The sequence below is a fragment of the Geodermatophilus sabuli genome (assembly GCF_900215145.1).
In the GTDB taxonomy this organism is placed as follows: Bacteria; Actinomycetota; Actinomycetes; order Mycobacteriales; family Geodermatophilaceae; genus Geodermatophilus; species Geodermatophilus sabuli.
Window position 1 is genome coordinate 1 of sequence record NZ_OBDO01000005.1, and the last position, 57,022, is coordinate 57,022.

50 protein-coding genes, 4 tRNA genes and 1 other RNA gene (1 of these 55 cut by a window edge) are annotated in these 57,022 nt (G+C 75.3%); 39 read left to right on the forward strand and 16 right to left on the reverse strand.

What is annotated here, in order from left to right; translation table 11 throughout:
* Positions 1-288 precede the first annotated feature (288 nt).
* The 7 genes from CRP39_RS12260 to CRP39_RS12295 all read left to right on the forward strand — a co-directional run bounded on the left by CRP39_RS12260 (position 289) and on the right by CRP39_RS12295 (position 9,916).
* A complete protein-coding gene (locus CRP39_RS12260; protein ID WP_097206689.1) occupies positions 289-1,503 on the forward strand; it encodes a glycosyltransferase family 4 protein in 1,215 nt (404 codons plus the stop codon).
* Positions 1,500-2,651, forward strand: coding sequence for a glycosyltransferase (locus CRP39_RS26830; protein WP_172442421.1), 1,152 nt, complete (start codon positions 1,500-1,502; stop codon positions 2,649-2,651). The genes CRP39_RS12260 and CRP39_RS26830 overlap by 4 nt, the downstream gene beginning before the upstream one ends.
* Before the next feature lie 46 nt (positions 2,652-2,697).
* Positions 2,698-3,630 carry a polysaccharide deacetylase family protein gene (locus tag CRP39_RS12275; protein WP_097206690.1) on the forward strand — a complete coding sequence of 311 codons (933 nt, stop codon included), beginning with the start codon at positions 2,698-2,700 and terminating at the stop codon, positions 3,628-3,630.
* 388 nt (positions 3,631-4,018) lie between these two features.
* Positions 4,019-5,686 carry a malectin domain-containing carbohydrate-binding protein gene (locus CRP39_RS12280; protein ID WP_172442422.1) on the forward strand — a complete coding sequence of 556 codons (1,668 nt, stop codon included), beginning with the start codon at positions 4,019-4,021 and terminating at the stop codon, positions 5,684-5,686.
* Positions 5,687-5,860: 174 nt separating this feature from the next.
* On the forward strand, positions 5,861-6,871 hold the full coding sequence (locus CRP39_RS12285; protein WP_097206692.1) for a hypothetical protein: 1,011 nt from the start codon (positions 5,861-5,863) through the stop codon (positions 6,869-6,871).
* 115 nt (positions 6,872-6,986) lie between these two features.
* On the forward strand, positions 6,987-7,775 hold the full coding sequence (locus CRP39_RS12290; protein WP_143426630.1) for a hypothetical protein: 789 nt from the start codon (positions 6,987-6,989) through the stop codon (positions 7,773-7,775).
* A complete protein-coding gene (locus CRP39_RS12295) occupies positions 7,772-9,916 on the forward strand; it encodes an O-antigen ligase family protein (RefSeq protein ID WP_097206694.1) in 2,145 nt (714 codons plus the stop codon). Before CRP39_RS12290 ends, CRP39_RS12295 begins: the two co-directional genes overlap by 4 nt.
* Positions 9,917-9,938: 22 nt before the next feature.
* Here the strand turns inward: CRP39_RS12295 and CRP39_RS12300 are convergent, their stop codons facing one another.
* The gene (locus CRP39_RS12300; RefSeq protein WP_143426631.1) at positions 9,939-11,117 is read right to left on the reverse strand and encodes a glycosyltransferase family 4 protein; all 1,179 of its coding nucleotides are present in this window, start codon (positions 11,115-11,117) and stop codon (positions 9,939-9,941) included.
* A gap of 376 nt (positions 11,118-11,493) precedes the next feature.
* On the opposite strand from CRP39_RS12300, the gene CRP39_RS12305 reads away from it, so the two are divergent.
* Positions 11,494-12,696: a hypothetical protein gene (locus CRP39_RS12305; RefSeq protein WP_097206696.1), complete on the forward strand. Its 1,203-nt coding sequence runs from the start codon at positions 11,494-11,496 to the stop codon at positions 12,694-12,696.
* A gap of 26 nt (positions 12,697-12,722) precedes the next feature.
* On the opposite strand, the gene CRP39_RS12310 is transcribed toward CRP39_RS12305, so the two are convergent.
* From CRP39_RS12310 to CRP39_RS12330, 5 genes are all read right to left on the reverse strand, one after another.
* Positions 12,723-13,775 carry a PHP domain-containing protein gene (locus CRP39_RS12310; protein ID WP_097206997.1) on the reverse strand — a complete coding sequence of 351 codons (1,053 nt, stop codon included), beginning with the start codon at positions 13,773-13,775 and terminating at the stop codon, positions 12,723-12,725.
* Positions 13,772-14,338 carry a DoxX family protein gene (locus tag CRP39_RS12315; RefSeq protein ID WP_097206697.1) on the reverse strand — a complete coding sequence of 189 codons (567 nt, stop codon included), beginning with the start codon at positions 14,336-14,338 and terminating at the stop codon, positions 13,772-13,774. Before CRP39_RS12315 ends, CRP39_RS12310 begins: the two co-directional genes overlap by 4 nt.
* A gap of 183 nt (positions 14,339-14,521) precedes the next feature.
* Positions 14,522-16,015 (reverse strand): sugar transferase, encoded by a 1,494-nt coding sequence (locus CRP39_RS12320; RefSeq protein ID WP_097206698.1) that lies wholly within the window; start codon positions 16,013-16,015, stop codon positions 14,522-14,524.
* Between the two features lie 3,166 nt (positions 16,016-19,181).
* Complete coding sequence (locus CRP39_RS12325; RefSeq protein ID WP_097206699.1) at positions 19,182-20,618, reverse strand: bifunctional phosphatase PAP2/diacylglycerol kinase family protein; 1,437 nt, start codon at positions 20,616-20,618, stop codon at positions 19,182-19,184.
* An 88-nt stretch (positions 20,619-20,706) separates the two neighbouring features.
* Positions 20,707-21,234, reverse strand: a complete 528-nt coding sequence (locus tag CRP39_RS12330) for a CGNR zinc finger domain-containing protein (RefSeq protein ID WP_097206700.1) — start codon at positions 21,232-21,234, stop codon at positions 20,707-20,709.
* A gap of 142 nt (positions 21,235-21,376) precedes the next feature.
* On the opposite strand from CRP39_RS12330, the gene CRP39_RS12335 reads away from it, so the two are divergent.
* From CRP39_RS12335 to CRP39_RS12345, 3 genes are all read left to right on the forward strand, one after another.
* Entirely contained in the window at positions 21,377-22,588 is a 1,212-nt protein-coding gene (locus CRP39_RS12335) for an MFS transporter (RefSeq protein WP_097206701.1), read from the forward strand.
* Between the two features lie 84 nt (positions 22,589-22,672).
* Positions 22,673-22,761 (forward strand) — tRNA-Ser (locus CRP39_RS12340).
* A gap of 21 nt (positions 22,762-22,782) precedes the next feature.
* Positions 22,783-22,855 (forward strand) — tRNA-Arg (locus CRP39_RS12345).
* A gap of 32 nt (positions 22,856-22,887) precedes the next feature.
* Here the strand turns inward: CRP39_RS12345 and CRP39_RS12350 are convergent.
* On the reverse strand, positions 22,888-23,454 hold the full coding sequence (locus tag CRP39_RS12350; protein ID WP_097206702.1) for a hypothetical protein: 567 nt from the start codon (positions 23,452-23,454) through the stop codon (positions 22,888-22,890).
* A gap of 101 nt (positions 23,455-23,555) precedes the next feature.
* Between CRP39_RS12350 and CRP39_RS12355 the strand changes: the two genes are divergently transcribed.
* Positions 23,556-23,984, forward strand: a complete 429-nt coding sequence (locus CRP39_RS12355; RefSeq protein WP_097206703.1) for a MarR family winged helix-turn-helix transcriptional regulator — start codon at positions 23,556-23,558, stop codon at positions 23,982-23,984.
* 80 nt (positions 23,985-24,064) lie between these two features.
* Complete coding sequence (locus CRP39_RS12360) at positions 24,065-25,303, forward strand: benzoate/H(+) symporter BenE family transporter (RefSeq protein WP_097206704.1); 1,239 nt, start codon at positions 24,065-24,067, stop codon at positions 25,301-25,303.
* 333 nt (positions 25,304-25,636) lie between these two features.
* Here the strand turns inward: CRP39_RS12360 and CRP39_RS12365 are convergent, their stop codons facing one another.
* Complete coding sequence (locus CRP39_RS12365) at positions 25,637-26,953, reverse strand: alpha-hydroxy-acid oxidizing protein (RefSeq protein WP_097206705.1); 1,317 nt, start codon at positions 26,951-26,953, stop codon at positions 25,637-25,639.
* 189 nt (positions 26,954-27,142) lie between these two features.
* Between CRP39_RS12365 and CRP39_RS12370 the strand changes: the two genes are divergently transcribed.
* The 9 genes from CRP39_RS12370 (at position 27,143) to CRP39_RS12410 (ending at position 36,433) form a co-directional block, all read left to right on the forward strand.
* Complete coding sequence (locus CRP39_RS12370; RefSeq protein WP_097206706.1) at positions 27,143-27,853, forward strand: hypothetical protein; 711 nt, start codon at positions 27,143-27,145, stop codon at positions 27,851-27,853.
* A 25-nt stretch (positions 27,854-27,878) separates the two neighbouring features.
* The gene (locus tag CRP39_RS12375) at positions 27,879-28,382 is read left to right on the forward strand and encodes a MarR family winged helix-turn-helix transcriptional regulator (protein WP_097206998.1); all 504 of its coding nucleotides are present in this window, start codon (positions 27,879-27,881) and stop codon (positions 28,380-28,382) included.
* Positions 28,383-28,511: 129 nt separating this feature from the next.
* Entirely contained in the window at positions 28,512-30,011 is a 1,500-nt protein-coding gene (locus CRP39_RS12380; RefSeq protein ID WP_097206707.1) for an HAD-IIIA family hydrolase, read from the forward strand.
* A gap of 74 nt (positions 30,012-30,085) precedes the next feature.
* Positions 30,086-31,108 carry a glycosyltransferase family 9 protein gene (locus CRP39_RS12385; protein WP_245853814.1) on the forward strand — a complete coding sequence of 341 codons (1,023 nt, stop codon included), beginning with the start codon at positions 30,086-30,088 and terminating at the stop codon, positions 31,106-31,108.
* Positions 31,105-32,097, forward strand: coding sequence for a glycosyltransferase (locus CRP39_RS12390; protein WP_097206709.1), 993 nt, complete (start codon positions 31,105-31,107; stop codon positions 32,095-32,097). The genes CRP39_RS12385 and CRP39_RS12390 overlap by 4 nt, the downstream gene beginning before the upstream one ends.
* Positions 32,098-32,155: 58 nt before the next feature.
* A complete protein-coding gene (locus CRP39_RS12395; protein WP_097206710.1) occupies positions 32,156-33,382 on the forward strand; it encodes a glycosyltransferase in 1,227 nt (408 codons plus the stop codon).
* A complete protein-coding gene (locus CRP39_RS12400) occupies positions 33,379-34,047 on the forward strand; it encodes a D-sedoheptulose-7-phosphate isomerase (RefSeq protein WP_097206711.1) in 669 nt (222 codons plus the stop codon). Before CRP39_RS12395 ends, CRP39_RS12400 begins: the two co-directional genes overlap by 4 nt.
* The gene (rfaE2, locus tag CRP39_RS12405; protein ID WP_097206712.1) at positions 34,044-35,435 is read left to right on the forward strand and encodes a D-glycero-beta-D-manno-heptose 1-phosphate adenylyltransferase; all 1,392 of its coding nucleotides are present in this window, start codon (positions 34,044-34,046) and stop codon (positions 35,433-35,435) included. The genes CRP39_RS12400 and rfaE2 overlap by 4 nt, the downstream gene beginning before the upstream one ends.
* A 53-nt stretch (positions 35,436-35,488) precedes the next feature.
* Positions 35,489-36,433, forward strand: a complete 945-nt coding sequence (locus tag CRP39_RS12410) for a glycosyltransferase family 9 protein (protein ID WP_097206713.1) — start codon at positions 35,489-35,491, stop codon at positions 36,431-36,433.
* A gap of 21 nt (positions 36,434-36,454) precedes the next feature.
* Here the strand turns inward: CRP39_RS12410 and CRP39_RS12415 are convergent, their stop codons facing one another.
* From CRP39_RS12415 to CRP39_RS12435, 5 genes are all read right to left on the reverse strand, one after another.
* Complete coding sequence (locus CRP39_RS12415; RefSeq protein WP_097206714.1) at positions 36,455-38,104, reverse strand: VWA domain-containing protein; 1,650 nt, start codon at positions 38,102-38,104, stop codon at positions 36,455-36,457.
* 92 nt (positions 38,105-38,196) lie between these two features.
* Positions 38,197-39,174: a UDP-glucuronic acid decarboxylase family protein gene (locus CRP39_RS12420; RefSeq protein WP_097206715.1), complete on the reverse strand. Its 978-nt coding sequence runs from the start codon at positions 39,172-39,174 to the stop codon at positions 38,197-38,199.
* A gap of 135 nt (positions 39,175-39,309) precedes the next feature.
* Positions 39,310-39,543 carry a DUF2630 family protein gene (locus CRP39_RS12425; RefSeq protein WP_097206716.1) on the reverse strand — a complete coding sequence of 78 codons (234 nt, stop codon included), beginning with the start codon at positions 39,541-39,543 and terminating at the stop codon, positions 39,310-39,312.
* 117 nt (positions 39,544-39,660) lie between these two features.
* Positions 39,661-40,584 carry a prephenate dehydrogenase/arogenate dehydrogenase family protein gene (locus CRP39_RS12430; RefSeq protein ID WP_245853815.1) on the reverse strand — a complete coding sequence of 308 codons (924 nt, stop codon included), beginning with the start codon at positions 40,582-40,584 and terminating at the stop codon, positions 39,661-39,663.
* A 76-nt stretch (positions 40,585-40,660) separates the two neighbouring features.
* Positions 40,661-41,101: a PaaI family thioesterase gene (locus CRP39_RS12435; protein ID WP_097206717.1), complete on the reverse strand. Its 441-nt coding sequence runs from the start codon at positions 41,099-41,101 to the stop codon at positions 40,661-40,663.
* 43 nt (positions 41,102-41,144) lie between these two features.
* Between CRP39_RS12435 and CRP39_RS12440 the strand changes: the two genes are divergently transcribed.
* The 5 genes from CRP39_RS12440 (at position 41,145) to CRP39_RS12460 (ending at position 43,554) form a co-directional block, all read left to right on the forward strand.
* Positions 41,145-41,807, forward strand: a complete 663-nt coding sequence (locus CRP39_RS12440; protein ID WP_097206718.1) for an O-methyltransferase — start codon at positions 41,145-41,147, stop codon at positions 41,805-41,807.
* Positions 41,804-42,301, forward strand: a complete 498-nt coding sequence (locus CRP39_RS12445; protein WP_097206719.1) for a tRNA adenosine deaminase-associated protein — start codon at positions 41,804-41,806, stop codon at positions 42,299-42,301. Before CRP39_RS12440 ends, CRP39_RS12445 begins: the two co-directional genes overlap by 4 nt.
* Positions 42,298-42,957 (forward strand): HAD-IA family hydrolase, encoded by a 660-nt coding sequence (locus CRP39_RS12450; RefSeq protein WP_097206720.1) that lies wholly within the window; start codon positions 42,298-42,300, stop codon positions 42,955-42,957. The genes CRP39_RS12445 and CRP39_RS12450 overlap by 4 nt, the downstream gene beginning before the upstream one ends.
* Before the next feature lie 19 nt (positions 42,958-42,976).
* Positions 42,977-43,456: a nucleoside deaminase gene (locus tag CRP39_RS12455; RefSeq protein WP_216359716.1), complete on the forward strand. Its 480-nt coding sequence runs from the start codon at positions 42,977-42,979 to the stop codon at positions 43,454-43,456.
* Between the two features lie 10 nt (positions 43,457-43,466).
* Positions 43,467-43,554 (forward strand) — tRNA-Ser (locus CRP39_RS12460).
* 58 nt (positions 43,555-43,612) lie between these two features.
* Here the strand turns inward: CRP39_RS12460 and CRP39_RS27210 are convergent.
* A complete protein-coding gene (locus CRP39_RS27210; RefSeq protein WP_216359717.1) occupies positions 43,613-45,292 on the reverse strand; it encodes a serine/threonine-protein kinase in 1,680 nt (559 codons plus the stop codon).
* A 41-nt stretch (positions 45,293-45,333) separates the two neighbouring features.
* Positions 45,334-45,681, reverse strand: coding sequence for a hypothetical protein (locus CRP39_RS12475; RefSeq protein WP_097206721.1), 348 nt, complete (start codon positions 45,679-45,681; stop codon positions 45,334-45,336).
* A gap of 162 nt (positions 45,682-45,843) precedes the next feature.
* Between CRP39_RS12475 and CRP39_RS12480 the strand changes: the two genes are divergently transcribed.
* Positions 45,844-45,928, forward strand: a tRNA-Ser gene (locus CRP39_RS12480).
* A 63-nt stretch (positions 45,929-45,991) separates the two neighbouring features.
* Here the strand turns inward: CRP39_RS12480 and CRP39_RS12485 are convergent.
* Positions 45,992-46,957, reverse strand: coding sequence for a DMT family transporter (locus CRP39_RS12485; protein ID WP_097206722.1), 966 nt, complete (start codon positions 46,955-46,957; stop codon positions 45,992-45,994).
* 201 nt (positions 46,958-47,158) lie between these two features.
* Between CRP39_RS12485 and ffs the strand changes: the two genes are divergently transcribed.
* The 11 genes from ffs to CRP39_RS12540 all read left to right on the forward strand — a co-directional run.
* An RNA gene (gene ffs, locus CRP39_RS12490) (signal recognition particle sRNA small type) lies at positions 47,159-47,254 on the forward strand.
* A gap of 102 nt (positions 47,255-47,356) precedes the next feature.
* Positions 47,357-48,205, forward strand: a complete 849-nt coding sequence (locus CRP39_RS12495; RefSeq protein ID WP_172442423.1) for an IclR family transcriptional regulator — start codon at positions 47,357-47,359, stop codon at positions 48,203-48,205.
* Positions 48,202-48,672: a pyridoxamine 5'-phosphate oxidase family protein gene (locus CRP39_RS12500; protein ID WP_097206724.1), complete on the forward strand. Its 471-nt coding sequence runs from the start codon at positions 48,202-48,204 to the stop codon at positions 48,670-48,672. Before CRP39_RS12495 ends, CRP39_RS12500 begins: the two co-directional genes overlap by 4 nt.
* The gene (locus CRP39_RS12505) at positions 48,669-49,922 is read left to right on the forward strand and encodes a M20 family metallopeptidase (protein ID WP_172442424.1); all 1,254 of its coding nucleotides are present in this window, start codon (positions 48,669-48,671) and stop codon (positions 49,920-49,922) included. Before CRP39_RS12500 ends, CRP39_RS12505 begins: the two co-directional genes overlap by 4 nt.
* On the forward strand, positions 49,919-50,956 hold the full coding sequence (locus tag CRP39_RS12510) for an ABC transporter permease (RefSeq protein ID WP_172442425.1): 1,038 nt from the start codon (positions 49,919-49,921) through the stop codon (positions 50,954-50,956). Before CRP39_RS12505 ends, CRP39_RS12510 begins: the two co-directional genes overlap by 4 nt.
* Entirely contained in the window at positions 50,953-52,158 is a 1,206-nt protein-coding gene (locus CRP39_RS12515) for an ABC transporter substrate-binding protein (protein ID WP_101811060.1), read from the forward strand. The genes CRP39_RS12510 and CRP39_RS12515 overlap by 4 nt, the downstream gene beginning before the upstream one ends.
* Before the next feature lie 4 nt (positions 52,159-52,162).
* The gene (locus tag CRP39_RS12520; protein WP_097206728.1) at positions 52,163-53,680 is read left to right on the forward strand and encodes a sugar ABC transporter ATP-binding protein; all 1,518 of its coding nucleotides are present in this window, start codon (positions 52,163-52,165) and stop codon (positions 53,678-53,680) included.
* On the forward strand, positions 53,677-54,651 hold the full coding sequence (locus tag CRP39_RS12525) for an ABC transporter permease (RefSeq protein ID WP_172442426.1): 975 nt from the start codon (positions 53,677-53,679) through the stop codon (positions 54,649-54,651). The genes CRP39_RS12520 and CRP39_RS12525 overlap by 4 nt, the downstream gene beginning before the upstream one ends.
* Positions 54,652-54,677: 26 nt before the next feature.
* Complete coding sequence (locus CRP39_RS12530) at positions 54,678-55,550, forward strand: amidohydrolase family protein (protein ID WP_172442427.1); 873 nt, start codon at positions 54,678-54,680, stop codon at positions 55,548-55,550.
* Between the two features lie 26 nt (positions 55,551-55,576).
* Positions 55,577-56,722, forward strand: a complete 1,146-nt coding sequence (locus CRP39_RS12535) for a pyridoxal phosphate-dependent aminotransferase (protein WP_097206731.1) — start codon at positions 55,577-55,579, stop codon at positions 56,720-56,722.
* Positions 56,723-56,838: 116 nt separating this feature from the next.
* A protein-coding gene (locus CRP39_RS12540) for a DNA polymerase III subunit gamma and tau (RefSeq protein WP_097206732.1) crosses the window boundary here: on the forward strand, positions 56,839-57,022 show its 5' portion. The gene runs 2,195 nt beyond the window's last position; only the first 184 of its 2,379 coding nucleotides appear in the window; the start codon lies at positions 56,839-56,841; the stop codon falls past the right edge of the window.

The following is a 57,022-nucleotide window of genomic DNA, read 5'->3' on the forward strand; positions in this document are numbered from 1 at the left end:
CAACTACTACATCGAGAACTGGTCGCTCTGGCTCGACGCCAAGATCATCCTGCGCACCGTGTCCTCGATGCTCCGCGGCACCGGCGGCTGACCCACCCCCGGCGGGGCGGGCACCCACCGGTTCCTGCCGCCACTCGATCCGGTGGAGTTGGCCCCGATGGCCGTCGCTGCGCGGCCCGTCGGACACTGCCGCGTTAGGCTCGCCCGCGCTCGGCGCCGACGACGGCCCTGAAACACGACACACGGCCGTTCCGGCCGAGGAGGTGTGCGACCCTGACCGCGCTCACGGTGACGCTCGTCGAGTTCAGTCCGTCCGGCGGGCTCTTCCAGTTCGCGGTCCAACTCGGTGAGGCCCTGGCCGCACGCGGGCACCAGGTGGAGCTGCTCACCGGCCCCCGCCCCGAGCTGACCAGCCGACACCCGGGCTTCCGCATCGTCCCCTGCCTGCCCACGTGGCACGCGAGCGAGGGAGCGGGCGACGCGCGGCTCAAGCGCCGGCTGCGCCGAGTCGCCCGGGCCGGCCAGTACCACCTCGCCTGGGCCGTCCTCCTCCGGCGACTGGCCCGGACGCGACCCGACGTCGTGCAGTTCTCCGGGGCACGGTTCCCGGTCGACGGACTGGCCACCGCGTGGCTCTCCCGGCGCCGCCGACAGGGCAGCCCGGTGCTCGTGACGCTGGCCCACTCGCCGCTGCCCTTCAACGAACAGCGCGCCACCGGTGAGGTCCTCCGGCAGAACAAGGTGCTGCACGCCTCCTTCGGGCTGGGATACCGCAGCGTCGACTCGATCATCGTCCTCGGCGAGCAGTCGGCAGCCGACCTGCGAGCCGCGTGGCCGGAGGTGGGCGAGGTGACGGTCATCCCGCACGGGGACGAGGGTGTCTTCCTCACCGACGACGTCGTCCCGGCCGCGGAGACCGAGCCCGTCGTGCTCTTCTTCGGCACCATGCAGGCCTACAAGGGCCTGGACGTGCTGCTGGAGGCCTTCCGCACCGTCCGCGCCCGACGCCCCGACGCGCGACTGGTGATCGCCGGGGCGCCGTCCGGGGACACCGATCTCGACGCCCTGCGGAGGACCGCCGACGGCATCGGCGGGGTGGACCTGCGGGCGGGGTACGTCCCGATGGACGCCGTCCCGGAGCTCTTCCAGCAGGCCCGCGTCGTGGCCGCGCCCTACCGCTACGCGAACGCCAGTGGCGTCGTCGAGCTGGCGCGGACCTTCAGTCGCCCGGCGGTCGGGACGACGGTCGGGGACCTGCCGGCGGTCATCGACGCCGAGGAGACGGGCATCCTCGTCCCGCCAGGGGACCCCGCCGCATTCGCGGCCGCGCTCCTGCGGCTGCTCGACCGGCCCGCCGAGGCGCAGCGCATGGGCGAGGCCGCCCGGGCACGTTCGGCCGAGGGCGCCTCCTGGGCGTCCGTCGCCGAGCGCACCGAGGCGGTCTACCTCCGTGCCCTCGCCGCCGGCGGTCAGGCGGACGGCATCGGGGCGGTGGCTCCGTGAAGGTGCTCGTCGTCATCGACTCGCTGAACTTCGGTGGTGCCGAGAACGTCCTGGTCACCCTGGCGTCCGAGGCGCCGCGGCTGGGGCTGGAACTCGAGGTGCTGTCGCTGGCGCCCCCGACCGGCGGCCGGGCCACCTGGTTGCCCCGGCTCGAGGCGGCCGGGCTGCCTGTGCGCTTCCTGGGCCTCACCCGGCTCCTCCAGCCCAGCGGTGTCCCGCAGCTGGCCCGGGCGATCCGCGACTCCGGTTGCGACGTCGTCCACGCCCACCTCGAGGACGCCAGCACCCTCGCACCCATCGCCGGGCGGATGGCGCGACGCCCCGTCCTGTGCACCCTGCACCACGTCCCGGGGTCGCTGGCCGGGCGGGAGGCGGTGCGGGAACGCCTGGCGGTTGCTGTGGGCAGCCGCTCGGCCGGCCTGATCTTCGTGTCGCAGGCCTCGTACGACGCCTTCGCGGCCCGCTATCCGCGCAGCCACGTGCCGGAGCGCTGGAGCGTCGTGCACAACGGCGTCGACCTGCAGCGCTTCCGGCCGCTCCCGCCCGGCTCCACAGCCCAGCTGCCGCCGGAGTTCGGCATCCCGGCCGGGGTGCCGGTGGCCGCGCTGGTCGGCCACATGCGTCCGGGGAAGGGACAGGAGGAGGCCGTCCGGGCCTGGCCGGACGTCGTCTCGGCCTGTCCCGACGCCCGACTGCTGCTCATCGGGAACGGACCGCTCGAGGAGCGCCTCCGCGGCCTCGCCCGGGATCTGGGCGTGGCGTCGCACGTGGTCTTCGCCGGCGCCCGCGACGACGTCCAGGAGCTCCTGCCGCGGGTGACGGTGGTCGTGCAGCCCACGCACTCCGAGGCGCTGCCGACGGCGCTGCTCGAGGCCTCGGCGTGCGGCGTCCCCGCGGTCGCCACGGCCGTCGGCGGTGTGCCGGAGGTCGTCGTGGACGGCGAGACCGGGTGGCTGTTCGCGTCCCCGGCGCCGGATCTGGTCGCGGCCTCGGTGAAGGAGGCGTTGGGCGACCCGGTGGAGCGCGAGCGCCGGGGTGCCGCTGCCCGCGCTCGCGTCGAGGCCGTGTTCAGCTCCGCCGACTGGGCCGAGGCGCTCGCCACCCGGTACGCCGCGGTCGCCGGCGGCCGGGCCGTCACGCAGCTGTGATGGGCCGACGTGGGGGCAGAGAGTCCTGCCGAGGGGGGATGGCGCGATGAGCCGGCGACTGCTGGTGCTGGGCTACCACAACATCGAACCGACGTACGCCTTCCACGGGACCACGCCCGAGGCCGGACGGCGGGGCTTCGAGCGGCAGGTGCGCTTCCTCCGCCGCTGGACCAACGTCGTCCCGCTGCGGTCGGCCCTGGCCGACCTCAGGGCAGGCCGGCCGCTCCCGCCGCGTGCGGTGGCGCTGACGTTCGACGATGGCTACCTGGACAACGTCACGGTCGCCGCTCCGGTGCTGCACGCCGCCGGGCTCCCTGCGTCGTTCTTCCTCGTGCCCGGGTTCCTCTCCGACACCGCTCCGGTGTGGTGGGAGCAGCTGGGCTGGGCGTTCGCGCACGCCACCGTGCCCGAGGTCCGGTGGGACGGCATCCGCCACGACACCTCCACCCCGGTGGCCCGCCGGGTGGCCGCCGACGCGGTGGCCGACGCGCTGAAGCTGCTGGACAGTCAGGACCGGATCGCTGCGGTCGCGGAGCTGCGCGGGCGTCTGGCACCCGACGGTCCGGAGCTGGGCCGTCAGTTCATGGACTGGGACGAGGCCGGTGAGCTGCTGCGGCTCGGCCACGAGATCGAGTCCCACACCTGTGCCCACCCGATCCTCAGCCGCGAGACCCCGACGGCGCAGTCCCACGAGCTCACGAACTCGCGCCGGGAGCTGGCCGACCACTTCCAGCGTCCGGTCGACGTGCTCGCCTATCCGAACGGACGGGCCCAGGACTACTCGGCCGAGACCGTGGAGTTGGCGGGGGAGGCCGGCTACGCCTTCGCCGTCACCACCCGGACCGCGCTGGCCGGGGCGCGCTCCGCTCCTCTGGAGGTGCCCCGGGTGTTGGTCGACGCGGAGACCGACCTCCGCGAGGTGCTGCGCGGTGCTGCCCGTGTGGCCAAGCGCGTCGTCGCAGGACGCTTCCGGGGCTGATCACACCCCACCCGAGGACGGGCGCCCGGCTGTGGCCGGGCGCCCGTCCTCGTCCTGTGCGCGCAGGGTGTGGATGACCACTCCGCAACTCCTGCCAATCTTCACTCGACTGGTTGACACAGCGTGATGGTCCCGTAACCTTTCGTCGGCGGCCGTAGCGCCATGTATACGGCCACTAACTGTCAGTCAGTCGGCATCGGTCGCCGACTGCCCGGCGGCCGTGACGGGCCCCTCCGTCTCGTCCACCGCTCCCTGGTCGCACCCACCCCAGGCTGCGGGATGCCGGATGCCTGTCCACCAGCCAGCCGTACGAGGGACCCGCATGTCACGCCACGCCCGCTCCCCACGCCGACGCCCCGTCCTCCGTCCTGTCGGGCGGTGGGTCGGCATGGTGCTGGGGCTGTCCGCCGTCGCCCTCACGGCCGGGGTCTCCGGGGCGGCCGGCGGGCTCCAGACCGCCGGATCGGCACACTGCCCCGAAGGCACGACGAACCAGGTCGCTGTCGCCCGCGTGAACATCAACGGGCCCCGGCTCACCGTGGGTGACCAGGTCTGGTCGGCGGACCCGGGTGTGCAGGCGGACGCCGCCGCCACGGTGGCCGAGGACCGCGACATCCGGAAGACCCGCGCGGACGCCCTCTACCGCACGTCGCGGGTGGGCGAGTTCCGGTACGAGGCGCCGGTCACCGAGGCGGGGCAGTACGTCGTCCGCATGCACTTCGTCGAGCCGTGGTTCGGCGTCGACGGCCGCCCGGGCGGCCGCGGCAGCCGGGTCTTCTCGATCAGCGTGGAGGACGGCCGCGCGGGATCCCGGCGGGTGGACGTGGCCGCGGCCGCGGGCGGGCCGCTGCGGGCCTGGACGAAGTCCTGGACGACGCGGGTCGACGACGGGAACGTGACGATCGAGGGACGCGGGATCCGGGACCTGCCGGTGGTCAGCGCGATCGAGGTGCTCCGCAAGCAACCGCGGGGAACCTGTGTCCCCGTGAGCAGCACCACGACGCCGTCCGGTGAATCGGCTGCCGACGGTACGCCCGAGCCCGAGGCGGCCGCGCCGGCGCCTCCGGTCGAGGAGGCTCCGCAGCCGGAGACGCGGGACGACACCTCCGGTGCGCCGCAGACCCCGGCTCCCGCGCCGGTGCCGGCCCCCGCGCCTCCGGCCGCCGCCGCCCCCGCGCCCCCGGCCGCCGGAGGGACGATCGGTCTCCTCAGCGCGGACAGCGGCCGACCGTTCGCGGCCGCCAGCGTGTGGAACACCCCCATCCCGACGAACCCGGCGATCGACCGGAACAGCGCAGCGATGGTGCGCAGCGTCACGTCGAGCAACACCGCCACGGCGAACCTCTACGCCTACGGCGAGCCGGTCTTCACCGCGGTGGCGGGGACACCGACGGCGCGGGTCACCTGCACGGAGAACTGGGGCACCTGTGACGTCGAGAAGCGCACCATGCGCATCCCGGCCGAGGCCCAGCCCACCACCGGGTCGGACGGCCGCATGATCATCGTCGACCTCGTCGACCGGGTGGTGTGCGACTTCTGGCAGGCCCGCAAGGCCGGCACGGGGCAGTGGACCACCAGCTGGGCCACCTGTGCCGACCTCACCGGCACCGGCAGCGGCCCCAACGGCGGAGCGACGGGAGCCGGGGTGAACGCGCTCACCGGCGTCGTCCGTACCTTCGAGATGCGCAACCTGCACATCCCGCACACCCTCTCGGTGGCCACGAACAACTCCTGCTCCGGCCAGTTCCGGGCGCCGGCGGTCAAGACGGACGGCCAGTCCGGGCGTGCCGACTGCGTCCCCGAGGGCGCCCGGCTGCAGCTCGACCCCTCGATCGACGTGAACGCCATCCCGAACATGACGCCCGGCGAGCGGGCGGTGGCGCGAGCACTGCAGGTCTACGGGGCCATCAACCGGGACAACTGCGGGTCGAACCTCTGCGTCCAGTTCGAGGCGCCGTTCGGCGAGGCCGATCCCTACCCGGCCGCCGGCTTCACCGGTGACTACTACCGCATGCCCCACATCCCCTGGAACCAGCTGCGGGTGCTGGCCGGGTAGCCCGGGACCCGGCCGGCCCGGTGTGGCCGGCCGGTCCCCGGCGTTCCCGATCGGGTGAGCGGCGCCCGTCCCGTCGCAGGTCATGACGCTGATACGCCCTGCTGGGCTACCGTGGTGGGCCGTGGCCGGCCGGAACAGGCTGGTCGTCACCCTCCACCGTTCCTCGGGAGAGTCATGAGCGGCACGCCGACCCCCTGCAGTGCGGGGCTGCGACGGCGACGCCGGGGGAGTGCCCCCGCTCTGCTGGCCGTCGCCGTCCTGGCTGCCTCCTGCACGTCCTCCTCCGACGAGGGACCGCGGGGCGGCGGCGGGCAGGGGCGGGAGTTGCCGTTCGCGGTGGACAGCCCCTGGAACTCGCCCATCCCCGAGGACCCGGACCTCGACGGGGACAGCGGGGACATGGTCTCGGCCCTCCTCGAGGACGGCGGGGCCATCGCCCTGCTCTACGAGTACGGCGTCCCCGTCTACGAGGTCGACGGCGAGACACCCCCGGTCGACGTGGAGTGCACGCGGACGGGGTGGGGGGAGTGCCCGCTCGAGAGTGAGCCGATCCCGGTGCCCGAGGGGGCGACGCCCAGCACGGGCAGCGACGGTGCGATGGTCGTCGTCGACGAGGCCACCGGCCGGGTCTACGACTTCTGGCAGGCACGCCCCACCGGCTCCGGCTGGGAGGCCTCGTGGGGTACCTGGGCCGACGTCGAGAGCGACGGGACCGGCGGGGAGGCCGGTGGGTCCACCGGCGGGGCGACCGGTGCAGGGGTGAACCTGCTCGCCGGGCTGATCCGCACCGCCGAAATCGAGGAGGGGCGGATCGAGCACGCGCTCGCCATCGTCTCCGACAACAGCTGCCCCGGCGTGTACCGGTACCCGGCGACCAAGACCGACGGGCACGCGGAGGACCTCCCGTGCATCCCCCAGGGCGCCCGGGTGCAGCTGGACCCGACGATCGACGTGTCCGCCATCCCGGGCATCACCCCCGGCGAGGTCTCGGTGGCACGAGCGCTGCAGGAGTACGGGGGCTACGTCCGGGACAGCTCGGAGGTCGCCATGGGCATCGCCTTCGAGGTGCCCACCGACAGCGACGACCCCTACCCCGACGTCGCGGGGTTCCCCTGGGACTACTACGACATGCCTCACATCCCGTGGGACCGGCTCCGGGTGCTGGCGTCCTGGGACGGCAGCTGAGGGGCTGGTGAACCGGGTGATCACCCGTCCCTCGATCCGGTGGTTCGTCCAGTTCCCGAGGCCCTGGGGTCGTGTTTTCGGAGATCCGCTGCGCTGACGCGGTTACGGTTGCACGGTGACTGCTGCTGCTGGGTCGTTCCTGTCGACCCGCTCCCAGAGGACCCCTGGCCGCCTGGCCGCCGTTCTCTCCGCACTTGCCGTGACGGTGCTCGTCCTCGTCGGAGGCGTCGTCCTCTGGTCGCAGACCCCGGTCGAGTACCAGGCGCGCGCGACCCTCGTCGTCCTGCCGCAGGGTGGTGCCGCCGAGGCGGCGTCGTACTACGACACCCTGAGCCGGGGGCAGATCGCCACCACCTTCGCGGAGATCCTGTCCCTCCGCGCCGACCCGGCGGCCGCCGCCGGGGGCGACGGGTCGGACGCGGAGGTCACGGTGGAGGTGGTACCGGACACCTCGCTGATCGAGCTCTCGGCCACCGCCGGTGCCCCTGGGGCCGCGGAGGCGGCGGCCGACGCCGCGCTCGGCCAGGCCCAGCCGTACTTCGACCAGCTCGGGGCGCCCTACGCCGTCTCGGTCGTCGAGCCGGCGGCGGGCACCGCCGAACGGGCCGGCCTGGTGCTCGAGGTGTTCGCCGCAGTCGTGGCAGCGGTCGCGCTCATCGCCGGCCTCGCCAGCTACCTGGCCGTCCGTGCCCTGCAGCACAGTCGTCGTCAGTCGCGGCCGCTGGCCGCGTCCCGGCCGGCCGAGCCGGGCCCGGCCGCACGGGAGACGGCCGCACGGGAGACGGCCGCGCGGGAGACGGCCGTCTGGCAGCCCGAGCAGGCCCTCACCGAGAACGACCCGGCCGAGCCGGACCACCTGGTGGGCCGTTCGGCTGACCCGGTGTCACAGCAGTCCGCGCGGTGACCCAGCTCGTCGACCAGCCGGTCGCGGCGACCGCGACCGATCAGCCCGCGCCGTCGCGGCTGGGCGGACCCGTCACGGCCGTCGCCGTGGCGATCGGCTGCGCCGTGCTCGGCGTCGCGGTCCTGGCCGTGACCGTGACGTTGGGGCTGCCCCTCCTCGCTCCGGTGGTGGCCGCGCTGGTGCTGGCCGTCCCGCTGCTGCTGGTCCGCCCGGTCCTGTTCGTCGTCCTCGTGGGCGTCGTCGAGGCCGGGAACCTCTCCGGCGTCGGAGCGGTCAACGGGCTCCCCGGTGGGGAGAGCGCCCTGCTCGCCCTCGCTGTGGTCGCCGCCGTCCTGGCCTGGCTGCGCGGCCACATCCGGCCGGCGTGGTCGCCGTTCCTCAGCGTCGCGGTCCTCTACGTCGTGGTGCAGACCATCGCTGTGCTGACTGCCCAGGACGTGGACACCGCGTTCGTCGCCGTGGCCGTGACGGCCAAGGCGATGGTGTGGCCGGTCGTGCTCGTCGTCCTCCTGCTGGCCCCGGGGCGCGGTCCCCAGGCACTGGCCCGGGCCTTCGCGCTCACCCTGGCGGCCCTGGCCGCGCTCACCGTGGTCCAGGAGTTCGTGGTCGGCAACGACACCACGTTCGCCGGTCTGAGCACCGTGCCGCTGGCCGCGGACCTCGGCGGAGCGACTGCGCGACACGCCGGGCCGCAGGACGACGCGAACTTCTGGGGCCGCGTCCTGGTCCTCGGGTTCCCCTTCGCGCTGTCCCTGGCGCAGATGGCGACCTCACGGTGGCGCAGGACGTTGTGGCTGTGCGCCGCGCTGGCCATCTTCGGGGGAGTGGTCCTCACCGGTTCGCGCGGCGGCCTGCTGGCGTTGTTCGTCGTGCTCTGCTTCTGGGCGCTGCTGGCCGGGGGCGCCGCTCTCAAGGCCCTCGTGCTCGCGCCGCTGGGGATCGGTCTGGCCCTCATGTTGCCCGGCGTCGGCAGCCGGCTGCTGACCCTCAACACCCTCGGCGTCGGAGGGCTGGAGGTCACCGACCCCTCCCTCGAGGGCCGCATCGCCGCGCAGACGTCGGCGTTCCAGATGGTCGTCGACCACCCCGTCCTCGGCGTGGGACCGGGCAACTTCCTGCTGACCACCCCGGACTACCTGCGCCGCCTGGGCCTGGACTCCCTCCCGCTGGCCCCGCACAACCTGTACCTGGAGGCGGCTGCGGAGGGCGGGCTCCTGGGGTTGCTGGCGTGGCTGCTCCTGGTGGGAGCGGCCGCACTCGTCGCCCTGCGCGCCCGCCACTTCGCCCGGGCGGGCGGTTCTGCGATGGGCCAGGCGGCGCCGTTGCCGCTCGCCAACGCCGTGCTGGCGGCCCTGCTCGGGTGGTCCGTGGCCAGCATCTTCCTCCACATGGCGACGCTCCGGTCGTTCCTGCTGGTCGCCGCCCTCGGCGCCGCGCTGGACATCCGGGCCCGCCGACGGGCGGCGGAGCTGCGCCGCGAGCGGGGCATCGCCACGGATGCCGTGGCGCTCGACCTCGTCCGCCCGCGGTCTCGCCCGGGGAGGGCGCTGCGCTGGGCCGCCGCCGGCCTGGCGACGCTGCTGCTGGTCCTCGCCGCGACGCTGTGGACGGCAGGCGGGCGACCGGGCACGGTGCAGACGGTCACGACGGACATGCAGCTGGTGGTGAAGTTCGAGTCCGACTCGGAGTCACCGTCCTACGACCTGGACACCCTCAGCCGCACCGGGCTGGTCCGCACCCTGGCCGGGATCGCGACGAGCGACCGCTTCGAGGAGGAGGGACTGCGGCGGGCTACCGAACTGGGCGTCTTCGTCGACTCGGTCACGATCGAGTCCTCCGCCTCGGTCGACTCGGGACTGATCACCGTCACCGCCTCCGGACCCGACGCAGGGGCCGCCACCGTGGTGGCGTTCGAGGTGCGCGCTGCTGCCGTCGAGTTCGTCAACACCCTCAGCCCGCTGTACGGTGCCCTGCCGGTGGCCGGGGAACCCCTGGTGAAGCCGGCGCCCGAGCCGGCGTTCGACAGGCGGATCGCGCTGGTCCCTCTGGCCCTCGGCGGCCTGCTGGTCCTGGGGCTGGCAGTGGACCTCGCCCAGGACGGCCTGCGGCGTCGGCGAGTGGCGCGCGGAAGGGCCCGGTAGGCCCGGACGCCGGGTCGCCGTCCTACCGGCGACGGCGGCTGCGGGCGGACTCGTCCAGCACCTCGGTGTAGAGGTGCCTCAGACGGGCTGCCCAGCCGGTCGCCTCGAACGACGCGAGGAAGCGGGCCCGGCCGGCGTGGCCCATCCGCTGCCGCAGTGCGTCGTCGTGCAGCAGCCGGGCGACCGCCCGCGCGATCTCGGCGCCGTCCGTGGCCACGAGCAGCCCCGCGTCGGCCCCGATGATGTCCGGGATGCCGCCCACCCGGGTGGCCACGACAGGAACGCCGACGGCGAGCGCCTGCATGAGCGTCGTCGGCAGCGCGTCGGCCAGGCTGGTGTGCAGGACGAGGTCGGCCGCGGCCAGCAGCGCGGGGACGTCGTCCCGGTAGCCCAGGAAGCACACCCGGTCCCGGAGGAACGGGTCGGCGTCCACGCGGGCCTCCAGGGCTCCCCGCAACTCGCCGTCCCCGGCCAGGGCGACGACGGGCCGGACCTCGGCGGGCAGCTGGGCGACCGCGTCCAGGAGAAGCGCATGGCCCTTCTCCGGGCGCATCAGCGAGGCGGACACGATCAGGGGGCGGCCGTCGACGGCCCCGAGCTCCTTGCGCATCGCGGCGCGCTCGGCGGCGTCGGCCACGCCCGGGTCGGCGACGCCGTTCGGGAGCACGACCAGCCCGCGGCCGGTCCCGGTGAGCTCCTCGTACCACTCGCGTTGCCGTGCGGACAGCGCGATGGTGCGGGCGGCTGTCCGGCGACGCACCACCAGGCCGGCCGTGCGCTTGTACCGGGCCAGCGCGCCGGCCGGTGCGTCCTCGACGACGTGCAGCGTGGACACGACCGGCAGCCGCAGCAGGGCACCGGCTGTGGCGCCCACGAGGTCGGCGTGCTTCAGGTGGGTGTGCAGCAGGTGGGGGCGGAAGGTCCGGACGGCGGCCATGGTGGCCGGGACGGCTCGGGGGTCCCAGCGGGGGAGGTCCAGCTGGACCACGGGGACGCCCAGGGCCCGCAGGGATCCGGCGTGCACCGGGCGCTCCACGGGGGACAGGCCGACGACCTGCAACTGGATGCCCGCCGCCGGAGCGGCGGCCGCCAGTTCGACGAGGACGTTCTCGGCGCCGCCGGGGCCGAGGGAGTGGATGACGTGGGTGACCCGCAGGGGGCCCGGGTGGCCGTCGCCGGCCGCGTCAGTGGGCGTCGTCATCACGCGGGATCTCCCGTCGGCCTTCGTCGTGCACCCGGACGGGCGTGCCGCCGATTGCCTGGTCCGGCTGCCGTGGACACTCGCCGGCTGGCCGTGTGCCAGGGGCGGAGCGCCGGCCTGCGAGGTCGGCGAGCCGTGACCACCACCCTAGACGCCGGAGGGAGCGGGGTCCCGACAGATCACCCGGAGGTGGGACCGGCGTGCTGGTCGCCGGTCGACTACGCTGCCTCGCGCTCACTCGACTGGGCCAGGGCAGCGCACGTCGCGCTCACGCGACACCGCCCGGCCGGTCATGATGACCACGCCGCCTCCGGCGTGCGCACAACACCGCATCGCGGGGAGAGAGGCGATCACCCATGGCTCGCAGGTCCGACCGTTGAGGCGCGAGGGCACCGACCGGCTCGCCGCCGGGCTGCCCCGCGCGGTGCTGCTCGACCCGAACGACGGTTGCCTCACGATCGCCCGTCGGCTGGCGGCCCGAGGCGTGGAGGTGGTGGCGCTGTGCCCACCGACGAGCTCGTGGGTGGGCCGCAGCAACGCCCTCCGGGCGGTCTCCGTCGGGCCTCTGCCGGTCAGGGCGGAGGACTCCTGGCTCCCGGCGCTGTCCGCCCTGGCTGACCGGGACGGCGTCCTCATCTGCGGGTCGGACGCGGCGTCGGAGTTCCTCTGCCGCCACCGGCCGGCGGTCCCCGGTGAGCTGCGCAGCTTCGAGGGGCCGGCGACCGCCCACCTGCGGCTCATGGACAAGGACGACCTCTACGAACTGGCCACCGGGGTGGGCGTCCGGGTCCCCGCCTCCTTCCGGATCGACTCACCCGCGGACCTGGACCTGATCGAGCGCGCGGAGCTGAGCGCACCCTGCGTCGCGAAGCCGGTGATGGGACACGTCGGTCGACGGTCGGGGGACTTCGCCACCCGGCTGCTGCCCGATGCGGCTGCGGTCCGCGCGCATCTCCGTGCAGCCCTGGATGCCGGCATCCCGATGCTGGTCTCGGAGCACGTGCCCGGACCGACCACCGCGCTGGAGGGAGCCATCACCCTCCGCGCGGCCGACGGGACGTGGCCGGTGGACGCAGGCCGGCGCAAGATCCGCGACTACGACCACGGCGTGGGCTCGCTGGTCGAGGCCTGGGACGCCGTGGAGGCCAGGCAGCTGGCGCGCCGGATCCTGGAGGCCTCGGACTACGTCGGCCTCGCCGCGACGGAGTTCAAGCGGCACGCCGTCACCGGGCAGCTCTACCTCATCGAGATCAACGTCCGAGTGCCCCAGTACTTCGGCGTGTACGACGCCGCCGGCGTCGACGCGGCGTGGCGCCTCTACGCCACCCTGGCCGAGCTCCCGGTCGGTGAGCAGCCCGCCCTTCGCGAAGGGGTGCGGGTCTGGATGCCCCAGCACGACCTGCACGTGGTCCGCGAGATGCGACGCCAGCAGGCCCTCGGGCTCCGGGAGATCGTTGCCCCGCTGGCCGGTGTGCGCGACTTCGGCGCGTGGAGCTGGCGGGACCCGAAGCCCGCTCTCGAACTCGCCCGTGCGGAGTTGTCCCGCGCCCGGCGGAAGCGGAGCAGGCGGGCCGACTGACCCACAGCAGGGACGGCGGCCGCAGATCAGTCCTCGGTCCACTCCAGGAGGTCGTCGGCGGTCCAGGTGTTGACCACCCGCTCCACCGGGACGCCAACCTCCACCGCGCGCTCGCAGCCGTTGCCCTGCCAGTCCAGCTGGCCGGGGGCGTGCGCGTCGGTGTCGATCGCGAACTCGCAGCCCAGCTCGACGGCGAGGGCGAGCAGCCGCAGCGGCGGGTCCAGCCGCTCCGGCCGGGAGTTGATCTCCACCGCGGTGCCGTGCTCGATGCAGGCGTCGAACACCGCCTCGGCGTCGAACTCGCTCTCCGGTCGCGGCCGCTGCCGGCGTCCCTCCCGCTGCTCGCGGGGGACCAGCAGTCGGCCGGTGCAGTGACCGAGGACGTCGGTGTGCGGGTTCGCGACGGCGGCGAGCATCCGCTCGGTCATCGCCGCCCGGTCCGCGCGCAGGTCGGAGTGCACGCTGGCGACGACGACGTCCAGCCGGCCCAGCAGCTCCTCGGTCTGGTCCAGCCCGCCGTCGACGGTGATGTCGCACTCGATGCCGGTGAGGATGCGGAAGGGCGCCAGCTCCTCGTTCAGCTCCGCGACGACGTCGAGCTGCCGCTCCAGCCGCTCCGGCGACAGGCCGTTGGCGACCGTCAGCCGCGGCGAGTGGTCGGTGAGCGCCATGTACTCGTGGCCCAGCCCGATCGCCGCCTCGGCCATCTCCCGGATCGGGCTGCCGCCGTCGGACCAGTCCGAGTGCACGTGCAGGTCTCCGCGCAGTGCGGCGCGGAACTCGGCGACGTCGTCGGCCAGCGGCACGAGTTCGCCATAGGACTCCTCGAGCCGGGCCAGGTACTCGGGCACCTCGCCCGCGTGCGCCTGCACGATCGCCGCCCCGGTCTTGGGGCCGATGCCGCGCAGGTCGGTGAGCGTCCTGGTGCGGATCCGCCGGTCGAGCTCGTCGGGCCCGAGCGTGTCGACGACCGCGGCGGCGGTGCGGAACGCCGACACGCGGTGCGTGGGCTCGCGGGCGCACTCCAGGAGGAAGGCGATCCTCCGGAGCGCGGCCGCGGGTGGGAGGGGAGCGCTCAGCGGGAGGCCTTCCGGGCCAGGCGCTCCCTCTTGGCCTTGCGCTCGGTCTTCCTGTGCGCCTTGACCGCGCGCTTCTGGGCCCTCTCGTAGCTCTTCTCGGTCGCGTCGGCCGTCCGCTTCGCGGCCCGGCGGGCCCGGTAGCCGACCGACGGCTTGCCCTCGGTGTCGACGGCGGCGATCAGCAGGCCGCCGAGCAGGCCGAGGTTCTTGAGGAAGTGGATGGTCTGCCCCGCCTTCTGCTGCGGGTCGTCGTGCTCCCAGAAGCGGTGCCCGGCCAGCGTGGTCGGCACGATGCTCACCGCGAGCGCGGTGGCCGACAGCCGGGGCAGCTTGCCGAGGGAGAACAGGACGCCGGCCCCCACCTTCACCGCGGCGTCGATCTTGACCCACTGCTCGACGTCCCGCGGGATCTGCACGGGCAGCTGTTTGTCGGCCTGCTCGGTGATCGTGTCGACGATCGGCCTGGCGCCGGCCACACGCGACTGCGGGTTGCGCAGGGTGTCGACGCCGCCGAAGACGAACGTCGAGGCGAGCAGGGGCCGGGCGATCCGGCGGACCAGCATGGGAGGGACCTCTTTCGTCGGGGATGTCGTGTGCTCCGGTGCCCCGGCCACAGCCGGGACACCCCTGCTCGGACCGTAGTGAGGTCACCGCCACTCCGCAGGATCGAGGGCGTCGCGGCACTGTCGGGCCACGCCGTCGACGTTGCTGGCTGTTGCCCGGCGCGCACGGGGATGGGCCGCGGTTCAGTAGGCCCCGGACCCCCGCACGACCGCGCGCAGCGTCTTGCACAGGATCATCAGGTCGAAGGTCAGGGACCAGTTCTCGACGTAACGGAGATCGATGCGCACCGAGTCGTCCCATGACAGGTCGGATCGTCCGCTCACCTGCCACAGTCCGGTCAGGCCGGGCTTGACGAGGAAACGGCGGCGCATGTCCAGGCCGTAGAGGGCCACCTCCGACGGCAGGGGCGGCCGCGGGCCCACCAAGGACATCTCACCGCGCAGCACGTTGAACAGCTGCGGCAACTCGTCGAGCGAATGGCGCCGCATGACTCTGCCCACGCGAGTGACCCGCGGGTCGTCCTTCTGCTTGAAGAGGACGCCGTTCCCGTCGTTCCGCTCCGCCATGCGGTCCACCATGCCGTCGGCCCCGACCTGCATGGAGCGGAACTTGAGCATCCGGAACGGACGACCGGCCCGCCCGACCCGTTCCTGCGTGAAGAGCACCGGACCGGTGCTGCTCAGCTTGACGGCCAGCGCCAAGCCGAGGAGCAGAGGGCTGAGGGTCAGTAGGGCGAGGGCGGCGCCGGCGCGGTCGAAGACGTCCTTCGTCAGTCTCCGGATGCCCCGTAGCTCCGGTCGCTCCATGTGCATCAGCGGCAGACCGCACACCGGGCGGATCCGCACTCGGGGTCCGACGATCTCTGAGACGGCGGGTGCCAGCAGGAGCTCTGCCCGCGTGTTCTCCAGATCCCAGCCCAACCGGCGCAGGGCCGCGCCGTCCAGTTCTGGAGAGGGGAGGACGGCGACGGTGTCCACCTCGTACCGCTCGACGACCGCTACGACCTCGTCGAGTGCGCCCAGGACGGGGATGCCGTCGAAGTCCTGTCCTGGACGCGGCGACGGCAGGCAGCACCCGATGACCCGGTACCCCTGGTAGGCCTCACGGATCATCTGGTCGTGGAGAGCTGCCACGCCGCCGACGTGCCCGACGAGGAGTGTCGTCTGGAGGAATCGACCCTGCCTTCGGAGGTGGTGGAGCCGCTTTCGCTGGGCGTACCGCTGTACCAAGGTCAGCCCGGCGGCCAGGGGCAGGGCGATGACGACGAACCCGCGGGCAACGTCGAGTCGCAGACCCCAGGCCACCGTGGCGACCCCGGCCAGCAACAGCGCGGCCGCGAAGAAGACCCTTCGGAACTCCTCCGGCCCGTTCCACAGGAATCGTTCCTCGTAGCTGCGGGAGATCAGCATCGCGAGGAGCCACACGGCGGGCAGCAGGAGGGCGATCCACTTCGACGCCGCAGCCGCGGTGGTGTGGTCTGGGCCGAACCGGACGAGGTAGCCGGCAGCGGCGGCGACGAGGGCGCACGCAACGTCCGCCAGCATGATCCGGCGCACGTAGGTCCGGCGCCAGGCGCGACGCGCGACCGTGCCCTCCCCACGGAGCCGGATCGGTGAGACGGGGGCTGAGCGTTGCCAACGGGTGGTCGCCCGCCGGAGGACCTCGGTCCCGGTCATGGCGCCTCCTCCCGTGTGAGGGCCGCGAGCCGGGGAACAGCTGCGACAGGACGGGGCGCGGTTGGGTGTTCAGGGGCTCTGACGTGTGTCATCAAGTGGTCCATGGCTCATGGCGTGCGCGCAGGGCGCAGGCTGGCGGATCAGGTCGGACCCGTGTCCCGAAAATGGGATCGGCCGAGGCAGTGGTGAGGGAAAGCGGAGGACGTCGGATGCCTAGAGGGGCGGACGACGCTCAGTCCGGGCGGCTGCCGGGATCCACGACACCTGCGCGCCGCGCGGCGGCATCACTGATGAACCGGCTCCCGGCTGCGAACTGAGGTGGCACCGGATCCTGGTCCACCACGGCGAGCACGGAGCGGTCGTGGTCCGACTGGCCGGGACTGCAGTGGGACGGCCCCGCCGAGACGGACGAGTGGGACCCTCCGGGCCCTCCGGCAGGAGGTGGCGCGGGCAGCGGGAAGGACGGCGGCGCGCTCGGCAGCGTGGGCGGCGTAGGCGAGACCGGCTGGATGAGGGCGCCCGTCAGATTCCCACCGCGGGGCAGGTCAGGGTCGTCTCGCGTGCCGTGGACGGTGGTGCTGTCGGGACTCGAGTCGCGACCGCCCGCCCGTAGGCGGTGGGGCCAGACCTCGTGCTGAACAGGTGCGAGGCAGGCGGCCTCAGCGACCGCGCTCGTTGCCTCGTTCGAGGTCCCGGGTGCTGGGAGCGCCGTCGTCTCCCCGGCGGGGGGTGGGGTCGTGGTCGGTACACGGAGGGCGTCGTTGCTGGAGACCGGGAGCACTCTCGACCTCGGGGCGGGGCCGCCGCTCTCCGTGGTCCCACGTCCGTCGCGCGGCGCCCCACCGGGACCGTCCGGCGCCGGCGTCACGACGGTGGTCGACTCGGGGGCCGGGCTCACTGCGGGCGGTGCCGGCGGCCTCACCGCCCGAGCGTGGTCCGAGGGCCTGTCCGGCGGTGCCGAGTTGTCGGACGGGGCTGGTGCGACCGGGAGCGGGGCGTTCCTCGAGGGGGCTCCGTCCGGGGTCGTGTCCTCCGGCGGGGGCACGGAGGCGTGCGGCTCCTGCGGGGTGCGGTGGGGGGACGGAGGCTCGGTCCGGGGAGGCTGCGGATCCGGGGACCAGCCGGGGGAGGGTGGCGACTCGGTCTGCTCGGGGGCGCTGGTGCGGGCAGTGGCGGGTGGCGTGGTTCCCTCTTGGTCGGCCTCCGTGGCCGGTGCCGAGCTCGGGGCAGGGGTCGCACCGGTCCCCGGCGTGTCCACCGCTGGGCGGGCACGTCCCGGCGCGGGGGCCGTCGCCGGCTCCTCGACCGGGACGGGAGCGGAATCAACTCCGTTGGGGGGCGCGGGGGTCGGCGTGCTGGGCGCGGGGGGTCCCGGGTCCGGCCGCCGCGGTGACGGGTCCGACGACGGTGGGGCGTCAGGTGGACTCGAGAGGACCGGCACGGTGGGGTGCGCAGGCGATCCGGCGTCGACCGGCTCGTCGAGACGCGGCGGCGTCGGCCGTTCAGGCGTGGTGGCGGGGCCCCGCGGGGGGCGGTCCGGTTTCGTGGTGTCCGGGGAGGGCTCTGGAGGGGTCCGGTCGGGTGGCCCCGGCGGCGGCGTCGGCCGTTCAGGCGTGGTGGCGGGGCCCCGCGGGGGGCGGTCCGGTTCCGTGGTGTCCGGGGAGGGCTCTGGAGGGGTCCGGTCGGGTGGCCCCGGCGGCGGCGCCGGCCGTTCAGGCGTGGTGGCGGGGCCCCGCGGGGGGCGGTCCGGTTCCGTGGTGTCCGGGGAGGGCTCTGGAGGGGTCCGGTCGGGTGGCCGCGGCGACGGCGGCGGCTCGGGGCTCGCGCGGCCCGGCCGCTCCTTCACCGACGCCCCGTCTGGGCCGGCAGGCCGGGCGGAGGCTAGATCGTCCCCACGGTCGGCGGCACGACCGGCATTGGCGTCCGGTGCGGTTGGTCTCTCGGGTGGGGTTCCTGGAGCGGCCGCTGTGTCCGGCCGCGGCGTGTCGTCGGCTTCGCCCGGCCGTGACACGTGCGCGGTCGGGGGAGGTCGACGGTCGTCCTCCGCCTCTCCCTCCGTGGACGGGGGATCGGATGGTCGTGGGTCTCCCGTGGGGGGCCTTTCTCCGTCCTTGGCCGGACGGTTCCGCGCCGACTCGTCCGCCGGCCGGGAGGCGGTGTCCTCGTTGTCTTCGGAGCCGCCGGTCCGTCGTGGACCCGAGGTGTCCGGGTCGGGCGTCGATCGGGTGGGCGCCTTCTCCACCGACTGGCCGCCGGACCGGTCGGGCCGCGGGGTCTCCTCGTCGGCGTCCGCCGACTCGTCCGCCGGCCGGGAGCCGGTGTCCTCGTTGTCCTCGTTGTCCTCGGAGCCGCCGGTCCGTCGCGGACCCGAGGTGTCCGGGTCGGGCGTCGATCGGGTGGGCGCCTTCTCCACCGACTGGCCGCCGGACCGGTCGGGCCGCGGGGTCTCCTCGTCGGCGTCCGCCGACTCGTCCGCCGGCCGGGAGCCGGTGTCCTCGTTGTCCTCGTTGTCTTCGGAGCCGCCGGTCCGTCGCGGACCCGAGGTGTCCGGGTCGGGCGTCGATCGGGTGGGCGCCTTCTCCACCGACTGGCCGCCGGACCGGTCGGGCCGCGGGGTCTCCTCGTCGGCGTGCGCCGGCTGGGTGGCAGCGCTCAGGAGAGCCCACAGGACCGTCACGAAGACCACGGTCAGCAGGAGTCGGCGTCCCAGGCCCGCCAGGCAGGGTGGACCGGGTGGGACCCGAGTCGCGTCGCCTGCCGAACCGGCCACCAGTCTGCGCTCCGTAGGTCACCACGCTGGGAGCGCGGTGACGGGTTGCCGAGGCGTCCGCTCCGCCTCTACACCGTGCGGACCCTCGGGCCTACAGACGGGGAGAGCAACCCTTCTCTACTTTGTGATGGCAACAACCGGCCGTGTCTCACCGTGCGTGATGATTTGCGTCCGGATCGGTGCCGAAACAGGTCAGTCGCCCGACGAGAGGCGTGTCTCAACCCGGGGTGATTTCCCTGTCCTCCCGGGCGACCGGGCCCCGCTCCCGTGGCCGTGCCGGTGCGTCCGTCGCGGCGCCAATCTCGTGGCGGAGCACCCGTTCCATCACAGCGTGTAACCACCCGCGACGCGGGAGCTGGAGGAGTCGAGGAGAGCGCGTGACAGGCGGCCGGACGGTCAGTCCGGCCGGCAGCAGTAGACGGTGAGCGTCGCCCGCTTGCGGAAGCAGAACTCCGTCGCCGGGTCGCCGGTCTCGCCGTCGTAGGCGATCTCCTGCGGGCCCGAGCGGGAGACCACCCGCACCTCGCGGGCCTGCGTGGACGCGTAGCCGGAGCTGCGGTCGCTGATGCCCAGCAGCGAGCCGAGGACGGCGCGGGTCCGGCTGAACCGCACGTCGGCGCGCAGGTACTGGACGTCGAGCAGCCCGTCCTCCAGCCGCGGCCGCCAGGCGGGGGCGAGGCCGCGCGGGGTGTAGCGGCCGTTGCCGACGAAGAGGATCCACACCAGCACCGGCCGGCCGTCGAGCAGCAGCGACACCGGCGTACCGCGGCGCAGGGTGGTCGCGGCGGCCACGGTCATCGCCGCCCACCGGCCCAGCCGCCCGGCCAGCGCGTCCCGGCGGCGCACCATCTCCGGATAGCTGCCGATGCTCGCGGTGTTGAGGAACGGCGTCCCGTTGACCTCGGCGACGTCCACATCGACGGCCTGCCCGGCGACCACCGCCTCGGCGGCGTGCTCCAGGGTGTGCACGCCGACGTCGCGGGCGAAGTGGTTGAGGGTGCCCGCCGGCAGCACCGCCAGCGCCAGACCGTGCTCGACGGCGGCCGCGGCGGCCGCGGCCACGCTCCCGTCGCCGCCGGCCACGCCCAGCGCCCGCGCCCGCCCCGAGCGCGCCGCCTCCTCGAGCAGGTCGCCGATGCCCGCCTGCGGGTCGCTCTCGAGTACCTCGGCACGGGGCAGCAGCCGCCGGACGTCCTCCGCCGGGTCGTACCCCTCCGGGCCCGACCGCGGGTTGACCGCGACCACCAGGCCCTCGCCCTCGGGCAGCGCCGGGGCCGACCGGGCCGGGCGCACCCGCGCCGGGGTGGTCGGCCGCACCCGCCACCACGCCTGGCTGCCCACCGCCACCGCCGTCCCGACGGCCAGGCCGGCGACGACGTCCCCGGGGTAGTGCACGCCGACGTGCACCCGGGAGTAGCCGACGGCCAGCGCGACCGGGGCGAGCGCGACCCCGGCGACCGGGCTCTCCAGCGCCACCCCGGTGGCGAACGCGCCCGCCGAGGAGGCGTGCCCGCTGGGGAAGGAGTGGGTGGTCAGCGACCGGTGCAGCAGCCGGTCGACCGGGTGGCTGCCCAGGTCGGGACGCCGGCGGCCGAACACGCGCTTGAGGACGGCGTTGACGACGGTGCTCGACACCGCCATCGAGCCCAGCCCGCGGACGGCGGCCCGGCGCAGCGGGCCGCGGCGGGAGACGAGCGCGGCGGCGACGACCATCCAGAGCACGCCGTGGTCGGCGGCGGTGGTGAGCCGGCGCAGCCAGCGGTCGGCCGGCGAGGTGGGCAGGCCACCGACGAGGGAGTGCAGGCGGGCGTCCCAGTGCCGCGCCCGCCTCATGGGACGGACGCTAGCGGCAGCGCGGTGTCCCGGCCCCGTCCAGGGGCCCGCCCCGAGCGTGCGGGGGCAGGGAGGACGGGGTCCGCTCTCAGGCCTTGCGGCGGGCGCGGTAGGCGGCGACGGTCGAGCGGCTGGCGCAGGTGTTGGAGCAGTAGCGGCGGCTGGCGTTGCGCGAGGTGTCGACGTAGACGTTGTCGCAGCCCTCGGCGGTGCACACACCCAGCCGCTGCCACCCGTGCTGGACGACGACCTGCGACAGGCCCATCGCGACCGTCGTCGTCAGCTGCTCCAGGGCCGGTGCCTCCCGGCGGGCGTAGTGCAGGTGCAGCGCGCCGTCGTGGTCGGTCGCGTACGGCTGGGGCGAGGCGAGGGCGAGCAGGGCGTTGAGCCGCTCGATCACCTCCGGCTGCGACCCCGCGACGGCGACCGCGCGCACCAGGTCGGCGGTCTCGGCGGCCTGCGCGGCCTCGGCGGGGGTGAGGTCCAGCACGGTGCCGGCCTCGAACCACTCGTCGTGGGCGCGCAGGAACGCCGGGACCCAGTCTGCGTCCCGGCCGGCGTTGGCCAGGTCGATGGCCAGCTCGACGGCGGTGGAGCCGAAGGTGTCGTAGTCCATCGCGTGCTCCTCAGCCGACCCAGGGCGACACGTAGGTGGCGTATCTCATTTGACTCCCTACCGTCGCATCCCTAGCCTGTAGGTGGTCAACGAGGTTTGGCCCCCTACTCTTCCTCATCTGCTCGTTCGAAGTGGGTTCGTCGTGCGTTCGTACCTCAGCGTCTGGCGGCTGCCGTCCGCCCCGGTGCTGCTCCTGGCCGGTTTCGCCGGTCGGCTCCCGTCGGCGATGGTGCCGTTGGCGCTGTTGCTCATGGTGCAGCAGCAGACCGGTTCCTATGCCGTCGCCGGCGTCGCGTCGGCCGCGTACGGCCTGGCGATGGCGGCGATGGCGCCGGTGCTGGGCCGGCTGGCCGACCGGCGCACCCCGCGCCCGGTCCTCCTCGCCCAGGCGGCGGCCTACCCGCTGCTGCTGGCGCTGCTGGTCGCCGTCGTCCTCGGCGGTGCGCCGACGGCCGCGATCGTCGCCGCCGCCGCGGCGGCCGGGGCCGCGACGCCGCTGGTGTCGGGCACCGTCCGGGCGCTGTGGTCGCGGGTCGACCCGCGGGTGCGCACCACGGCTTATGCGCTGGACGCCACCGCCACCGAGTTGGTCTTCGTGGCCGGCCCCACCGTCGTGGCCGCGCTCGCCGTCCTCGCCGCCCCGGCGTGGGCGCTGGGCGTCGCCGGCGTGCTCGCCGTCGCGGGCACACTCGGCATCGCGACGTCCCGGGCGATGCACGGCTGGGTCCCCGCGCCGGCCGCCGAGCGGGCGCACCCGCTGGCCACCGTGCTCAGCCCCGGCATGCCGCGCCTGCTGGGCAGCGGCGCGGCGCTGATGCTCGGCTTCGGCGCCCTCGAGGTGGCGATCCCGGCGTGGGCCGACGCCGCCGGCACGCCGGGGATGTCCGGCGTCCTACTGGGCCTGTGGTCGCTGGGCTCGGTCGGCGGCGGCCTGTGGTTCGGCGCCCGGGTGGTCAGTGCCTCCCTGCCGCGGCAGTACCGGTGGCTGCTGCTCGGCGTCACCATCGGCCTGGCCCCGCTCACCGTGGCATCCGGTCCGTGGGTGCTGGGTGCGCTGCTCTTCCTCGGCGGGACGGCGATCGCGCCGACCCTCACCGTGCAGAGCTCGCTGGTCGGCTCGCTGGCGCCCGCGCACGCCACCACGGAGGCGTTCACCTGGCTGTCGACGATGGCCACCGGCGCCTCGGCGGTCGGCGCGGCCCTGGGCGGTGCGCTCATCGACGGCTCGGCCGGGGTCACCGGCAGCCTGCTGCTGGCCGTCGCCGGGGCGGCGCTGGCGGTGACGGTGACGCTGCTGCCGGGCCGGCGAGCCGCTCGCGTGGCTGTGCCGTCGGCCGAGCCGGCCGTCGTCTGAGGCCGGGGTCCGGCCCCCCGTGAAGCACCGTGGGAGGCGCTGGTAGTCTCTCTCCTCGGTGGTTCCGGGGGGACTCGGACCCCGGGAGGCTTCGCCTAGTCCGGTCTATGGCGCCGCACTGCTAATGCGGTTTGGGTTAATCCCCATCCCGGGTTCAAATCCCGGAGCCTCCGCGCACGACAACTGAACACCAGGCACCCGTAGCTCAACGGATAGAGCATCTGACTACGGATCAGAAGGTTAGGGGTTCGAATCCCTTCGGGTGCACGTCTGGTTGAGACAGCACCGCGCCCCCGCCCTCACCGAGGTCGGGGGCGCGATGTGTTGCTGGCGCCGGTGGTGCGGCGTCGGGTCGGGCCCCAGGGCTTCCAGATCGCGAGCACCGTCGCGACGAGCAGCGCGGCGCCGGACACGAACGCCGGGAACAGCAGGTCGATCGGGCCGCGGCCGAGGTCGGCGGCCAGCACGGGGTCGGCCGCGCGGACCAGGGTCGCGACCTCGGCCACCTGTGGCTGCAGCAGGACGGGCACGAGGGTCACGAGCACCACGTTGATGACGAGCTTGACCAGCACCCACCGGGTCCGGACGACGCCCCAGCGGCTGGCCAGTCCGAGCAGGACGCCGCTGCCGAGGCTGCCCAGCCCCAGCGTGAGCAGCACCGGGACGGCGAAGGTGCGCAGCGCCGTGTAGCTCGACGCCACCACGGACGGGTCGGCGGAGGTGAACGCGGTGACCGCGAGCACGCCCAGGACGACGTCGGCACCCAGCCAGCCCAGCGAGCAGACCAGGTGCACCAGCAGGACGAGGCGGCGGGTGTCGCGGCCCAGGCGCAGCCGCACGGCGGGAGCGGTGGCGGTCGCGGTCATCGCGGCACTCCTCGGCGAGGGGGGTCGGCCGACTCCGACCGTACGCGGGATCGTTCGGTACCGAAAGGTCAGGCATCGAACGGTCCTGCTAGCGTGGACGCGTGCCCCGACCGCCCGGCGGCCCGCCGATCGGGTTGCTCCTCTCCCGGGTCGCCCGCGAGGTCGGCCGGGCGTTCGACGCCCGCCTCGCCGAAGCCGGCGGTTCGCGGACGGTGTGGCTGGTGCTGCTCGCCCTGCGCCCGGGGCCGGTGACCAGCCAGCGGGAACTGGCCGACGCGCTCGGCGTGCGCGCCGCGACGCTGACCCAGCAACTGGACGCCATGGAGGCCGCGGGGCTGGTGGCCCGCGGCCGGGATCCGGGCAACCGTCGCGTGCGCCACGTCGAACTGACCCCCGCGGGGCTCCGGCTGTTCGACCGGCTGCGGGACGCCGCGCGGGAGCACGACGAGCGGTTGCGCGCCGGCCTGGACCCCGCCGACCTCGCGCGGGTGGCCGCCATCCTCGAGCGGATGCGGCGCAACGTGACCTGACCCACCGGGCGCCACCCACCACCTGCCCCCCGGCGGGCAGGGGGCCAGGATGCCGGGGAGGACACGACCCGGGGGGCGGCATGGCAGATCCCGAGCACCTGCTCGAGCGCCCCGGCCGGCCCGTCCCCGGTCCTCGGCAGGTGGTCCGTGACCTGGGCGCCGTCTATGCGGCCAACGGCCTGATCGGCTTCGTCTTCGCGGCCACCGGCCCGGTCGCCGTCATCCTCGCCGTCGGCAGCGCGGGCGGGCTGACCCGCGAGCAGCTGGCGTCCTGGCTGTTCGGGTGCTTCTCCCTCAACGGCGTCCTCACCGTGGTGGCCTGCTGGCTGTACCGGCAGCCGCTGTCGTTCTTCTGGACCATCCCCGGCACCGTCCTGGTCGGCCCGGCGCTGACGCACCTGCGCTGGCCGGAGGTGCTCGGCGCCTTCGTCGCGACCGGGCTGCTGATCGTCGTCCTCGGCCTCACCGGCTGGGTACGCCGTTTCATGGCGGTCATCCCGATGCCGATCGTGATGGCGATGGTCGCGGGGGTGTTCCTGCGCTTCGGCCTGGACCTCGTGCACGCCATCGAGGACGACCTCGCCGTCGCCGGGCCGATGGTGCTCACCTTCCTGGTGGTCAGTGCCCTGCCCGGGCTCGCGCGGGTGGTGCCGCCGCTGCTCGCCGTCCTCGTCGTCGGGGCGGTCGCGGTGGCGTTCTCCGGCCGGTTCGACGCCGGCCCGGAGGCGACCTCGTGGCTGGCCGCGCCGGTGTTCCAGGCCCCGGAGTGGTCGGTGCAGGCGCTGCTGGAGCTGGTCGTCCCACTGGCGATCACCGTCATCGTCGTCCAGAACGGGCAGGGCGTCGCCGTCCTGCGCGCGGCCGGGCACGCCCCGCCGGTCACCGCCATCACCGTCGCCTGCGGTGTCTGGTCGCTGCTCACCGCGGCCGTCGGCAGCGTCTCCACCTGCCTGACCGGGCCCACCAACGCGCTGCTCTCGGCCTCGGGGGAGCGGTCGCGGCACTACGCGGCCGGCATCGTCTGCGGGCTGCTGGCCGTCGTCTTCGGCGTCTTCTCGCCGCTGGCCACCGACCTGCTGCTGGGCACGCCGGCGGCGTTCGTCGCCACCCTCGCCGGGCTGGCGATGCTCCGGGTGCTCCAGGCCTCCTTCGTCGCCGCGTTCGCCGGCCGCCTCACGCTGGGCGCGCTGGTCACCTTCCTGGTCACCGTCGCCGACGTGACGCTGCTGAACATCGGCTCGGCCTTCTGGGGACTCGTCGCGGGCGGTCTGGTGGCCTGGCTGCTCGAGCGCGGCGACCTGCGCGCGGCCGCCGCCTGAGCCCCGGGCCCGGCGCGCTCCCGATCCCGGACCGCGCCGGACCGCTGGTCGCGCCCTACCGGGACAACCCTCTCCGGGGAGGCCGTGCTCTGCGTGCACCGGGCATGCAGGGCACGAGCGTGCGCGGGAGGAGATGCCCGCACGGGCCGGGCGTGCGTGGAGGCGTCCGGTCGACGTGGACCGACGTTGAGGGGCGAGGGGCCGGTCCTGACGGTCTGGCCGCGTTGGTCGGTCCTCCCAGCAGTGGGAGGCCACTCGTTGCCGGCTACCCCCGCCCGTCCTCACTGTGACCCACGCCACTCGCCGGGGTCAAGGGTGGCGTGGCGTGTCGCCTCAGCCCACCCGGCGGAGCACCTCGGGGCCCAGCTGGCCGACCGCGGTGTGCCCCGTCAGCCCCAGTGTCAGGTCGAACTCCCCGAGGACGTCGGACACCACCTGCCGCACGCCCTCCTCGCCGGCCAGCCCCAGCCCGTAGGCGTACGGCCGGCCGAGCAGGACCGCGCGGGCACCCAGCGCGACCGCGGTGAAGACGTCCGCGCCGCTGCGCACCCCGCTGTCGAGCAGCACCGGCGCCCGGTCGGCGACGGCCGCCACCACGTCCGGCAGCGCGTCCAGGGCGGCGACGGACCGGTCGACCTGGCGCCCGCCGTGCGTGCTCACCACCACGCCGTCCACCCCCGCGTCGAGCGCCTGCCGGGCGTCGTCGGGGTGCAGCACGCCCTTGAGCAGGACCGGCAGCCGGGTGCGGGACCGCAGCCAGGCGAGGTCGGCCCAGGTGATGGACGGCCGGGAGTAGATCGCCAGGAACGTCTCGACGGCGGCCCGCGGCAGCGGTGAGCGCAGGTTCTCCAGCAGCGGCCCGGGCCACGCCCGCGCCATCCCGATGAGCGCCCGCACCGCCGCCACCGTCGGCCGCGGCTGCCGGTCCCGGCCGGCCGCGGCGGCCGGCTCCGCGGGCGAGGGGACCGCGGCCCCCGCGACCCGCTCCTCGACCAGCCGGCGGAACACCGGGTCGGAGGTGTACTGCGCGATCCCCTTGCCGAGGGCGAACGGCAGGTGCCCGAGGTCGAGGTCGCGCGGCCGCCAGCCCAGCATCGTGGTGTCGAGGGTGACCACCAGCGCCTCGCAGCCGCAGGCCTCGGCCCGACCGACCAGGCTCTCCACCAGCTCGTCGGACGTCGACCAGTACAGCTGGAACCAGCGCGGCGAGGAGCCCATGACCGCCGCGCACTGCTCCATCGCCACCGACGCCTGGTTGGAGAACACCATCGGCACCCCGAGCCCGGCTGCCGCCCGCGCCGCCGCGAGGTCGGCCTCCGGGTGCACCAGCTCCAGCGCGCCGACCGGGCCGAGCAGCACCGGGGCGGGCAGCCGCCGTCCGAACAGCTCCACCGAGGTGTCCCGGACGCCGACGTCGCGCAGCACGCGGGGGACGACGGCCCACCGGTCGAACGCCGCCCGGTTGGCCCGCTGGGTCGCCTCGTCCCCGGCGCCGCCGGCCACGTAGGCGTAGGCCCGGGCGGTCAGCTGCTGCCGGGCGCGACGCTGCAACGCCCGGGCCGCCGTCGGCACCCGGGGGCGCCGGCCGTACACCCCGGCGCGGTACACCTCGTCCTGCCGGCGGCGTCCGGCACCCGCTGCTGAGTCCACCCGGCCACCGTAGTGAGGCTCCCGTCACAGGCACCGGGACGTTCCGGACCGGCTGTTCGTCGACACGCCGCAGCGACACGCGCACAAGTCGGTGACCCCCCGCCACGGAGGCCTCCCGCGCGTCATCATGGGAACCGCACCGGCGCATCGTGGATGACGCGGGGCAGCACGATCCAGGGGGAAGTACACGTGCCGGTCCTCACCAGGACCGCGAACACCGCGGTCCTGTTCGCACTCCTCGCGTGTGCCGGCGTCGCCGGCGCCGCACCGGCGCTCGCCGTCGACGACCCCACCCGCCCCGACGCGCGGGTCACCCACGGCCCCAGCTGCCGACCCGGGGGCGTCGTCCTCGAGGTCACCGGCGGCGCCGTCGCCTTCGCCGTCACGCTGACGACCACCCGCCTGCCCGCGGGGGAGGACGCCGCGGAGGTGCATCCCGGCCAGGTGGTCGTGCTCGCCACCGGCGACGTCGACTGGGGCGAGACGATCGACCCGGGGCTGGCGTACACCGCCCTCGACGGGTCGGGCACCTCCTACGTCGACGCCCTCGACGGCTACAGCTTCACCCGCCCGGCCGCCGAGGACTGCGCGGCCATCGCCCCGCCGACCGCCGCCGCGGCCGTGCCGTCCCCGGCCCTCGACGCGGGGACGGTGCCGGAGGTCGTGGACCCCGAGATCGGCGTGGTGCCCATGCCGGTGCCCGGCCCGGGCGCCACCACCCCGGCGGACGAGCTGCAGGTCGCCGCCGCCCCGACCTCGCTCCCGCGGCCCGACGGCGGGGTCGCCCTGCCGGTGGTCGTCGCCGGGATCGCCCTGCTCGGCGCGGGTGCCGGGCTGGCTGCCGTTCCCGGTCGCCGGGCGCGGCGGGCACCGGGCCCGCCCTCCACCGGGAGCGCCTGAGCGCGTCGTCGGCGACGATGGGACGGTGCCCGCCCCCGAGGACGCCCTCGCGCAGGACCTCCCCACCGACGACGTCTCCCGGGTACCCGGAGCGGGCCCGCTCCCGGCCGAGACGTGGCTGCGGATCGTGCAGGTGCACGACCGGCTCACCCACCGCGTCGACTCCGCCCTGCACCGCGAGCACGGCATCTCCCTGACCGGCTTCGAGGCGCTGCGGCGGATCGCCGAGGCGCCCGCCGAGCGCGCCACCATGGGCGAGCTGGCCGAGGCGCTGGGGCTGTCGCGGGCAGGGGTCACCAGCACCGTCGGCCGGCTGGTCGCCGAGGGGCTGGTGATCCGCGAGCGGACGGCGGGGGACCGGCGGCTGCTGCACGCCCGGCTCACTCCCGAGGGCCGGGCCCGGGTGGCGGCGGCCGCGCCCACGCACGACGGTCTCGTCGCGCACCTGCTCACCCTCCTCGGTGACGACGCCGCGGTCGTCACCGACGCCCTCGCGCGGGTCTCGGCGGCGGCCCGGATCCGCCGCTGAGGAAGGACCCCCTGCCCCCGCCACTCGCCCGCCCGCGGCGGTCCCTGCGGGGAGCCGAGCGCACCCGTCCGGGGGACACTTCGAGCTCGTAGTGTTTCCCACCCCCACCCCCCGGGCAGGACGCGGGACATGCAGGTGGGGATCGAGCGGTGTTCCGTGGTCGTGCCGACCGTCGGCCGCCCGTCGCTGGACGTGCTGCTCGACGCCCTGGCGGCCGCCCCGGGCCCGCGCCCCGCCGAGCTGGTCCTGGTCGACGACCGGCCCACCGGCGCGCCCCTGCAGCCGGACCGGCCGGGCCTGCCGCCGGTCCGCGTGGTCCGCACCGGGGGCGGCGGCCCCGCCCGCGCGCGCAACCTGGGCTGGCGCACCGCCCGCACCGAGTGGATCGCCTTCCTCGACGACGACGTCGTCCCCGACCCCGACTGGTACCAGCGGCTCGCCGAGGACCTGGCCGCGCTCCCCGCGGACGTCGCGGGCAGCCAGGGCCGGGTGCGGGTGCCCCTGCCGGAGGGCCGCCGGCCCACCGACTGGGAGCGCGGCACCGCGGGCCTGGCCACCAGCTCCTGGATCACCGCCGACCTCGCCTACCGCCGCGCCGCCCTGGCCACCGTCGGCGGCTTCGACGAGCGCTTCCCCCGCGCGTTCCGCGAGGACTCCGACCTCGCGCTGCGGGTCATGGACACCGGTGCCCGGCTCACCCGGGGCACCCGGTGGATCACCCACCCGGTGCGGCCGGTGGACCGGTGGGTCAGCCTCCGCGTGCAGGCGGGCAACGCCGACGACGTCCTCATGCGCCGGCTGCACGGGGCCGACTGGCGCGAGCGCGCCGATGCTCCGCTCGGCCGCCGCCCGCAGCACCTCGCCGTCACCGCCGCCGGTGTCGCCGCGCTCGGCCTGGCCGCCGCGCGCCGGCCGCGGGCCGCCGCCGTGGCCGCGCTGGCCTGGGCCGCCGGCACCGCCGAGTTCGCCTGGGCCCGCATCGCCCCCGGCCCGCGCGACCGCGCCGAGGTCACCACCATGCTCGCCACCAGCACCGCGATCCCCCCGCTGGCCACCTGGCACTTCGTGCGCGGGATCGTGCGGCACCGCCGGGTGCGGCCCTGGCGCGGGCTGCCCGACCTCGTGCTCTTCGACCGCGACGGCACCCTGGTCCGCGACTACCCGTACAACGGCGACCCCGCGCTGGTGACGCCGGTGCCGGGGGCGCGGGAGGCCGTCGACGCGCTGCGCGCCCGCGGGGTGCGGGTGGGCGTGGTGAGCAACCAGTCCGGCGTGGCCCGCGGCCTCATCACCCGCGCGCAGGTCGACGCCTGCATGGCCCGGCTCGAGGAGCTGCTCGGGCCGTTCGACACCATCCAGGTCTGCCCGCACGGGCCCGACGACGGCTGCGCCTGCCGCAAGCCCGCGCCCGGCATGGTCAAGGCCGCCTGCGCCGAGCTCGACGTCGCCCCCGCGCGGTGCGTGGTGATCGGCGACATCGCCGCGGACGTCGATGCCGCGGCCGCCGCCGGCGCCTCGTCGATCATGGTCCCGACCCCGGTCACCCGGAAGTCCGAGGTCGCCGCCGCCCCGCGCCGCGCCGCCACCCTGACCGACGCGGTGGGCGCCGTCCTGGCCGGTGAGTGGTGAGCGAGCTCGCGAGCTCACCCATGGGCGCAGCAGCTCGGGCGAACACGACTGACGAGCGCCGGCGAGGAGCACGCGTGGGCCGCACCGTGCTCGTGGCCCGGCTCGACTCGGCCGGGGACGTGCTGGTGCAGGGGCCGATGGTCCGGGCCCTCGCCGCCGGCGCCGACCGCGTCGTCTTCCTCGCCGGGCCGGCCGGCGCCGAGGCCGCCGGCCTGCTGCCCGGGGTGGACGAGGTCTGGACGTGGTCCTGCCCCTGGATCCTCGGCGACCCGCCGCCGGTCGACCCCGCAGACCTGGCGGCGCTCACCGATCGGGTCCGGGCCCTGGCGCCCGACGAGGCGGTCGTCTCCACCTCCTTCCACCAGTCGCCCCTGCCCCTGGCGCTGGTGCTCCGCACGGCCGGTGTCCCGCGGGTCTCCGCGATCAGCGTCGACTACCCCGGCTCGCTGCTCGACGTCCGCCACCGGGTTGACGACGACGTCCCCGAGCCGGAGCGGGCCCTGTCCCTCGCCCGCGCGGCCGGGTTCGAGCTGCCGCCGGGTGACGACGGCCGGCTGGAGGTGCGCCGGCCCCTGCCCCCGGTCGCGCACGGACCCGGGGACGCTGACCTGTCGCCCGGGTACGTCGTGCTGCACCCCGGGGCGAGCGTCCCCGCCCGGGCCTGGCCGGCGCAGCGCTGCGCCGAGGCGGTCGACGCGCTGGCCGCCGCCGGGTACCGGGTGCTGGTCACCGGTGGCCCGGCCGAGCGCGAGCTGACGGCGTTGGTCGCCGGCACCCGCGGCGTCGACCTGGGCGGCGGCACGAGCCTGGCGGAGATGGCGGCCCTGCTGGACGGCGCGGCCGCGGTCGTCGTGGGCAACACCGGCCCGGCGCACCTGGCCGCCGCCGTCGGGACGCCGGTCGTCTCGCTGTTCGCCCCGGTCGTCCCGGCCGCCCGCTGGGCGCCCTACGGCGTGCCGACCGTGCTGCTCGGCGACCAGCACGCGCCCTGCCGCGACACCCGGGCCCGGGAGTGCCCGGTGCCGGGCCACCCCTGCCTCACGTCCGTGACCGCGGCCGACGTCGTCGCGGCTGTCGAGAAGGTGGTCGCCCCGTGAAGGTCCTGCTCTGGCACGTGCACGGCTCGTGGACGACGGCGTTCGTCCAGGGTCCGCACGAGTACCTGCTGCCGGTGGTGGCGGGCCCCGGGGGCAGTCGAAGCCCGGACGGGCTGGGCCGGGCGCGCACCTGGGACTGGCCGGCGTCGGCTCGCGAGGTGTCCCCCGAGCAGCTGCGCGGCGAGGACGTCGACGTCGTCGTCCTGCAGCGGGTGCGCGACCTCGAGCTGGCCCGGGAGTGGCTCGGCCGCGAGCCCGGCCGCGACCTGCCCGCGGTGTTCCTCGAGCACAACGCGCCGGGGCTGGAGCCCGACGACGGGCCGGTCCCGCACACCCGGCACCCGCTGGCCGACCGCGGCGACATCCCGATCGCGCACGTCACCCACTTCAACCGGCTCTTCTACGACAACGGGCGGGCCCCGACCACCGTCATCGAGCACGGCATCGTCGACCCCGGCGAGCGCTGGACCGGCGAGCTGGCCCGCGCCGCCGTCGTCACCAACGAGCCGGTGCGCCGCGGTCGCACGGTCGGCGCCGACCTGCTCCCGGGGCTGGCCGCGGTCGCGCCGGTCGACGTCTTCGGCATGGGGCTGACCGGGCTGCACGAGCGCTACGGCCTCGACCCCGCGCGGGTGGGCCTGTTCGACGACCCGCCGCAGGCGGCCATGCACGCCGAGCTGGCCCGCCGCCGGGTCTACGTGCACCCGGTCCGCTGGACGTCGCTGGGCCTGTCGCTGCTGGAGGCGATGCACCTGGGGATGCCGGTGGTCGGGTTGGCCACCACCGAGGCGGTGGAGGCGGTGCCCCGCGAGGCCGGCGTGCTCTCGACCGACCCGGAGCGTCTCTGGAGTGCGGTCCGCACCTTCCTGCACGACGAGGACGCCGCCCGGCTGGCCGGCAAGGCCGCCCGGGCCGCGGCACTGGAGCGGTACGGCCTGCAGCGCTTCCTGACCGACTGGGACCACCTTCTCGCGGAGGTCACTCGATGACGACCCACGTACCCGGCTCCCCCGGTGCGGTGCGCCGGTTCCCTGGCGAGGTGACCCGGTGAAGGTGGACCTGGTCAGCGAGCACGCCAGCCCGCTCGCCGCGATCGGCGGGGTCGACGCAGGTGGCCAGAACGTGCACGTCGCCGCTCTCGCCGCCGGGCTGGCGCGCCGCGGGCACGACGTCACGGTGCACACCCGCCGGGAGGACCCCGACCAGCCGGACCGGGTGACCACCGCCGACGGCTACGACGTCGCCCACGTGACCGCCGGGCCCGAGCGGGTGCTGCCCAAGGACGACCTGCTGCGGCACATGCCCGAGTTCGCCTCGGTGCTGCGGCGCACCTGGGCCGCAGCACCGCCGGACCTGGTGCACGCGCACTTCTGGATGAGCGGCCTGGCCTCGATCGCCGCCGCTGGACGGATCCCGGTCGTCCAGACCTTCCACGCCCTCGGCTCGGTGAAGCGGCGCCACCAGGGGGCGGCCGACACCTCGCCCGCGCAACGGATCGAGCTGGAGCGGTCGCTATGCCGCACCGTCAGCCACGTCGTCGCCACCTGCTCCGACGAGCTCTTCGAACTGCGCCGCCTGGGCCTGGACAGCGACCGCGCCTCGATCGTGCCCTGCGGCGTGGACACCGCCGTCTTCACGCCGAGGGGCCCGGTCGCGCCCCGCACCGAGGGGCGGCAGCGGCTGCTGGTCCTGGGCCGGCTGGTCGAGCGCAAGGGCCAGGAGGACGCCGTCCGGGCGCTGGTCGCCGTCCCCGGCGCCGAGCTGGTCGTCGTCGGCGGCCCGCCCGCCGACCGCCTGGACGCCGACCCGGAGGTGCAGCGGCTGCGCGCGGTCGCCGCGTCGCTGGGGGTGGCCGACCGGCTGGTGTTCACCGGGGCGGTGGCCCGCGCCGACGTCCCCGCGTGGGTGCGCTCGGCCGACGTCGTCCTGGCGGTGCCCTGGTACGAGCCGTTCGGCATCACCCCGCTGGAGGCCATGGCCTGCGGGCGGCCGGTCGTGGCCACCGCCGTCGGCGGGCTGCAGGACTCCGTCGCCGACGGCGTCACCGGCGACCTCGTCCCCCCGCGGGACCACGGCCGCCTCGGCGCGGTCCTCGCCGCGCTGCTGGCCGACGACGCCCGCCGGGCCGCCTACGGCGCGGCCGGGGTCCGCCGGGCCCGCTCCCGCTACCGGTGGGCCCGCGTGGTCGCCGACACCGAGACCGTCTACCGGCAGGTCCTGGCCGGCCCCGTCCGCTCCGGGAACGACACGAACCCCGTGGAGGTCGCCCGATGAACCCCGCCCCTCTGTCGGAGGCCCGCGAGGTCGTGTCACCGGACACGTGCACGCACCTGACCGGTGCCGACCACGTCGCGTCGCTGACCGCCGCGCTGGGGTCCCTGGACGGCCAGCTGGACGCGCTGGACCGGTGGGGCCGGCTGATCGCCGACGTCCTGTGCGGGGAGTCCCGCGGCCGGCTGCTGGCGGCCGGCAACGGCGGCAGCGCCGCGCAGGCCCAGCACCTGACCGCCGAGCTGGTGGGCCGCTACCGTGCCGACCGGCCGCCGTTCTCCGCGATCTGCCTGACCGCCGAGACCTCCTCGCTGACCGCGATCGCCAACGACTACCCGGCCGACGAGCTGTTCGCCCGTCAGGTGGAGGCGCACGGGCGGGCCGGCGACGTGCTGGTGCTCCTGTCGACGTCGGGGCGGTCGCCCAACGCCGTCGCCGCCGCCCGCCGCGCCCGCGAGTGCGGCATCACCGTGCTGGCCATGACCGGGCCGGCGCCCAACCCGCTGGCGGCGGCCGCCGACGACGCGGTCTGCATCGACAGCCCGTGGACGGCGACGGTGCAGGAGTGCCACCTGGTCGCCCTCCACCTGGTGTGCGCCGCGTTCGACGCCGCCGTGCTCGCCGAGCCCGCGCGGGTGCCGGTGAGCCGGATCGGGGTGGTCCAGTGACGGGGCCGCTCGTGGTGGTCGGCGACGCGCTGCTCGACGTCGACCTGGTCGGCACGGCCTCCCGGCTGACGCCGGACGCCCCGGTGCCGGTGGTGGAGGACGTCGAGACCCGCGAGCGCCCCGGCGGCGCGGCGCTGGCCGCGGTGATCGCGGCGGGCCTGACCGGCCGGGACGTGGTGCTGGTCGCGCCGATGGCCGACGACGCGGGCGCGGCCCGGCTGCGCGCCCTGCTCGACGGCCGGGTGCGGCTGGTGGCGATCCCGGCCACCGGCGGCACCGCGGTCAAGCAGCGGGTCCGCGTCGGCGACCACTCCGTCGTGCGCCTGGACAGCGGCGCCCCCGCGGCCATGCTCGACCCGCTCCCGGAGGAGGCGGCCACGGTGCTGCGGGACGCCGCGGCGGTGCTGGTGGCCGACTACGGCCGGGGGACGACGGCGGCCGCCGACGTCCGCGCCGCGCTGGCGCAGGCCGGGGGGCCGATCGTCTGGGACCCCCACCCGCGCGGTGCCGATCCCGTTCCGCAGACCCGGCTGGTCACGCCCAACGGCGCCGAGGCCGCCCGGGTGGCGGCCGGGGTGGGCGTGCCCGTCGACGGCGACGGGCTGGCCGCGGTCGGCGCGCGCGCCGAGGCGCTGATCCGGCACTGGGGCGTGGGGGCGGTCGCGGTGACCCTCGGCGCCCGCGGTGCGCTGCTCTCCTACGGCGAGGGCGCGCCGATGGTGGTGCCCGCGGTGCCGGTGACCGGCGGCGACCCGTGCGGCGCCGGGGACTCCTTCGCCGCCGCGGCGGCGCTCGCGCTGGCCGACGGCGCCGTGACCGGGGAGGCGGTCGCCGCGGCGGTGGCGGCGGCCTCGGCGTTCGTCGGTCGAGGCGGCGCGTCGTCCTGGGACCGGCCCCGACCGGGCACCCCGACCGCGCCGGCGCTGGACGTGGTCGCCGACCCCGACGTCGACGTCCTGCTGGCCGGGGTGCGCGCCGCCGGCGGGACCGTGGTGGCCACCGGCGGCTGCTTCGACCTGCTGCACCCCGGGCACGTCGCCACCCTGCGCGCGGCCCGCGGCCTCGGCGACTGCCTGGTGGTCTGCATCAACTCCGACGAGTCGGTGCGCCGGCTGAAGGGCCCGTCGCGACCGCTGGTCACCGCTCCCGACCGGGCGCGGGTGCTCGAGGCGCTGGAGTTCGTCGACGCGGTCGTGGTGTTCGAGGAGGACACCCCGGCGGAGGTGCTCGACCGCATCCGCCCGGACGTGTGGGCCAAGGGCGGGGACTACGCGGGCGCGGACCTCCCGGAGGCCGCGGTACTGCGGCGCTGGGGCGGCCAGGCCGTGGTGCTGCCCTACCTGGACGGCCACTCCACGACCGCCCTGGTCGAGCGTTCCCGGGTGTGAGTGAGGACCCCCTTCCTGCCGGTCCCCGCGGGGATCGACGCGACGGGCGGCCGGTGGCGGTCGTCCTGCGGCCGCTGGGGCTGGGCGACCTGCTGACCGGCGTCCCGGCGATCCGGGCCGTCCGCGCCGCGGTGCCCGACCACCGGCTGGTGCTGGCGACCACGACCGCGCTCGAGCCCCTCGCCGGGCTGGTCGACGCCGTCGACGAGGTGCTGCCCTCCCGTGAGCTGGAGCCGCTGGACTGGGCCGGTCCGCCGCCCGAGCTCGCCGTCGACCTGCACGGCAAGGGCCCGGCCTCGCACGTGGTCGTCGCCGACCTGTCGCCGGACCGGCTGCTCACCTTCGGCAGTCCCGGCTACCCCGGCCCCACCTGGTTCCCCGACGAGCACGAGGTGCACCGCTGGTGCCGGCTGGTCGCCGAGGGCCTCGGGGTGGACGCCGACCCGGACGCGCTCGACCTCGCCGTGCCGGCCGTGCCCGCCCCGGCCCCGGCCGGCGTGGCGCTGGTGCACCCCGGCGCGGCGTTCCTCGGGCGCCGGTGGCCGCCGGAACGGTTCGCCGCCGTCGCCCGCCACCTCGCCGCCGCCGGCCTGGACGTGCGGGTCACCGGCGGCCCGGCCGAGGTGCCGCTGGCCCGGCAGGTGGCCGCGGCGGCCGGGCTGGGGGAGGAGGCGGTGCTCGCCGGCCGGACGACGACGCTGGAGCTGGCCGCGGTGGTGGCCGGCGCCCGCGTCGTGGTCAGCGGTGACACCGGGATGGCGCACCTGGCCACCGCCTACCGACGTCCGTCGGTGGTGCTGTTCGGGCCGGTGTCCCCGGCACTGTGGGGGCCACCGCCCCGGGTCGGGCGGGACGGGACGCCATTGCACGTCGTCCTCTGGCACGGCGACGGCACCGGGGACCCGTGGGGGACCGAGCTCGACCCCGCGCTGGCCCGGATCACCGTCGACGAGGTGACGGCCGCGCTGGACTCCCTGCTGACGTCACCCGGCAGGTGATCCTCGGGCCCGGCGCGGGGCTCAGCCCTCGCGCTGCCGGAGGGCGTCGAACAGGACGGTCTGCAGCGCGGTCGGGTCGACGGCGGAGTAGGCGGCGCCGTCGGTGGCCGCGGCGATCTGCTCGAGCGCGTCGAGATCGGCGTCCGGGCCCAGCGCGACGCCGATGACCTTCACCGGCCGCTCGGGATCGGTCTCCTCGGCCACCGTCTCGAGCAGCGCCTCGAGCGAGAGGCCGTCGTCCTCGTTCGTGCCGTCGGTGACCATGAGGACGCTGTTGACCGCGGTCGGGTCGTAGTCGGCCCGCGCCGCGCGGACGGCGGCCAGCGTCGTGTCGTACAGGCCGGTGCCGCCGGGGGTGAGCCGGTCGGGGATGCTGTCGAGCTGCTCGTCGAGCAGGTCGCGCTGCTCGCGCCCGTCGGTCTGCGTCTCCAGGGTCCGGGTGGGCACCAGCTCGGTCCAGTCCTGGTCGCCCTCGAGCTCGCTGGCGAAGACCCACAGACCCAGCGCGAAGTTGCCCGGGACCAGCGACAGCGCGCTCTTGGCGGCGTCGCGGGCGAGGGTGGCGCGGGTGCCGCCACCGGCCGGGGCCTCCATCGACGTGGACACGTCGAACACGGTCAGGATGCGCGACGGCGCGGCGAGCTCCGCGAGCTGCCCCAGCAGCGACTGCACCTGCCCGGGGTCGAGCAGGAGCGCCTCGGGCGCGGCCTCCTGGATCCCGGTTGAGGGTCCGGCGCCGGTGGGCGGGGTGCCGTCGGCGTCGCGGAACCCCGCGTCGAGGACGGCGGTGCGCGCCGCGTCGGAGGTCAGCGCCCGCACCGCGGCGTTGACCGCGGCGGCGTCGGCGCCGGAGGCCGAGCCCACCCGCACGACGGGGTAGTCCAGGGACGGGCTGCCCTCCCGCGGGTAGACGGCGACCAGCGCCGGGTCCTCCGCGCCGGCGTTGGTGGCCACCACCTCCTGCTCGCTCACCGGGACCAGCGGGGCGTCGACGTCGTCGGCACTGCCGGCCTCCAGGGCCGCGGCGGGGGAGACCGACGGGCCCCGCTCAGCGGCGAGCACCGCCTGGACGACGGCGTTGTCCGCGTCCTCGTCCGCGCCCAACGCGGTCCGGACGGCGCTCAGCGCGGCCAGCCCCTCGGCGCTGGTCGCGAGGTCCGGGACGGCGAGGGACTGTTCGCCGGCCAGGGCCTCCCCCCAGCCGGGCGGCTCGGCGGACCAGCCCAGGGCGTCGACGGCGGCGCGGCTGGTCGCCAGCACGACCGGCGAGGTCGCCACCGACCCGGCCGTCTCCAGGGGCGCCTCGCCGGCGCGGGCCGGCCACAGCGAGGAGTCCGGCACCCACAGGTGCGGCAGGTCGGCCGCCTCGAGGGCGCCCAGGTCACCCACGGTCTGCAGCGGCTCCTGCGCGGTCACCTGGGCGGAGGCACAGTCCTGCTCACGCAGCCCCTCGGCGCCGGCGAGCACCTGCTCGGCGACCGGCGCGAGCTCCGGGGCCACGGCCACCCGGACGACGTCGGTGCGCGCGCAGTCGCCGTCACCGGAGCCGACCGCCCACCAGGTGATGCCGGCGGCGACGAGCACGACGGCCGCCACCGCCACGGCGACGAGGACCTGCGGTGTCAGGCCCGCGACCCTCCGGCCGGCAGATCTGTCGGCGTGGCGGCCCATGCGTGCAGCTCCCTGTGGCTCGGTCGGTCAGGGCGTCCCCGGCGACCCCGCGACCGCCCCTCACAGGGTAGATGCGTCTGCTGACTCTGTGGTCACACCGCCTGGGCCGCGGCCGTCCGCTGCTGCGCGGCGAACCAGTCCACCGTGCGTCGCAGCCCCTCCTCCGAGGGCACCTGGGGCCGCCACCCGAGCAGCTCCTCGGCGCGGGTCGTGTCGGGGCGCCGCACCTTGGGGTCGTCCACCGGCAGGTCGATGAACTCGATGGGGGAGGAGGAGCCGGTGAGCTGACGGATCCACTCGGCCAGCCGCAGCATCGACAGCTCGTCCGGGTTGCCGATGTTCACCGGGCCGGTCTCATCGGAGAAGGCCATGGCGAGGATCCCGCGCACCGTGTCGTCGACGTAGCAGATCGACCGGGTCTGCGAGCCGTTCCCGGCGACGGTCAGCGGCCGGCCGGACAGCGCCTGGCCGACGAACGCCGGGATCGCGCGGCCGTCGTCCGGGCGCATCCGCGGCCCGTAGGTGTTGAAGATCCGCACGATGCCGGTGTCGGTGCCCTTGGACGTCCGGTACGCCGTCGTCATCGCCTCGCTGAACCGCTTGGCCTCGTCGTAGACCCCGCGCGGGCCGACCGGGTTGACGTTGCCCCAGTAGTCCTCGGTCTGCGGGTGCACCAGCGGGTCGCCGTACACCTCGGAGGTGGAGGCCAGGACGTAGCGGGCGCCCTTCTCGTGGGCCAGCCCGAGGGTGTGCAGGGTGCCCAGGCTGCCGACCTTGAGCGTCTCGATCGGCATCTTCAGGTAGTCCAGCGGGCTGGCCGGCGAGGCGAAGTGCAGCACGAGGTCGACCGGGCCGGGGACGTGCACGAAGTCGGTGACGTCGCAGCGCACCAGCCGGAACCCCGGCCGCTCCAGGAGGTGGGCGACGTTCTGCGGGGAACCGGTGAGGAAGTTGTCCAGGCAGACCACCTCGACGTCGCGGTCGAGCAGGTGCTCGCACAGGTGCGAGCCGAGGAACCCCGCGCCGCCGGTGACCACTGCCCGCCGCATGGTCCGTGCCGCGTGCACCATTCCCGCTCCCATCGCCGAGGGGCCCGCGCTGGACCCCAGCGGGCTCTACCCCAAGATCACCGGCCCACACTTCACGCGTGAAGTGTCCGGCGCCCATCCGGGGACGTGCCAGGACGCGCGATGCCGGCGGCGGCGCTACTGGAGGTAGCCCTCGACCTGCTGCTCCGGGCGGGGAGAGGCCTCGTCCGGGTCCTCGCCGTACTGGCGCTTGGCGTCCCGCTGGCGGAGCAGGTCCCAGAGCTGGTCGCGGTCCTCCTCGATCTGCCGGAGCCGGGCGCGCTGCTCGTCGGTGTGCTCGCCGTTCTCGCGCAGCCCGCGCTCCTCCTCGACGAGGGCCTCGATGCGGCTTCGGATCTCGCTGTCGTCCATGCCTGCTCCCTGCCCGCCGCCCGGCGACCGAAACCGGTCAGCGCGGTGACACGGGTCGGCTTCCGCCCCCGGTCCGCTCCTCGGTCGCTGGCGCTCCCTGCGATGCTCCCGGCGGCGTCAACCGACGTCCGGCACGTACCCCTCGACGAACGCGGCCAGCCGCCGGGTGACCGCTCCGCCGGCCCGGCCCAGCGCGAGCAGCGCCGACCGCTCCAGCGGCACACGCAGGGCGCGCAGCGCCGACGGCGCCCCCGTCCGGACGGCGTGCCCGGCGGCGACCAGCTCCGGCCAGGGCCGGGCCAGCTGGGCCTGCACCCGGGCCAGCGCCGCCGCCGTCGGCACGGCGTTGCCCTCCACCATCGCGGTGACGAACGCGGGGTCGCTGGCGATGACGCGGGTGCCGTCGCGGAAGCTGCCGGCGGCGAGGGCGAGGGCCAGCGGACCGGCCTCCCCGGCGGCCGCCGCCAGCGCCGCGGCCAGCAGATGGGGCACGTGGCTGATCGCGGCCACGGCGTCGTCGTGCTCCGCCGCGGTCACGGGCACCACCTCCGCGCCGGCGGCGAGGGCCACCTCCGCCACCCGCAGCCACCGGGGGAGGTCGGTGCCCGGCTCCAGGCACACCGCCCACCGGGCGCCGGTGAACAGCCGGGGGTCGGTCGCCTCGTGGCCGGTGCGCTCGGTGCCGCACATGGGGTGCCCGCCCACGTAGCGGCTGCCGTACGCCGCGCCCAGCTCCGCCAGGACCGGCAGCTTCACCGAGCCCAGGTCGGTGACCGTCGCGTCGGGGTCGACGGCCAGCCCGTCCAGCGCACGGGCCATCGCCGGCAGCGGGACGGCGAGGACGACGACACCGGCCATCTCCCGCCCGATCCGCACCCCGCGCGCGGCAGCGGCGTCCCGGGCGGCGGGGTCGACGTCCCAGCCGGTGACGGTGCGCCCGGCGGCGACCAGGGCCGCGGCCAGCGACCCGCCGAGCTGGCCGAGGCCGACCACGCCGACCGGCGGTGCGGGCATGGTCGGCACCGGGAAGGAGGCGGTCACGCGGTCCCTCCGCGGCGCGACTCCGCAACCGCTGCGCTCGCTCGCAGAGTGCGCTGCGATGCTCGCGAACGCGTCGTCACGCGGTCTCCCAGGGGCGCTCGGTCCGGAACACGCGGGCCAGCGCGGTGGCGACCAGCCGGCCGTCCTGGGCGCGCGCGTCGATGCGGTAGACGGCGGTGCGGCTGCTGCGGTGCACCTCGATGCCCTCCGCGACCAGCCGGTCGCCGGGGCGGCCGGGGGCGAGGAACTCGGTGTGCACGTCCTGCGCGACGGCGACCGTCCCGTGGCTGTTGCTGACCGCCGCGTGGACGACGTCGAGCAGCGCCATGGTCGCGCCGCCGTGCGCGGTGCCGACGGCGTTGAGCAGCTGCGGCCCCACCGTCATCGCGGCGCGCGCGTACCCGGGGCGCACCTGCTCCAGGACGATGCCCAGGTGCCCGGCCAGCGGGTCGGCCGCGAGCCGGGCGAACAGCGTGGGGTCGACGTCGGCACCGTCGTCGGGCGCGGGATCGGCCATGATCAGAGGCTATGGCCTACCCGCTCCTCCATCCCCACGTGCCATGACGCCGCGGTCCTTCCTCCTCACCCCGGAGCTGGGCGACTACGTGCGGGCCTCCTCCGAGCCGCCGGACGACGTCGTCGCCGACCTGTTGGCCGAGACCGCCGCCCTGGCCGACCGCGGCGAGGTGCCCGCGACGTTCCAGATCGCCCCCGAGCAGGGCACCTTCATGCAGCTGCTCACCGGCGCGCTGGGGGCCCGCCGGGCGATCGAGATCGGCACCTTCACCGGCTACTCCGCGCTCTGCGTCGCCCGCGGCCTGCCCGGGGACGGCTCGCTGCTGTGCCTGGACGTCAGCGAGGAGTGGACGGCGATCGCCCGCCGGTACTGGGCCCGCGCCGGGCTGGCCGACCGGATCGAGCTGCGGCTGGGCGACGCCCACGAGTCGCTGCGGGCGCTGCCGGCCGAGCCCACCTTCGACCTGGCGTTCGTCGACGCCGACAAGACCGGGTACGCCGACTACGTCGACGACCTCCACCCGCGGATGACCGCCAACGGGGTGGTACTCCTGGACAACACGCTGTCCGGCGGCGGCGTGCTCGACCCGCAGGACGACAACCAGCGGGCGATCGTCGAGCTCAACGCCGCGCTGGCCACCGATCCCCGCTGGGAGACGGTGCTGCTCCCGCTGTCCGACGGGCTGACCATGCTGCGCAAGCGATGAGCGACGCCGAGGTGCGCGCCAGCTGGGCGGTGCGGGTCAGCCGCCCCGACGGGCGCTGGCACGTGGAGCTGCTCGCCGCCGACGCCGGGGACGAGCTGCCCGTCCTCGAGCGGGCGCTGGGCGACCCGGGCGCGGGTGGCTGGCCGGGCCCGTTCGTGGTCGTCGTCGACTCGCGGCTGTACTTCGTCGTCCTCCGGCACGGCCCGGGCGGGCTGGTGCGGGCGCTGATCTCCGACGCGACCATGCAGGAGTGGATCCTCGCCGCCGAGGTCGTGGAGCGGTACGGCATCGCGGTGGACTCCGACGGCGCCTTCGACGACGACGAGACCGGCTGGCCCGGCGGTGACCTCGACGTCTTCTCCGACGACGGGCTGCCCGCCGACCAGCTGCGGACCATCGTGACCGCCGACGACCTGTGGGCCGATGAGATGGTCGCCGCGATCGCCGCCCGCCTGGGCTTCGCCGACGAGCTGGCCGCGGCGGTGCGGCCGTGAGCGCGCGGGTGGGCGCCGTCGTGTTCGACCTCGGCGGGGTGATCACCGAGAGCCCGATGCCGGCGTTCACCGCCTACGAGGCCGAGGCGGGGCTGCCGGAGGGGCTGATCCGACGGCTGAACAGCACCGATCCCGACACCAACGCCTGGGCCCGCTACGAGCGCAACGAGCTGGACGCCGCCGGGTTCGTCGACGCCTTCGAGGCCGAGGCGCTGGCCGCCGGGCACCGGCTGGACGCCCGGCGCGTGCTCGCCGCCCTGGCCGGGGAGGTGCGACCGGAGATGGTGCGGGCCGTGCGCCGGCTCCGGGACGCCGGGCTGCCGCTGGCGCTGCTGTCGAACAACGTCGCGCCCATGGAGCGGACCGGCCGGCTCGGGGAGCTGCTCGAGCTGTTCGACGCGGTGGTGGAGTCCTCGCTGGAGGGGGTGCGCAAGCCGGAGCCGGAGATCTACCGGCGGGCGCTGACCCGGCTCTCCGACGCCGTCGGCCGGCCGGTCGAGGCGGCGGACTGCGCCTACCTCGACGACCTGGGCATCAACCTGAAGCCGGCCCGGGCCATGGGCATGCACACGATCAAGGTGGTCGACCCCGCGGCGGCGCTGGCGGAGCTCTCGGAGGTCGTCGGCCTCGACCTCCTGACCGTGGCGGGGCCATGAGCTCCCGCGGGACGACCCGGTGACCCCGGGCCTCGACGCCGCGCTCCTCGACGGCGCGATGGGACGTGCGCTGGAGCTCGCCGCGGCCGCGGTGGAGTGGGGCGACACGCCGATCGGCGCGGTCGTCCTCGGGGCCGACGGCGCCGTCCTGGCCGAGGCCGCCAACGAGCGGGAGAAGAGGGGCGACCCCACCGCGCACGCCGAGGTGCTGGCCCTGCGTGCCGCCGCCCGCGTGCACGGCGACGGATGGCGGCTCACCGGGACGACGCTGGTGGTCAGCCTGGAGCCCTGCACCATGTGCGCCGGCGCCAGCGTGCTCGCGCGGGTCGGCCACGTGGTCTACGGCGCCGACGACCCCAAGGCCGGGGCGGCCGGCTCGCTGTGGGACGTCGTCCGCGATCGCCGGCTGAACCACCGCCCGCAGGTCACCAGCGGGATCCGGGCCGAGGAGTCCGCCACGCTCCTACGCGCGTTCTTCCGCCGTCAGCGGGGCCTGTAGTCTCTTCGGCGGTGGCGTGTCCGAGCGGCCGAAGGAGCACGCCTCGAAAGCGTGTGAGGTGCAAGCCTCCGTGGGTTCAAATCCCACCGCCACCGCCAGCACGGGGAGCCGCCCGGGGACGTCGTCTCCGGGCGGCTCCGTCGTTCGCAGGCGGGGTCAGCCGATGGTCTCCACGTACCGGTCGAGGTCGACCAACCACCGGCCGTCGTCGTCCTGCGTGAACCGCACCTCGTGCAGCTCGACGTGGCGGCTGCCGTCTGTCCCGGTGAAGCGCACCTCCGTGGCCGCGGTGATCGCTCCGTCCTGCTCCTCGACGTCGCGCAGGCCGGCCAGCTCGACCTCCGACCACGGGGACCAGAAGTCCCGGTAGTAGTCGCGACCGGCGGTGCCCCGCAGGGAGGGGCCGGTCATCGCGTAGGCGGCGTCCGGGTCGCCGGGCAGCAGCGCGTAGTAGTCGCCCAGCGTCTGCTCGGCCACGGTGACCGGGTCGTCCTCCGAACCGGGCGCGGTGGTGGGCTCGGTGGTGGCCTCGGTGGCGGTGGGTTCGGTGGTGGTGGGCGCGGCGGAGGTCGTCGGGGCCGGCTCGGGGGCGGAGCTCTCCGGCGCCGAGGAGTCATCGGCCTGGGACGGAGCCGGCGTGCTGCCCTGGGCGGCCGTCGTGCCGCGGTCGTCGTCGCCGCGGGTGGTGAGCCAGAGGGCGCCGCCGCCGGCCAGCAGCAGCACCAGCACGAGCGCCGCCACGAGCCACGGCCGGCGCCGTCGCGGCCGGGCGGGAACTGCCGCGACCGGCCGCGAGGGCGGCCGGCCGGCGCCCCGGTCGGCCGCCGGTGGCTCCTCGGCGGGGCCGGCGGAGGGCGAGGACGTCGCGTCCTGCACCGCGGTGGGGGGCGCCCCGGAGTCGACGGCCGGCGTCGCGCCGGTGCCCAGCTCCGTCGTCCGCTGCCGGTTGCTCGAGGACCGCAGGCTGGTGCGGCCCAGCAGCACGGTGGTCGGGTCGCCGTCCCGGCCGGCCGCCAGCACGGCGAGCTCGTCGCGGACCTGCGCCATCGTCGGCCGCCGGGCGGGGTCGTCGTCCAGCATCCGGGTGAGCGGCCCGGTCAGGGAGCCGGCGCGGCGCGGCGGCACGGGGCCGCCCGCGGCGACCCGGTGCAGCAGCCGCAGGGGGTTGTCGTCCATGCCGAACGGCGGCTGCCCCTCGAGGCAGGTGTACAGCGTGGCGCCGAGGGAGAAGACGTCGCTCTCCGGCGACATCTCCGCACCCTGCGCCACCTCGGGCGCCAGGAACGCCGGAGTGCCCGTGATCTGCCCGGTCTGGGTCAACGTCACGTCACCGGCGGCGTGGGAGATGCCGAAGTCGGTGATCTTGACCAGGCCCTCGACCCTCGGCCCCTGCCCGATCAGGATGTTGGCCGGTTTCACGTCGCGGTGCACGATGCCCGCGGCGTGCGTGGCAGCCAGTGCATCGGCCACCTGCGCGCCCACCTGCGCCACCTGGTCCACCGACAGCCGGCCGTCGTCGTGCACCACCTCCGCCAGGCTGCGCGAGGGCAGGTACTCCATGACCAGCCACGGAGCACCGCCCTCGAGCGCCACGTCGTAGACGGAGATGGCGTGCGGATGGCTCAGCCGAGCGGCGATCCGGCCCTCACGCAGGGCGCGTTGGCGCTGCTGCTCCTCGGCCGCCGCGTCCGCGCCGGCCGGCGGCAGCACCTGCTTGACCGCCACCTCGCGGCCCAGCAGCTCGTCGCGGCCGAGCCAGACCGCGCCCATGCCGCCGCCACCGATGCGCGAGACCAGCCGGTAGCGCCCGGCGACCAGACGGCCGGATGCGGTCATCGGGGGAGCGTCCTGCCCGGCGGACTCGCCGTGGGTGCCGCTCAGACGCCGCTGGGGACGCCGAACCGGCGGGCGTACTCCTCCTGGGCGCCCGCGGGGAGCACGTCGTAGAGCTCGCCGAGCTCCTCGGCGACGTCGGGGGAGAGGTCGTCGAACAGCCGCTGCCAGGTCGGGGGCTCGTCGTAGCTGCGGGTGAGCAGCAGCTCCCACGCCCGCGTCTGACGGTCGCGCTTGCTGCGCTCGGCCACGAACTCCGACAGGTAGCGGTCCTTCGCGGCGTCCTTCTCCTCCTTGGTCGCCGTCGGCGGCAGCTGCGAGGGGTCGGCGCCCTTCAGCACCGCGACGATGGCCTCCACGACCTCGGGCCGGAGCTGGTCGGTCTCGCTCATGGGGGCGTCCTCTCCTGTCGCACGGGTGGGGTTCCCGTTCCGGACCACCCTGCCCCACCCGGCCGCCGGGAAACCACCGCCCCGTCCCCGGCGGTGTCCGGGCCGCGCCGGGTGCCGCGGCTGACCGGCCGGACGGCGCCCGGTATCCTGGCCCGCGCACGTGGAGGATTCGCCTAGTGGCCTATGGCGCTCGCTTGGAAAGCGGGTTGGGGGCAACCCCTCGGGAGTTCGAATCTCCCATCCTCCGCACCCGAGGCCGGGTCCCGCACCAGCGGGGCCCGGCCTCCGTGCGTCCGGGGCCGGCGGGGCCTCAGGGCACCGCGCCGTCCGGCTGGGGGGTGACGGCGGGCGCAACCACCCGGCGCAGGTACAGACCCGCCACGGCGGCGAGCACGAGCAGTCCGCCCAGCAGCGCCCCGACCGGGAGCCGCTCGCCGAGGAACGCCGTCGCCAGTGCGGTCGCGGTCACCGGTTCCAGCAGCGTGACGATCGCCGCCACCGCGCCCGGCACCGTTCGCAGGCCGCGGAAGAACAGCGCGTAGGCGGCGGCGCTGGGCACCACGCCCAGGTACAGCAGCGTGAGCAGGGCGACCGGCTCGGTCGTCAGCCGCAGCCCGGCGACGAGCGCGACCGGCGTCAGCAGCACCGCCCCGCCGACGAAGCCGGCGAGCGTCACCGGGACGCCGGCCGGCACGTCGCCGCTGGCGAGGGTGACGACCGCGTAGCCGAGGGCCGAGCCGACCGCGAGCAGCGCCCCCAGCAGCACCGCCGTCCCGGCCGAGGCGCCGGCGGTCAGCCCCACGAGCAGCCCCAGCCCGGTCAGCGCGGCGGCGAGCGCGACTCCCGTGGCCCGGTCGGGGCGGCCGTGGCCGAGCAGGGCGGCGCCCACGGCGATGAGGAGGGGCGCGAGGCCCAGCGCCACCAGGGTGGCGACGCTCACCCCCGCGCTGGCGACGGCGGCGAAGTACGCCAGCTGGTAGGCGGCCAGCCCGGCTGCGACGAGGGCCAGCCGGACGGCGACCGGGCGGGTGACCCGGACGGCCGTGCCCGCCCGGCGGCGGGTGGTGAGCAGGTGAGCCGCGAGCAGCACCGCCGCGCCGATCGCCATGCGGTGCCAGGCGATGTCGAGCGGGCCGAGGTCGGTGCGGTCGGCGACGACGCGACCGCTGACGCCGGCGGTGCCCCAGCAGAGGGCGGCGAGGACGACCAACACGAAGCCGCCGGTCGCGGGCGTGGTCGAGGAGCCGCGAGGCGCGGCGCGGGTGGGGGTGGGCATGACGCTCCTGGTCGCGGGTCCGGATCGGGGAGGCGGTCCGGAGCACGGCGCAGCGTCCCGGCGCGGGGGCCGGGTGGGTCAGCCCGCGGTGCTCCGGGTCAGGAGCGGGGCGGGGGGAGTGCGCGAGCGCGCCGGGGCGTCATGTCGCGCGAGCGTAGCGGGCGGCTCGACGGCGGCCGAGGGGATTGACCTACAGTGGTGCACGACCCCTCGCGTGGCGTCATCCTGTGAACCTCCCCAGGGCCGGAAGGCAGCAAGGATAAGCGGGCTCTGGCGGGTGCGCGGGGGGTCCTCGCGTTGTCCTCGTCGTCCCACCGGAGGACCGCACGGAGGCTCTCCGGGACGACGGACTGGCGCCGAGGCCTTGTGCGCGCTGTGATCCTCGTCACAATGGACGCCGTGTCCAGGCACCGAATGGACTCCCCGTCCAGTCCTGCCGCTGGGTCGGCCAAGGCGCTGGTGAAGGGCTTGGCGCTGGTGGAGCACGTCGCCGACAGCGACCGCCCCCTGCGCCTCATCGAGCTGGTGGAGGCCAGCGGGCTGCCGCGGCCCACCGCACTGCGGCTGCTCGACGTCCTCTGCCGGGCCGAGGTGCTCCGGCTGGACGACACCGGCGCCTACGGCCTCGGGCCTCGGGTCGCGGCCTGGGGCCAGTCGTTCCTGGACCGGTTGAACCTGCGCTCCCAGGCCGCGGACCTCATGGAGGAACTCGTCGGCATCAGCGGCGAGACCTGCTTCCTCGGCGTGCTCGACGGCTCCCAGGTGCTCTACGTGGCGGCCGTCAACAGTCCGAAGCCGGTCCGCCCCGCGGCCCGGCCCGGCTCGCGCAACCCGTTGCACTGCACCGGTATCGGCAAGGTGCTGCTCTCTGGCCTGTCCGATGACGAGGTGGCGGCCCTGCTGGTGGCACCCCTGGAGCGGCGCACGAGCAACACGATGACCGACGTGCCCACCGTGGTTCGTCACGTCCAGGCCGTGCGGGTGCGCGGCTTCGCGACCGACGAGATCGAGAACGAGGAAGGCGTGCGGTGCGTGGCCGCTCCGATCCGGGACCACACCGGCGCCGTCGTCGCCGGCCTGTCGGTCTCGGCGCCGGCCTACCGGTTCTCACCCGACGACGTCCAGCGGCTGGCGCCGGACGTCGTCCGCGTCACCACCGAGCTGTCCCGGCGGCTCGGCGCGGCCCCCCGGCCCGACGACCTGACCGCCGGCGTCCACACGCCGGGCCCTGAGAGGAGCATGCGATGAGCGACGACGAGAGCTGGCGCGGCACGGTCGGCAAGCTCGACGAGGACGCGGTCGCCGCGTTCCTGGCGGAGCCGCGGATCGCACGGCTGGCCTGCCTGGACGACGAGGGCTGGCCCTACGTGGTGCCGTGCTGGCAGGAGTGGGACGGAGAGGCCTTCTGGGTCGTCCCGCGGGAGAAGGCGGCCTGGGGCCGGTATCTGGAGGCGGAACCGCGGTGCGCGATCACCGTCGACGAGGAGGGTGCCCAGCGCAAGGTCGTCGCCCAGTGTCGTGCCGAGCTCGTCGAACGCCCCAACGTGGGCGGTCAGTGGGTGCAGGTGGCCGAGCGGATGGCGACGCGGTACCTCGGCGAGAACGGCCCGAAGTACCTCGAGCCGACGCTGGACAAGGCGCGCTGGCTCTACCGGCTGGTCCCCGTCAAGCTGCAGACCTGGCAGGGGCAGGACTGGGCCCGGCGGTACAAGTGACCGGCGGGCCGGACCGGTCGGCCGACGACGTCCTGGACGTCGTCGCCCTCACCCAGACGATCGTGCGGACGCCGAGCCCCAACCCGCCCGGGGACGAGCAGGCCGTTGCCGCCGCGGTCACCGAGCTCCTCCCCGCGCTCGGACTGCCCGCCGCCCAGGTCGTCGCCCTGGACGCCGCACGCCCCAACCTGCTGGTGGTCCTGGACTTCGGCGGCGGTGGCCGGCACCTGGTGCTCTCCGGCCACCTCGACACCAAGCCGGTGGGTGACGCCGCGTGGACGGTCGACCCCCTCGGCGGCGACATCGACGGCGATCGGCTCTACGGCCTGGGGGCGGCCGACATGAAGGGGGCGGTCGCGGCCATGCTCGTCACCGCGGCCCGGCTGGCACGCGACCCGCTGCCCCACGGCCGGCTGACCCTGCTGTTCACCGCCGACGAGGAGGACGGGGCGAGCTTCGGCGCCCGCCACGTCGCCCGGAGCCGGCCCCTGGGTGCCGATGCCGTGGTCATCGGGGAGCCCGGCGGGATCGAGGCCGACTTCGACCGGCTGCACCTGGTGAGTCGGGGGATCGCCCGGTTGCGGCTGTCCGCACGGGGCCGGCAGGGGCACTCGAGCCTGTCCGGCGAGCCGGGCACGCGGAACGCCGGGGTCGACGTGGCCCGCCTCGTGACCGCGGTCGCCGACGAGCTGGCCCTGGATGTGCCGGCCAACCCCGACGGGCTCGCCGGCTGGGCCGCCACCGTCAACACCGGCATGACCTACCGGGGGGGCGTCGGCTACGGCGTCCTCCCCGGCCGGATGGCCGTCGACACGGAGGTACGACTGCTCCCGGGCATGGACCGTGCGGCCGTGACCGCCGCCTTCACCGACCTGACCGGGCGGGTGGCGAGCGAGACCGGCGCCGACCTGGCGGTCGAGTACGACGCCGCCCCCAACGACTGGCTGCCGCCGGCCGCCGTTCCCGCCGGGCACTCCGTCGCCCGGGCGGCCCAGGAGGCCTGTGCCGCCGTGCTCGGCACGGTGCCACCGTTCGCCGTCTTCCCCGGGACGACGGACGCGACCTGGTTCGAGGCCGAACAGGGCGTCCCCACCCTGCCCGCGCTCGGCCCGGGTCTGCTGCGCCGGGCGCACGGAGCCGACGAGTGGGTGTCGGTCACCGCGGTCCGGCGGTCGGTGGAGCTGTACGAGGAGCTGGCCCGCCGGTTCTGCACCATGGCGGGCCCTTCCGCGGAGAACGGTCGCTCGTGACCACCGGGACGCGGCCGGTGGCGGCCTCCGCGCCGGCCGGACCCAGTGCGCCGGGTGGGCGGGCCCTCCTCCGCCGGGCCCTGTCGCTGCTCGCGCCGCTGGCCGGTCTGGCCGTGATCCTCCTGCTGGCCGCGGTCACCACGCCGGGCTTCTACAGCACCGGGGTCCTGCAGCTGGTGCTCTTCCAGATCGGACTCATCGGCGTCACCGCGGTCGGGCAGACCCTGGTGCTGCTCGTGGGCGGCATCGACCTGTCCATCGGCGCGGTCATCGGCCTCACCACGGTCATCATCGCCGTCTACACCCGGGGCGACGGCGCGCGGCTGGGCGTCGCGATCCTGCTGGCACTGGCCGCCGGCGCGGTGGTCGGCCTGGTCAACGGGTTGCTCGTGGTCCGACGGCTGGTGCCCGCATTCGTCGCCACCTTCGCCACGTTCGTCCTCGTCCAGGGCGTGATCACCGCATGGACGCGGGGTGCCCCCTCGGGCAACATCCCGGGCGCGCTGTCGCCGCTGGGCACCGGCCGCTGGCTCGGGGTCCCCGTTCCGGCGTGGGTGTTCCTGGCCGTGGCGGTCGTCGCCGGGATCGTCTTGGGCCGCACGGGCCTGGGCCGCCGGCTGTACGCCACGGGCGCCAACGCCCGGGCCACCGCGCTGTCCGGCGTGCGCACCGGGTGGATCATCGCCGGCTGCTTCGTCGCCTCGGCGCTGCTGGCGGTGCTCGCGGGACTGATCAACGCCGGCTACATCGGCTATGTGGACGCCCGTCTGTCCCGCAGCCTCGACCTGAACTCCGTTGCCGCCGCGGTGATCGGTGGCGTCGGTCTGACCGGGGGGCGAGGCCGCATCGGCCAGACCGTCGCCGGCGTCGTGCTGCTCGCCGTCCTGCTGGCCTGGCTGCGGCAGCTCGGCGCGGGCGCCGGGGCGCAGCTGATCGTGAGCGGCGCCGTGATCCTGCTGGCCGTCTGGCTCCAGAACAGCGGATGGACCCCTCGGTCCCCCCGTCGGAACAAGCAGAGGGATGGAGTGCGATGAGGACACACATCGGCGTCTCGGGCCGTGCGCGGCAGCTGCGCCTGCCGCTGGCCGTCGGCCTCGCAGCCGCGCTCGTGGCGGCCTGTGGGACCGAGCAGGAGGGCGCGAGCGCCGGCGGTGAGGGCGGTGGGGGTGGTGGGGATTGCGCCAACGCCGAGGAGGCGCAGGCGTCCTACGAGGAGGCCTGGACCGAGACCGCCGAGCAGCTGGGGCTGGAGGACCTGCAGCCCACCGCGGAGGAGGTCTGCGAGGTCGACACCGCGGAGTGGGCCGCCGAGCCCAAGCAGGGGGACACGTACCGGATCGCCTTCGCCGCGCAGGGGCCGACGAACTCGTGGGGCCTGACCAACGAGGAGGCGTTCCGCAGCCACGCCGAGGAACTCGGGGTGGAGGTCCTGTACGCCTCGGCCAACGGTGACGCCACCGCGCAGGTGGACAACATCCAGCAGCTGGCCTCCCAGGACCCCGACGCGCTCGTCGTGGTGCCGATGGGGGAGGGCATCACCGGCCAGGTGCAGGCCGCCGCCAACCAGGGGATCCCCGTCGTCCTGTGCGCGGGCCGGCTCGGCTCGGACAGCGGCGCGGTGTCCACGGTGACTCGTCAGTACGAACTCCTCGGCACCGCCTACGCCGAGTGGCTGGTCCAGCAGCTCGGCGGTGAGGGGCAGGTCGCCGTGCTCAGTGGCCTGGCCGGCGTGCCGACCGCGGAGTTCCAGAAGGCGGCCGCGCTCGAGGTGTTCGCCGAGCACCCGGGCATCGAGGTGGTGACCGAGCAGTACACCGAGTGGTCGCCGACCGTCGCCAAGCAGGTGGCGGCGAACCTGGTGACCCAGTACCCCGACCTCGACGGCATCTGGTCGGACTCCGGTTACGGCGACCTCGGCGTGGTGCAGGCCTACCAGGAGGCGGGCAAGCCCGTTCCGCCGCTCACCGGTGACGCGATCAACGCGTTCCTCAAGGCCGTCCAGGGCACCGACGTCCGCTTCGGCCTGTCGTCGTTCCCCCCGGAGCAGAGCGTCGAGTGCCTGGACACGGCGATGTCGGTCCTGGCGGGTGAGCCGGTCCTCGACAAGGTCTACATCAACAGCCCGAGCTTCACGCACGAGCAGATCGACCAGTACGTCCGGCCGGAGTGCAGCGACAACCTGTTCGTCCCGTCCTCCCTGCCGGACGAGCAGCTGCGCGGACTGGGGCTCTGCTGACCCCATGACGTCCTCCACGGCGGCTGTTCTGCAGGCCCGGGGGCTGACGAAGTCCTTTCCCGGGGTGCGGGCGCTCGACCGGGCCGACCTCACGTGTCGGTCCGGTCGGGTCCACGCCCTCGTCGGGGAGAACGGGGCCGGGAAGTCCACGCTGGTGCGCATCCTCACCGGCAACCAGCTCCCGGATGAGGGAGAGGTGCTGCTCGACGGCCGCTCGGTCCGGTTCGCTGACCCCCGCGAGGCCATGGCCGAGGGGGTCAGCGCGGTGTACCAGGAGCTGACCGTGCTGCCGGCGATGAGCGTCGGTGACAACGTGATGCTCGGACAGGAGCGCACCTCCCGGGGCCTGATCGACCGGGCGGCGCAGGACCGCGAGGTCCGCGCGGCGCTGGCGCGGGTCGGGCTCGGGGACCTCGACCCCCGCACCCGGGCCGAGGACCTCTCGCTGGCCAACCAGCAGATGGTGGAGATCGCCCGGGCACTCGTCCGGCGCAGCCGGGTGATCGTCCTGGACGAGCCGTCGGCGGTGCTCTCCGGCGACAAGCTCGAGTCGCTGTTCACCGTCGTCCGGGGCCTGGCCGCCGACGGCGTGGCGATCGTCTACATCAGCCACCTGCTGGAGGAGGTCACCGACCTCGCCGACGACGTGACCGTGCTGCGCGACGGCCGGGTGGTGTCCACCGGCCCGGCCGGGGACTACGACGTCCCCCGGATCATCCGGGACATGGTCGGCCGCGACGTCGACGCGGTCTTCCCGCCGCTGCCGGAGCCGGCCGACGAGGTCGTCCTCGCGGTGCGAGGGCTGGTCCCGGTCAGCAGCACCCGGTCACCGGTGGCGTTGGACCTCGACGTGCGCGCCGGGGAGATCGTCGGCGTGGCCGGGATGGTCGGTTCGGGCCGCAGCCGGTTGCTGCGCACGATCGCCGGGGAACACCCCCGGGCGGCTGGCACCGTCGAGGTCGCCGGCCGCCCCGTGCCCACCGGCACCCGGCGGGCGATCGCGGCCGGCGTCGCCCTCGTCCCGGAGGAGCGCAAGACCGAGGGGCTGGTCCTGCCCCTGTCGGTGCGGGCGAACACCACGCTGGCTGCCCTCGGTCAGGTCCTGCGGGGCGGTTTCCTCTCCACCCGCCGGGAGCGAGTGGTCTTCCAGGAGGAACAGGCCCGGCTCGGCATCAAGGCATCGGACCCCGAGCAGGGCACCTGGCAGCTCTCCGGCGGCAACCAGCAGAAGATCGTGCTCGCCAAGTGGCTGCGGCGGGGGCCGCGCGTGCTGCTGCTCGACGAGCCGACCCGCGGCGTCGACGTGGGTGCGAAGTCCGAGATCTACCGGCTGGTCACGGGGCTGGCCGTCGAGGGCATGGCCGTGGTCATGGTCTCCAGCGACCTGCCGGAGGTCCTCGGGCTGTCCCATCGGGTCCTCGTCTGCCGGGGCGGCGGGGTCGTCGGCGAGCTGGCCGGCGACGACATCAACGAGGAGAACGTCATGCACGTCGCCCTGGACACCGCAGGGACGTCCCGGTGAGCGCCGCGGTGGCCGCCGGCACGCGACCGCGGCGGATCTCCCTGGCCGACCTCACCCGGACCGGCGCGGCCGTGTGGATCGTCCTCCTGGCCGCGGTCCTCGCCCTGACCGTCGCCGACGCCGGGGGCTTCTGGGCCCCGGCGAACATCGCGAACGTGCTCACGGCCACGGTGGTCCTGGGCCTGGCGGCGCTGGGGCAGCACCTGGTCGTGCTCAGCGGCGGGATCGACCTGTCGATCGGCTCGGCAGCGACGCTGTCGGCACTGCTCACCGCCCTGCTGATCAACGGCTACCCGATCCGGACGGCGCCGGTCGTCATCGGGATGCTCCTGCTCGGTGGTCTCATCGGCGTACTGCACGGGCTGCTGGTGGCGCGGGTGGGCCTGCCGCCGTTCATCGTGACGCTGGCCACCCTCTACCTCATCCAGGGGGCGGCGTTCACGATCAGCACGACGCCGACCGGACGGGTCACCAGCGCGCTGTCCGCGGTCGCACTCGAGCGCATCGGTCCGGTGCCCTACTCCTTCGCGGTGCTGGTGCTCGCGGTCGCCGTCGTGGCCTTCGTCCTCGCCCGGACGGCGTTCGGGCGGCAGTTGTACGCCGTGGGCGGCGATCCCGCGGCCGCCCGGGCCAACGGGGTCCCGGTGGCCAGGGTCCTGGTCACCGCCTACGTCCTGGCGGGGGTCCTCGCGGCACTGGCCGGCGTCCTGCTGGCCGCCCGGGCCACCGTCGGGTCGCCCACCGCGGGGCTGGGGCTGGAACTCTCCACGATCACCGTGGTCGTCCTCGGCGGCACGTCGCTGCTCGGCGGCCGGGGCAGCCTGGTCGGCACCCTCGGCGGCGTGCTGCTGCTGTCGCTGGTCAGCAGCTCGGTGACGTTGCTGCAGCTGCCGGCCACCCTCACCGACCTCATCCGCGGCGTGGTGATCCTGGCCGCGGCTGCCATCTTCGTCACCCGGGCCCGACGATGACCGGCCCCGGAGGGGGAGGGGAGGTCGTGGACGGGCACGCCCACGTCTTCCGCTCCGCAGCCGCCTCACCCCGCGGCGTGGACGAGCTGGCCCCTGCCGACCGGGAGGCGACGGCCGAGGACCTGCTGGTCCACATGGACGCCGCCGGGGTGACCTCGGCCGTGCTCGTCCCCCTGGACGGCGCGGACGACGACGTCGCGGAGGCGCTCGACCGGCACCCCTCGCGCTTCGCCGCAGTCGCGGTGGCCACCCCGGCCGAGCTCGGCACCGGCGGGGTGGACCCGGTGACCGCCCTGCGCGCCCGGCGGGACCGGTGGCCGTTCGGTGCGCTGCGGACCATGTGGCTGGGGGAGCCGGGACGGCCAGTGGCCGACTCCCCGGCCCTGCCGGTGCTGCGGGCCCTGGCCGCGGAACAGCTGCCGCTGTGGAGCTACCTGCCGCCGGAGCAGCTGCCCCTCCTGGAGGAGCTCGTCCGGCTGCTGCCGGAGCTGCCCGTGGTGCTCAACCACCTCGGGTTCTGCCCGCACGACATGTGGGTCGACGAGCACCGCCGGCCCCGCTTCGCCGACCCGTTCCCGGAGCCGCTCGTCGAGCGGCTGCTCCGGCTCGGCGACGCACCGCTCGTGCACGTGTTGGTCTCCGGCCAGTACGCGCTGTCCACCGAGGAACCGCCGTACGCCGACCTGTTCCCGGTCACCCGACGGCTCGCCGCCGTCTACGGTGCCGAACGGCTGCTGTGGGGCTCCGACCACCCCTGGCCGAGCGACGTGCCCGGATATCCCGTGCTGACCGGCCTCGTGGACGCCGCGCTGCCCGACCTCGACCAGCGTGGGAGGGCGAGGGTCCTCGGCGGCACCGCCCGCGCGCTGTTCCCCCGGCTGGCCGCGCCGGCCGGCTGAACCCGCCGAACGAGGAGAGACCGGAGATGCCGACCCTGGCCGCCGGCGCGGAGTCCATGCCGCGCTCCGGCATCCGACAGGTGATGGACCTGGCGTGGAGCCTGCCCGACCCCGTCATCGGGCTGCACGTCGGCGAACCGAGCTTCCCGTCGCCTGTGCACGTCATCGAGGCGGCGCGGGCCGCCTACGCGGCGGGGGAGACCCACTACGTCCCCAACGCCGGGATCGACGCGCTGCGCGTCGCGATCGCCGAGAAGGTCAGCACGGCCAACGGCTTCGCCGCCACCCCGGCCCAGGTGGTCGTCTCGGCCGGTGGCGCCCAGGCGCTGCACAACGCCTTCTCCCTCACGCTCGGCGCGGGGGACGAGGTGCTGATCCCGGATCCGGGCTGGCCGAACTACGCCATGGCGGTGCAGCTGCTGCAGGCGGTGCCGGTGCGCTACCCGCTGCGGCCGGAGCACGGCTTCCGGCCCGACCCGGCCGAGCTCGCCGGGCTGGTCACCGAGCGCACCCGCGTGCTCGTGGTCAACACACCGTCCAACCCGTTGGGCACGGTGCTGCCGGCCGCGGACATCGAGGCCCTCGTCCGGCTGGCCGAGGAGCACGACCTCTGGCTGCTCTCCGACGAGTGCTACGACGCGCTCACCTTCGGGCAACCGCATGTCAGCCCGGGGCGGTTCGACCGCGACGGCCGGGTGCTGAGCGCGTTCAGCTTCTCCAAGACCTACGCCATGACCGGGCTGCGGGTCGGCTACCTGGTCGCCACCGAGGAGGTGGCCCGGCAGTCGGCCAAGCTGCAGGAGCCCCTGATCGCCTGCGTCAACGCCCCCGCCCAGGCGGCGGCGCTGGCGGCGTTACGGGGGCCGCAGGAGGACGTCGCCACGATGCGCGACGCCTACCGGGAGCGGCGCGACCTCGCCCTCGGCCAGCTCGACACCCAGGGCATGGGCTACCTCACCCCCGAGGGCGCCTTCTACCTGTGGGTCGATGTCCGGGACCGCAGCCGCGGGGACGTCGGCGCGTGGGCGCTGGACCTGCTGCGCGAGCAGCACGTCGCGGTCGCGCCGGGGACGACCTTCGGCCCACTGGGCGAGGGCTGGGTGCGGCTGTCCCTGGCCACGGCCACCGAGGACCTGCTCGAGGGCATCCGGCGGATGGGCCAGATCCGATGACCACCCCGCGCCGGCACCCGGGGAGCGGCTGCGGCCGCCCTGACCCACCGCCGCGGCACCGTCCCCGGGAGGCCCGCCTGCCCGGCAGTGTCCCCGCGGGGACGTAACCTCGCCCCGTGGCACTGGCGCTCTACCGGAAGTACCGCCCGGCGACCTTCGCCGAGGTGGTCGGCCAGGAGCACGTGACCACCCCGCTGGTCAACGCCGTCGACGGCGGGCGGATCAACCACGCCTACCTGTTCAGCGGTCCCCGCGGCTGCGGCAAGACCTCGTCGGCGCGGATCCTGGCCCGGTCGCTGA

Excerpts from the sequence above, each read along its gene's own strand:
- CRP39_RS12425 (WP_097206716.1), bottom strand. The coding sequence starts at position 39,543 with ATGGACGACAGCGAGATCCGAAGCCGCATCGAGGCCCTCGTCGAGGAG.
- CRP39_RS12440 (WP_097206718.1), top strand. The coding sequence starts at position 41,145 with ATGACGCCGCGGTCCTTCCTCCTCACCCCGGAGCTGGGCGACTACGTG.
- CRP39_RS12420 (WP_097206715.1), bottom strand. The coding sequence starts at position 39,174 with ATGGTGCACGCGGCACGGACCATGCGGCGGGCAGTGGTCACCGGCGGC.
- CRP39_RS12360 (WP_097206704.1), top strand. The coding sequence starts at position 24,065 with ATGGCAGATCCCGAGCACCTGCTCGAGCGCCCCGGCCGGCCCGTCCCC.
- CRP39_RS12285 (WP_097206692.1), top strand. The coding sequence starts at position 5,861 with ATGAGCGGCACGCCGACCCCCTGCAGTGCGGGGCTGCGACGGCGACGC.
- CRP39_RS12280 (WP_172442422.1), top strand. The coding sequence starts at position 4,019 with ATGGTGCTGGGGCTGTCCGCCGTCGCCCTCACGGCCGGGGTCTCCGGG.
- CRP39_RS12415 (WP_097206714.1), bottom strand. The coding sequence starts at position 38,104 with ATGGGCCGCCACGCCGACAGATCTGCCGGCCGGAGGGTCGCGGGCCTG.
- CRP39_RS12330 (WP_097206700.1), bottom strand. The coding sequence starts at position 21,234 with ATGGACTACGACACCTTCGGCTCCACCGCCGTCGAGCTGGCCATCGAC.
- CRP39_RS12485 (WP_097206722.1), bottom strand. The coding sequence starts at position 46,957 with ATGCCCACCCCCACCCGCGCCGCGCCTCGCGGCTCCTCGACCACGCCC.
- CRP39_RS12515 (WP_101811060.1), top strand. The coding sequence starts at position 50,953 with ATGAGGACACACATCGGCGTCTCGGGCCGTGCGCGGCAGCTGCGCCTG.
- CRP39_RS12275 (WP_097206690.1), top strand. The coding sequence starts at position 2,698 with ATGAGCCGGCGACTGCTGGTGCTGGGCTACCACAACATCGAACCGACG.
- CRP39_RS12320 (WP_097206698.1), bottom strand. The coding sequence starts at position 16,015 with ATGACCGGGACCGAGGTCCTCCGGCGGGCGACCACCCGTTGGCAACGC.
- CRP39_RS12350 (WP_097206702.1), bottom strand. The coding sequence starts at position 23,454 with ATGACCGCGACCGCCACCGCTCCCGCCGTGCGGCTGCGCCTGGGCCGC.
- CRP39_RS12500 (WP_097206724.1), top strand. The coding sequence starts at position 48,202 with ATGAGCGACGACGAGAGCTGGCGCGGCACGGTCGGCAAGCTCGACGAG.
- CRP39_RS12315 (WP_097206697.1), bottom strand. The coding sequence starts at position 14,338 with ATGCTGGTCCGCCGGATCGCCCGGCCCCTGCTCGCCTCGACGTTCGTC.
- CRP39_RS12300 (WP_143426631.1), bottom strand. The coding sequence starts at position 11,117 with ATGACGACGCCCACTGACGCGGCCGGCGACGGCCACCCGGGCCCCCTG.
- CRP39_RS12475 (WP_097206721.1), bottom strand. The coding sequence starts at position 45,681 with ATGAGCGAGACCGACCAGCTCCGGCCCGAGGTCGTGGAGGCCATCGTC.
- CRP39_RS12325 (WP_097206699.1), bottom strand. The coding sequence starts at position 20,618 with ATGAGGCGGGCGCGGCACTGGGACGCCCGCCTGCACTCCCTCGTCGGT.
- CRP39_RS12520 (WP_097206728.1), top strand. The coding sequence starts at position 52,163 with ATGACGTCCTCCACGGCGGCTGTTCTGCAGGCCCGGGGGCTGACGAAG.
- CRP39_RS12400 (WP_097206711.1), top strand. The coding sequence starts at position 33,379 with ATGAACCCCGCCCCTCTGTCGGAGGCCCGCGAGGTCGTGTCACCGGAC.
- CRP39_RS27210 (WP_216359717.1), bottom strand. The coding sequence starts at position 45,292 with ATGACCGCATCCGGCCGTCTGGTCGCCGGGCGCTACCGGCTGGTCTCG.
- CRP39_RS12535 (WP_097206731.1), top strand. The coding sequence starts at position 55,577 with ATGCCGACCCTGGCCGCCGGCGCGGAGTCCATGCCGCGCTCCGGCATC.
- CRP39_RS12435 (WP_097206717.1), bottom strand. The coding sequence starts at position 41,101 with ATGGCCGATCCCGCGCCCGACGACGGTGCCGACGTCGACCCCACGCTG.
- CRP39_RS12380 (WP_097206707.1), top strand. The coding sequence starts at position 28,512 with ATGCAGGTGGGGATCGAGCGGTGTTCCGTGGTCGTGCCGACCGTCGGC.
- CRP39_RS12445 (WP_097206719.1), top strand. The coding sequence starts at position 41,804 with ATGAGCGACGCCGAGGTGCGCGCCAGCTGGGCGGTGCGGGTCAGCCGC.